Source organism: Mycobacterium sp. 1245852.3, from assembly GCF_001669335.1.
Lineage (GTDB): Bacteria > Actinomycetota > Actinomycetes > Mycobacteriales > Mycobacteriaceae > Mycobacterium > Mycobacterium europaeum_A.
In genome coordinates, this window is record NZ_LZLL01000630.1 from 1 (window position 1) to 55,720 (window position 55,720).

At 67.2% G+C, this 55,720-nt stretch carries 55 protein-coding genes and 1 pseudogene (1 of these 56 cut by a window edge); 31 read left to right on the plus strand and 25 right to left on the minus strand.

Annotated features, from left to right (window positions below; genetic code table 11):
* Positions 1 to 3,015: carboxylic acid reductase (gene car, locus A9W96_RS29250; RefSeq protein WP_304441750.1), on the minus strand; the 3,015-nt coding region annotated here is incomplete at its 3' end.
* Positions 3,016 to 3,129: 114 nt separating this feature from the next.
* Positions 3,130 to 3,885, minus strand: coding sequence for a L,D-transpeptidase family protein (locus A9W96_RS29255; protein WP_066877948.1), 756 nt, complete (start codon positions 3,883 to 3,885; stop codon positions 3,130 to 3,132).
* Positions 3,886 to 4,280: 395 nt separating this feature from the next.
* Here A9W96_RS29255 and A9W96_RS29260 point away from each other — a divergent pair, with 395 nt between their 5' ends.
* On the plus strand, positions 4,281 to 5,213 hold the full coding sequence (locus A9W96_RS29260; RefSeq protein WP_066865375.1) for a LysR family transcriptional regulator: 933 nt from the start codon (positions 4,281 to 4,283) through the stop codon (positions 5,211 to 5,213).
* Here the strand turns inward: A9W96_RS29260 and oxc are convergent.
* Positions 5,197 to 6,957: an oxalyl-CoA decarboxylase gene (oxc, locus tag A9W96_RS29265; protein ID WP_067144650.1), complete on the minus strand. Its 1,761-nt coding sequence runs from the start codon at positions 6,955 to 6,957 to the stop codon at positions 5,197 to 5,199. The genes A9W96_RS29260 and oxc overlap by 17 nt on opposite strands.
* Positions 6,958 to 7,224: 267 nt before the next feature.
* On the opposite strand from oxc, the gene A9W96_RS29270 reads away from it, so the two are divergent.
* Positions 7,225 to 8,820 (plus strand): FadD7 family fatty acid--CoA ligase, encoded by a 1,596-nt coding sequence (locus A9W96_RS29270; protein ID WP_067144652.1) that lies wholly within the window; start codon positions 7,225 to 7,227, stop codon positions 8,818 to 8,820.
* Positions 8,821 to 8,832: 12 nt separating this feature from the next.
* On the opposite strand, the gene A9W96_RS29275 is transcribed toward A9W96_RS29270, so the two are convergent.
* Positions 8,833 to 11,001, minus strand: a complete 2,169-nt coding sequence (locus tag A9W96_RS29275; RefSeq protein WP_066882015.1) for an elongation factor G-like protein EF-G2 — start codon at positions 10,999 to 11,001, stop codon at positions 8,833 to 8,835.
* A 141-nt stretch (positions 11,002 to 11,142) separates the two neighbouring features.
* On the minus strand, positions 11,143 to 11,568 hold the full coding sequence (locus A9W96_RS29280; RefSeq protein ID WP_066882017.1) for a TIGR03668 family PPOX class F420-dependent oxidoreductase: 426 nt from the start codon (positions 11,566 to 11,568) through the stop codon (positions 11,143 to 11,145).
* A gap of 175 nt (positions 11,569 to 11,743) precedes the next feature.
* Between A9W96_RS29280 and A9W96_RS29285 the strand changes: the two genes are divergently transcribed.
* The 4 genes from A9W96_RS29285 to A9W96_RS29300 all read left to right on the plus strand — a co-directional run bounded on the left by A9W96_RS29285 (position 11,744) and on the right by A9W96_RS29300 (position 16,852).
* Entirely contained in the window at positions 11,744 to 12,826 is a 1,083-nt protein-coding gene (locus tag A9W96_RS29285; protein WP_066868122.1) for a S1C family serine protease, read from the plus strand.
* A 120-nt stretch (positions 12,827 to 12,946) separates the two neighbouring features.
* Positions 12,947 to 14,719 carry a maltose alpha-D-glucosyltransferase gene (gene treS, locus A9W96_RS29290; RefSeq protein ID WP_066868237.1) on the plus strand — a complete coding sequence of 591 codons (1,773 nt, stop codon included), beginning with the start codon at positions 12,947 to 12,949 and terminating at the stop codon, positions 14,717 to 14,719.
* A 49-nt stretch (positions 14,720 to 14,768) separates the two neighbouring features.
* Positions 14,769 to 16,118, plus strand: coding sequence for a maltokinase (locus A9W96_RS29295; protein ID WP_067144654.1), 1,350 nt, complete (start codon positions 14,769 to 14,771; stop codon positions 16,116 to 16,118).
* 47 nt (positions 16,119 to 16,165) lie between these two features.
* Entirely contained in the window at positions 16,166 to 16,852 is a 687-nt protein-coding gene (locus A9W96_RS29300; RefSeq protein ID WP_066868128.1) for a YoaK family protein, read from the plus strand.
* Between the two features lie 57 nt (positions 16,853 to 16,909).
* Here the strand turns inward: A9W96_RS29300 and ag85C are convergent, their stop codons facing one another.
* From ag85C to A9W96_RS29325, 5 genes are all read right to left on the minus strand, one after another.
* Positions 16,910 to 17,935 (minus strand): diacylglycerol acyltransferase/mycolyltransferase Ag85C, encoded by a 1,026-nt coding sequence (ag85C, locus tag A9W96_RS29305; protein WP_066868130.1) that lies wholly within the window; start codon positions 17,933 to 17,935, stop codon positions 16,910 to 16,912.
* A 232-nt stretch (positions 17,936 to 18,167) separates the two neighbouring features.
* Positions 18,168 to 18,986, minus strand: coding sequence for an ABC transporter permease (locus tag A9W96_RS29310; protein ID WP_066868134.1), 819 nt, complete (start codon positions 18,984 to 18,986; stop codon positions 18,168 to 18,170).
* Positions 18,976 to 19,806 carry an ATP-binding cassette domain-containing protein gene (locus tag A9W96_RS29315; RefSeq protein ID WP_067144656.1) on the minus strand — a complete coding sequence of 277 codons (831 nt, stop codon included), beginning with the start codon at positions 19,804 to 19,806 and terminating at the stop codon, positions 18,976 to 18,978. Before A9W96_RS29315 ends, A9W96_RS29310 begins: the two co-directional genes overlap by 11 nt.
* A complete protein-coding gene (locus A9W96_RS29320; RefSeq protein ID WP_066868139.1) occupies positions 19,803 to 20,255 on the minus strand; it encodes a MarR family winged helix-turn-helix transcriptional regulator in 453 nt (150 codons plus the stop codon). The genes A9W96_RS29315 and A9W96_RS29320 overlap by 4 nt, the downstream gene beginning before the upstream one ends.
* Before the next feature lie 67 nt (positions 20,256 to 20,322).
* Entirely contained in the window at positions 20,323 to 20,820 is a 498-nt protein-coding gene (locus A9W96_RS29325; RefSeq protein ID WP_067144658.1) for a metallophosphoesterase, read from the minus strand.
* 79 nt (positions 20,821 to 20,899) lie between these two features.
* On the opposite strand from A9W96_RS29325, the gene A9W96_RS29330 reads away from it, so the two are divergent.
* The 3 genes from A9W96_RS29330 to A9W96_RS29340 are packed head-to-tail and all read left to right on the plus strand — an operon-like array spanning position 20,900 to position 22,304.
* Positions 20,900 to 21,208: a metal-sensitive transcriptional regulator gene (locus A9W96_RS29330; RefSeq protein ID WP_067144660.1), complete on the plus strand. Its 309-nt coding sequence runs from the start codon at positions 20,900 to 20,902 to the stop codon at positions 21,206 to 21,208.
* A gap of 28 nt (positions 21,209 to 21,236) precedes the next feature.
* The gene (locus A9W96_RS29335) at positions 21,237 to 21,851 is read left to right on the plus strand and encodes a hypothetical protein (protein ID WP_066868146.1); all 615 of its coding nucleotides are present in this window, start codon (positions 21,237 to 21,239) and stop codon (positions 21,849 to 21,851) included.
* A gap of 51 nt (positions 21,852 to 21,902) precedes the next feature.
* Positions 21,903 to 22,304 (plus strand): DUF302 domain-containing protein, encoded by a 402-nt coding sequence (locus A9W96_RS29340; protein ID WP_066868148.1) that lies wholly within the window; start codon positions 21,903 to 21,905, stop codon positions 22,302 to 22,304.
* Between the two features lie 35 nt (positions 22,305 to 22,339).
* Here the strand turns inward: A9W96_RS29340 and A9W96_RS32420 are convergent, their stop codons facing one another.
* Positions 22,340 to 22,513, minus strand: a complete 174-nt coding sequence (locus A9W96_RS32420) for a hypothetical protein (protein ID WP_197498032.1) — start codon at positions 22,511 to 22,513, stop codon at positions 22,340 to 22,342.
* Between the two features lie 132 nt (positions 22,514 to 22,645).
* On the opposite strand from A9W96_RS32420, the gene A9W96_RS29345 reads away from it, so the two are divergent.
* Complete coding sequence (locus A9W96_RS29345) at positions 22,646 to 23,101, plus strand: MaoC family dehydratase (RefSeq protein WP_066868150.1); 456 nt, start codon at positions 22,646 to 22,648, stop codon at positions 23,099 to 23,101.
* 17 nt (positions 23,102 to 23,118) lie between these two features.
* On the opposite strand, the gene A9W96_RS29350 is transcribed toward A9W96_RS29345, so the two are convergent.
* Entirely contained in the window at positions 23,119 to 24,414 is a 1,296-nt protein-coding gene (locus A9W96_RS29350) for an acyl-CoA dehydrogenase family protein (protein WP_067144690.1), read from the minus strand.
* Between the two features lie 81 nt (positions 24,415 to 24,495).
* Positions 24,496 to 25,194, minus strand: coding sequence for a GAF and ANTAR domain-containing protein (locus A9W96_RS29355; protein ID WP_066868154.1), 699 nt, complete (start codon positions 25,192 to 25,194; stop codon positions 24,496 to 24,498).
* A gap of 160 nt (positions 25,195 to 25,354) precedes the next feature.
* Between A9W96_RS29355 and A9W96_RS29360 the strand changes: the two genes are divergently transcribed.
* Positions 25,355 to 26,254, plus strand: a complete 900-nt coding sequence (locus A9W96_RS29360) for a manganese catalase family protein (RefSeq protein WP_066868157.1) — start codon at positions 25,355 to 25,357, stop codon at positions 26,252 to 26,254.
* Positions 26,255 to 26,310: 56 nt separating this feature from the next.
* On the opposite strand, the gene A9W96_RS29365 is transcribed toward A9W96_RS29360, so the two are convergent.
* Both A9W96_RS29365 and A9W96_RS29370 read right to left on the minus strand, forming a co-directional pair.
* Positions 26,311 to 26,889, minus strand: a complete 579-nt coding sequence (locus A9W96_RS29365; RefSeq protein ID WP_067021288.1) for a hemerythrin domain-containing protein — start codon at positions 26,887 to 26,889, stop codon at positions 26,311 to 26,313.
* 85 nt (positions 26,890 to 26,974) lie between these two features.
* Positions 26,975 to 28,072 (minus strand): F420-dependent hydroxymycolic acid dehydrogenase, encoded by a 1,098-nt coding sequence (locus A9W96_RS29370; protein WP_066868162.1) that lies wholly within the window; start codon positions 28,070 to 28,072, stop codon positions 26,975 to 26,977.
* Positions 28,073 to 28,123: 51 nt separating this feature from the next.
* Between A9W96_RS29370 and A9W96_RS29375 the strand changes: the two genes are divergently transcribed.
* Positions 28,124 to 28,729: a GNAT family N-acetyltransferase gene (locus A9W96_RS29375; protein ID WP_066868239.1), complete on the plus strand. Its 606-nt coding sequence runs from the start codon at positions 28,124 to 28,126 to the stop codon at positions 28,727 to 28,729.
* Between the two features lie 63 nt (positions 28,730 to 28,792).
* Positions 28,793 to 29,140: a hypothetical protein gene (locus A9W96_RS29380; RefSeq protein WP_066868241.1), complete on the plus strand. Its 348-nt coding sequence runs from the start codon at positions 28,793 to 28,795 to the stop codon at positions 29,138 to 29,140.
* Positions 29,141 to 29,174: 34 nt separating this feature from the next.
* On the opposite strand, the gene A9W96_RS29385 is transcribed toward A9W96_RS29380, so the two are convergent.
* On the minus strand, positions 29,175 to 29,876 hold the full coding sequence (locus A9W96_RS29385) for a TetR family transcriptional regulator (RefSeq protein WP_197499698.1): 702 nt from the start codon (positions 29,874 to 29,876) through the stop codon (positions 29,175 to 29,177).
* Between the two features lie 43 nt (positions 29,877 to 29,919).
* On the opposite strand from A9W96_RS29385, the gene A9W96_RS29390 reads away from it, so the two are divergent.
* Entirely contained in the window at positions 29,920 to 31,017 is a 1,098-nt protein-coding gene (locus A9W96_RS29390) for a ferredoxin reductase (protein WP_067144662.1), read from the plus strand.
* A 43-nt stretch (positions 31,018 to 31,060) separates the two neighbouring features.
* Positions 31,061 to 32,176: an acyl-CoA desaturase gene (locus A9W96_RS29395; RefSeq protein WP_067144664.1), complete on the plus strand. Its 1,116-nt coding sequence runs from the start codon at positions 31,061 to 31,063 to the stop codon at positions 32,174 to 32,176.
* A gap of 42 nt (positions 32,177 to 32,218) precedes the next feature.
* Here the strand turns inward: A9W96_RS29395 and A9W96_RS29400 are convergent, their stop codons facing one another.
* Positions 32,219 to 33,322 (minus strand): DUF1214 domain-containing protein, encoded by a 1,104-nt coding sequence (locus A9W96_RS29400; protein ID WP_067144667.1) that lies wholly within the window; start codon positions 33,320 to 33,322, stop codon positions 32,219 to 32,221.
* A complete protein-coding gene (locus tag A9W96_RS29405) occupies positions 33,319 to 33,894 on the minus strand; it encodes a TetR/AcrR family transcriptional regulator (RefSeq protein WP_066882040.1) in 576 nt (191 codons plus the stop codon). Before A9W96_RS29405 ends, A9W96_RS29400 begins: the two co-directional genes overlap by 4 nt.
* A 28-nt stretch (positions 33,895 to 33,922) precedes the next feature.
* On the opposite strand from A9W96_RS29405, the gene A9W96_RS29410 reads away from it, so the two are divergent.
* Positions 33,923 to 35,152 (plus strand): sulfotransferase, encoded by a 1,230-nt coding sequence (locus tag A9W96_RS29410; protein ID WP_067144669.1) that lies wholly within the window; start codon positions 33,923 to 33,925, stop codon positions 35,150 to 35,152.
* Positions 35,153 to 35,176: 24 nt separating this feature from the next.
* On the plus strand, positions 35,177 to 36,061 hold the full coding sequence (locus tag A9W96_RS29415; RefSeq protein WP_067021274.1) for an alpha/beta fold hydrolase: 885 nt from the start codon (positions 35,177 to 35,179) through the stop codon (positions 36,059 to 36,061).
* A 1-nt stretch (position 36,062) separates the two neighbouring features.
* On the opposite strand, the gene A9W96_RS29420 is transcribed toward A9W96_RS29415, so the two are convergent.
* Positions 36,063 to 36,275 (minus strand): molybdopterin-binding protein, encoded by a 213-nt coding sequence (locus A9W96_RS29420; protein WP_066882046.1) that lies wholly within the window; start codon positions 36,273 to 36,275, stop codon positions 36,063 to 36,065.
* Positions 36,276 to 36,358: 83 nt separating this feature from the next.
* Positions 36,359 to 36,964: a TetR/AcrR family transcriptional regulator gene (locus A9W96_RS29425; RefSeq protein WP_066868178.1), complete on the minus strand. Its 606-nt coding sequence runs from the start codon at positions 36,962 to 36,964 to the stop codon at positions 36,359 to 36,361.
* Positions 36,965 to 37,106: 142 nt separating this feature from the next.
* On the opposite strand from A9W96_RS29425, the gene A9W96_RS29430 reads away from it, so the two are divergent.
* Entirely contained in the window at positions 37,107 to 38,432 is a 1,326-nt protein-coding gene (locus tag A9W96_RS29430) for a cytochrome P450 (protein WP_067144671.1), read from the plus strand.
* Here A9W96_RS29430 and msrA read toward each other — a convergent pair.
* A pseudogene (gene msrA / locus A9W96_RS29435) lies at positions 38,424 to 38,964 on the minus strand (peptide-methionine (S)-S-oxide reductase MsrA); the annotation flags it as partial. The gene A9W96_RS29430 and the pseudogene msrA overlap by 9 nt on opposite strands.
* Positions 38,965 to 39,051: 87 nt before the next feature.
* On the opposite strand from msrA, the gene A9W96_RS29440 reads away from it, so the two are divergent.
* The 4 genes from A9W96_RS29440 to A9W96_RS29455 all read left to right on the plus strand — a co-directional run bounded on the left by A9W96_RS29440 (position 39,052) and on the right by A9W96_RS29455 (position 41,912).
* Complete coding sequence (locus tag A9W96_RS29440) at positions 39,052 to 39,558, plus strand: nuclear transport factor 2 family protein (RefSeq protein ID WP_067144673.1); 507 nt, start codon at positions 39,052 to 39,054, stop codon at positions 39,556 to 39,558.
* The gene (locus A9W96_RS29445; protein ID WP_067144675.1) at positions 39,555 to 40,574 is read left to right on the plus strand and encodes an NAD-dependent epimerase/dehydratase family protein; all 1,020 of its coding nucleotides are present in this window, start codon (positions 39,555 to 39,557) and stop codon (positions 40,572 to 40,574) included. The genes A9W96_RS29440 and A9W96_RS29445 overlap by 4 nt, the downstream gene beginning before the upstream one ends.
* A gap of 64 nt (positions 40,575 to 40,638) precedes the next feature.
* The gene (locus A9W96_RS29450) at positions 40,639 to 41,481 is read left to right on the plus strand and encodes a class I SAM-dependent methyltransferase (protein WP_067144677.1); all 843 of its coding nucleotides are present in this window, start codon (positions 40,639 to 40,641) and stop codon (positions 41,479 to 41,481) included.
* Positions 41,482 to 41,531: 50 nt separating this feature from the next.
* On the plus strand, positions 41,532 to 41,912 hold the full coding sequence (locus tag A9W96_RS29455; protein ID WP_066868190.1) for a DUF427 domain-containing protein: 381 nt from the start codon (positions 41,532 to 41,534) through the stop codon (positions 41,910 to 41,912).
* Here A9W96_RS29455 and A9W96_RS29460 read toward each other — a convergent pair.
* Positions 41,906 to 42,307 (minus strand): nuclear transport factor 2 family protein, encoded by a 402-nt coding sequence (locus A9W96_RS29460; RefSeq protein WP_066868192.1) that lies wholly within the window; start codon positions 42,305 to 42,307, stop codon positions 41,906 to 41,908. The genes A9W96_RS29455 and A9W96_RS29460 overlap by 7 nt on opposite strands.
* Positions 42,308 to 42,367: 60 nt before the next feature.
* Between A9W96_RS29460 and A9W96_RS29465 the strand changes: the two genes are divergently transcribed.
* Together A9W96_RS29465 and A9W96_RS29470 are read left to right on the plus strand one after the other, a co-directional pair.
* Complete coding sequence (locus tag A9W96_RS29465; protein WP_067144679.1) at positions 42,368 to 43,279, plus strand: DNA-3-methyladenine glycosylase; 912 nt, start codon at positions 42,368 to 42,370, stop codon at positions 43,277 to 43,279.
* A gap of 88 nt (positions 43,280 to 43,367) precedes the next feature.
* A complete protein-coding gene (locus tag A9W96_RS29470; RefSeq protein ID WP_066868196.1) occupies positions 43,368 to 43,916 on the plus strand; it encodes a Dps family protein in 549 nt (182 codons plus the stop codon).
* 8 nt (positions 43,917 to 43,924) lie between these two features.
* On the opposite strand, the gene A9W96_RS29475 is transcribed toward A9W96_RS29470, so the two are convergent.
* Positions 43,925 to 45,931: a chloride channel protein gene (locus A9W96_RS29475; protein WP_067144681.1), complete on the minus strand. Its 2,007-nt coding sequence runs from the start codon at positions 45,929 to 45,931 to the stop codon at positions 43,925 to 43,927.
* A gap of 189 nt (positions 45,932 to 46,120) precedes the next feature.
* Between A9W96_RS29475 and A9W96_RS29480 the strand changes: the two genes are divergently transcribed.
* The 7 genes from A9W96_RS29480 to A9W96_RS29510 all read left to right on the plus strand — a co-directional run bounded on the left by A9W96_RS29480 (position 46,121) and on the right by A9W96_RS29510 (position 53,886).
* On the plus strand, positions 46,121 to 47,113 hold the full coding sequence (locus A9W96_RS29480) for a pirin family protein (RefSeq protein WP_066868205.1): 993 nt from the start codon (positions 46,121 to 46,123) through the stop codon (positions 47,111 to 47,113).
* Positions 47,114 to 47,115: 2 nt separating this feature from the next.
* A complete protein-coding gene (locus A9W96_RS29485) occupies positions 47,116 to 47,751 on the plus strand; it encodes a TetR/AcrR family transcriptional regulator (protein ID WP_066868207.1) in 636 nt (211 codons plus the stop codon).
* 72 nt (positions 47,752 to 47,823) lie between these two features.
* Complete coding sequence (locus A9W96_RS29490; RefSeq protein ID WP_066882065.1) at positions 47,824 to 48,765, plus strand: class I SAM-dependent methyltransferase; 942 nt, start codon at positions 47,824 to 47,826, stop codon at positions 48,763 to 48,765.
* Between the two features lie 27 nt (positions 48,766 to 48,792).
* Positions 48,793 to 49,734 carry a class I SAM-dependent methyltransferase gene (locus A9W96_RS29495; protein WP_067144682.1) on the plus strand — a complete coding sequence of 314 codons (942 nt, stop codon included), beginning with the start codon at positions 48,793 to 48,795 and terminating at the stop codon, positions 49,732 to 49,734.
* 89 nt (positions 49,735 to 49,823) lie between these two features.
* Positions 49,824 to 51,389, plus strand: a complete 1,566-nt coding sequence (locus tag A9W96_RS29500; protein WP_067144683.1) for an LCP family protein — start codon at positions 49,824 to 49,826, stop codon at positions 51,387 to 51,389.
* A gap of 142 nt (positions 51,390 to 51,531) precedes the next feature.
* Positions 51,532 to 52,965, plus strand: a complete 1,434-nt coding sequence (locus A9W96_RS29505) for an aldehyde dehydrogenase family protein (protein ID WP_067144684.1) — start codon at positions 51,532 to 51,534, stop codon at positions 52,963 to 52,965.
* Positions 52,966 to 53,022: 57 nt separating this feature from the next.
* A complete protein-coding gene (locus A9W96_RS29510; RefSeq protein ID WP_066868214.1) occupies positions 53,023 to 53,886 on the plus strand; it encodes an SDR family oxidoreductase in 864 nt (287 codons plus the stop codon).
* 27 nt (positions 53,887 to 53,913) lie between these two features.
* Here A9W96_RS29510 and A9W96_RS29515 read toward each other — a convergent pair whose 3' ends face one another.
* Both A9W96_RS29515 and A9W96_RS29520 read right to left on the minus strand, forming a co-directional pair.
* Positions 53,914 to 54,738, minus strand: a complete 825-nt coding sequence (locus tag A9W96_RS29515) for a tyrosine-protein phosphatase (RefSeq protein WP_066868216.1) — start codon at positions 54,736 to 54,738, stop codon at positions 53,914 to 53,916.
* Positions 54,735 to 55,720, minus strand: partial view of an acyl-CoA dehydrogenase family protein gene (locus A9W96_RS29520; protein WP_066868243.1) — the 3' portion only. Its footprint extends 232 nt past the window's final position; 986 of the gene's 1,218 nt are visible here — the last part of the coding sequence; the start codon falls outside the window, past its right edge; the stop codon is at positions 54,735 to 54,737. Before A9W96_RS29520 ends, A9W96_RS29515 begins: the two co-directional genes overlap by 4 nt.

Consider the following 55,720-nt stretch of genomic DNA (forward strand, 5'->3'; position numbering starts at 1 on the left):
ATACCGGCTGTGCGCCAGGATCATGTCGGACCGGAACACGGCGACCGGCAACCCGCACAGGTCGTGCGCCTCGCGCAGCAACACCTCGCCGGCCCACTTGCTGTTCGCGTAGCCGTTCGCGTAACTGTCGTCGACCGGCCGTAACGCGCTCACGGTGCGGATGTCACCATCCTCGGTGAACGTGGACGGATCGACCGACAGCGCCACCGCGACGGTCGACATGTACGTGACGGGTTTGATCCGGGTCGTCAAGGCCAGCCGAATCAGCTCGGCGGTGCCCACCACATTGGGGCCGAAGAGTTGGTCGTACGGCAGCACGTGGTTGACCAGAGCGGCCGGATGCACGATCAGGTCCACAGTTTGCGCGAGGCGCTCCCAGGTCGGCTGAGCCAACCCAAGTTTGGGTTCGCCGATATCGCCGACGATGACCTCGAGGTGGTCGGCGGCCAGGGCGCGGAACCGCTCCAGCAAGTGCGGATCTCCGCTGTCGAAGACACCCTCCAGCCGGTTGGCGGCGGCCGAGGCGTCCGCGGCGCGGATGATGGAGATCAGTTTTCCGCCGGTTCCGGCTAGCCGCTCGAGCCACTCCAGGAGCAGGAAGCGCCCGAGATAACCATTGGCGCCGGTCAGCAGGACGGTGTGCGGTGTGCCGGTCACGTGCGGCAGCGTCGGGGCGGCGGCCAGGGTGGTGGCGTCGATGAACTTGTCCAGCGTGAGGTCCGCGGCGTAGACCTGCGTCGCGCCCTGCCCGTGCACCGTGGCGAACGTCGGCCGCCGTGATCCCGATTCACGCTCGGCCTCAACGTATTTCGCGAGCTGACCCAGATCGGTCGCCGGTCCGGTGATCATCCCTACCGGCACCTCGACGTCGAAGATGTCGCGCAACAGGTTGGAAAACGTGAGCGCCGACAGGGAATCGCCGCCGAGCTCGATGAACAGAGCGTCGGGCGACGGCGGACCGCCGGCCAGGCCCAGCAGCGCCTCGGCGGCGCGGGTGAGAGTGACTATCACCGGGCGCTCGGCCGCGCCTTCGCGCAACGCGCGCAGTTCGGTCACCCGATTCTCGGCCAGCTCCGCGTACAGCTGTTCGAGCCGAGCACCGTAGTGCTCCTTGAGCTTTGGCCGCAACAGCTTGCCCACTCCGGACAGCAGGCCGTTGTCCTCGCTGAACCGCTCGGTCTCCACCAGGAAGTCGACGGGCACCTCGTAGGACTGCAGCTCGGCGAGTTTCGCCGTCTGGCGCAGGGATTCGCCGAGGGCGGCCTTGAGCCCGTCGGCGTCGCCGGCGAACCTCTGGGCGGCGTCGTCGGTCGGAACGACCACGGCCAGCAGATAGGGCCGTTCGCTGTTGCCGTAGATGAAGAACTGCCGCACCAGAGCCGCGCTGGAGAACACCGCTTCCAGGCGCGCGACGGCGACGAACTCACCCTGGGCCAACTTCAGTACGTTGTTGCGGCGGTCGACATAGGCGAGCCGGCCCGGCTCCAGCTCGGCCATCACGTCACCGGTGCGGTAATAGCCGTCGGCGTCGAACGCCTTGGCGGTGACATCGGGTCGCTTGAAATATCCGGGCGTGGCGGTCAGCGACTTCACCAGCAATTCGCCTCGCGGATAAGGCTTGTCGGTGCGGAAATATCCCAACTCGGGCACATCGATGAGCTTGTAGTCCAGCACCGGGGGCTGGGTGATCCGCCCGTCCTTGGTCACCATGCCCACCTCGGTCAGGCCGTAGCCGTCGAGAACGTGGACGTCCAAACAGGTCTCGATGAAAGCGCGCATCTCTGCCGCCAGCGGCGCCGTGCCGCAGAACGCGGTCACCACGCGTCCACCAAGGACCTGCTCACGCAGCTCGGCTTGTGCCTGCGCCTCGGCGGCGGGCGTCTCGACGCCCGACAGCTCGAGTCGGTCGACCGCACTCTGGTAGCGCTGGTACAGCATCTCCGCCACCCGCGGCACCAGCCCCATTTCGGTGGGGCGCACCAGGTTCCAGTCGTCGAACAACGTCGACAGGTCGCTTTCCGGGACGAAATAACTCGTGCCGCCGGCCTGGAACGCCGTCGACAGCGGTATCCGGCCGCCCAGGTGATTCAGCGGCATGAAGTTCACATTGATGACCGGCGTGTCCGCGAAGTCGGGCATCAGTTCGGTGGTCCACAGCTTGCAGAGCATCCGCTCGGTGTACATGGCGCCCTTGGGCAATCCGGTGCTGCCCGACGTGTACATGATCATGGCCAGTCGCTCATCGGTGTCGCCGGTGAACATCGGCTCCGGTGGCAGGTTTCGTCCGCGCTCGATCACCTGCGCGAGCGTCTCGATGGTCACCGCGATGCCGGCGCCAGACAGCTTGGCCTGCGCGCGTTCGACGGCCTCGCGCTGGTCGTCGACCTCGGGCTGGTAGTCGAAGACCACCACCCGCCGCAACGACGAGCTGCCGAGCGCCGCGTCGACGGCGAGGTCGAGATAGCCGACACCGGCGGCCAATACGGACGGCTCGACCTCGTCGACGATCGGCTTCAGTCGTGACGGGGTCGTGTTGTGCTGCAGCGGCACGGCCACCAGCCCGAGATAGCCGCACACGAGATCGATGGTGAGGTATTCGGCGCTCGCGAAACCCACGGTGGCGACGAAGTCCCCGGGCGCCACGGGGTTGGTGGCGTCGTGTCGCCATGCTGCGGCGATGGCGCGGACATCGGCCCACAGCTCGCGGTAGGTCATGGTGTCGAATCGGGGCAGTAGCTGCGCGCTGGTGCGGCCGGTGCCGGGGTCGGTGGTCAAGGAGCGGGCGCGCCAGCCCAGTGCGGGCCGCTCGGCATAACCCTGGGCGAAGATTTCCAGGATCTGCGGCAGCCGCAGACCGGGTTGGCGTGCCGCGCTCTGCAGGTCGGGTTCGGGCTTGGTGGTGCGGAACTCTTCGTCGCGGGCGTCCAGATCGCTGATGCGGTGGGCTACCTGCCGGCGCACCGCGCTGATCGGGCCTGTGGAGCTGCCTTTCGCGCGCTTCGCTTCATCGGTCATGGCCCGCCTCTCGTTCAGATCCAGTCGTCTACCGGAACGAACCCCCGCGGTGCAGGCTTCCGTTCAGCCGTTGTGACGGTTGTCACACGCGGGTGGAGAGGTGGGCGGTGCGGCTCAGGCCACGACCTGAATGGGGTCGCCGACATTCACCTCGTTGAAGTACCAGGCGGCGTTGTCGGGGCTGAGGTTGATGCAACCGTGGCTGACGTTGGCGTAGCCCTGGGAATCGACCGACCAGGGCGCCGAGTGCACGTAGACGCCGCTCCAGGTGACGCGAACGGCGTATGAGGCGGTGATCTTGTAACCCTCGGGGGAGCTCAGCGGGATGCCGATGGTCCGCGAGTCCATCACCACGGTGCGCTGCTTTTCCAGCGCGGTGAAACTGCCGATCGGGGTGGGCCGGCTGGGCTTGCCCATCGACGCCGGCATGGTGCGCAGCACCTCGCCGTCCCTACTCACCGTGAAGGTGTGCTTGGAGATGCTGGCGACGCCGAGCAGCGCTTCCCCGGTGTCGAAGCCGGTCGTCAGGGCCTGAATTCCCACCGAGACGTGGGTGTGGGCGGGCCAGTACTGATTCGGCACCCACTGCACCACGGAGTTGTGGATCCACTCGAAGTGCCCCGGGGTACCGCTGGGCGAGGTGACGTGGATCGACCGCTCGACGGCCGACCGATCGGCGACGGGGGCGGTGAACGTCACCACGACGGGGTGGGCCACCCCCACCAAGGCGCCGTTAGCGGGCAAAATCGAGGCAACTTCGGGGGTGGGTTGCGGTACCGGCACCGCGGCGGTGCCGCGACCGACCGGCGCGATCAGGCCTATCGCCGTGATCGCGACCATAACAAATAGATAACGAACGCCTCGGCGCATAGCGTCCACCCTTCGAGATGGTGCGATCAACACACGAACATCCTACTGGTTACCCACTGACCACCGGTTTCAGCAAACAATGACAGCTCGGTCCGCTCGCCACGGTCACGATCCGATCACCGATCGGGTTCAGTTGCGTCAGCAGCGCGGCAGGTGGGCATGGTGGCCGAGCGCCGTCCCGCGGGCCGGGCAGCGGACTCGGGCCGCACCTGCGTGAAAGCGGCACCGATACTTCGGTTCTCGCGGGATCGCGACGCCGAGCGGCCCGGATGTGTCGATCCCTCGCCGCAACCCGGTGGCCGGCGCACGCGGACTTGCTTGGCCCGCCCGCCGGCAACGCGTTAGCCTCAGCGGATCGGCGCCCGAAGGCCGAGCCCGAATACGAGGGAGTGCGGATGCTCTTCCGTCAGCTGGAGTACTTCGTTGCGGTCGCTTCCGAGCGGCACTTCGCCCGGGCTGCCGAAAAGTGCTTCGTATCCCAGCCCGCGTTGTCGGCCTCGATCGCCAAGCTGGAACGGGAACTGAACGTCACGCTGATCAACCGCGGGCACAGCTTCGAGGGCCTCACGCCCGAAGGCGAGCGGTTGGTGGTGTGGGCCAGGCGGATTCTCGCCGAGCACGACGCCTTCAAATCCGAGGTGGACGCCGTGCGCTCGGGCATCACCGGGACGCTGCGGTTGGGGACCGTCCCCACCGCGTCCACGACGGCGTCGCTGGTGCTCTCGGCGTTCTGTTCGGCACACCCGTTGGTGAAGGTGCACATCCTTTCCCGGCTCGCCGCAAGCGAACTGTACCGGCGCCTGCGCGAATTTGAGCTCGATGCCGCCATCGTGCACGCGGCGCCCGACGAGGCGCACGACGTGAACTTGGTCCCGCTCTACCAGGAGCGCTACGTGCTGCTGGCGCCGGCGGACATGGTGGGATCCGGTGCGGCGACGATGAACTGGGCGCAGGCCGCGCAATTGCCGTTGGCGTTGCTCACTCCCGACATGCGCGATCGCCAGATCATCGACAAGGCCTTCGCCGACCATTCCATCGTCGTCAACCCGCAGGTCGAAACTGATTCCGTGGCATCGTTATTCGCGCAGGCATCGGCGGGCAACTGTGCGTCCATCGTGCCGCACACGTGGCTGTGGACGTCGCCGCTGGGCAGCGACATCCGGGCGGTGGAAATGGTTGATCCGGTGCTCAAAGCTGATGTCGCCCTGGCCACCAACTCCACCGGGCCCGGGACGCCGATCGCCCGCGCGCTGGCCACCTCCGCCGGACAGCTGGCGCTGGACGAGTTCTTCGACGCGCAGCTGTTAGGGCTTACCCGCCGGCGTTGACCGCCGCAGGCGGTGTCGCCGCGCTGGCCGGGTTCAGTTTGGCCAGATGTCCGCTCTCCACCCCCGCCGCCGGGTCGAGTTCGCAGTCGATGATCGACGGTCCCCCGGCGCCGATCGCTTCGGCCAGCGCGGCGCGCAGCTCCGACGGGGTGGTGACGTGATATCCCTTGCCGCCGAACGCTTCCGCGAGCAGCTCGTGGTGCGCCCGGGCGTTCAACACGGTCGGTGCCGGGTCCGAGCCGCGCGCGGCGGTGCCGGGTGCGGCCTCGTCGCCGCGGTAGACGCCGCCGTTGTTGAGGATGACGACGGTGACCGGCAGGCGGTAGCGGCAGATGGTTTCGATCTCCATGCCGCTGAAGCCGAATGCGCTGTCGCCCTCGATCGCGACCACCGGTTTGCCGGTCTCGACGGCCGCGCCGATCGCATACCCCATCCCGATGCCCATCACGCCCCAGGTGCCCGTGTCGAGCCGGTGGCGCGGCAGCTCCATGTCGATGACATTGCGGGCCAGATCGAGCGCGTTGGCTCCTTCGTTGACGACATACACGTCCCGGTTGTCCTGCAGGACGGAGCGAATCGCGCCCAAGGCGTTGTAAAACCGCATCGGGTGCGGATCGTCGGCCAGGCGCTCGCGCATCTTGGCGTCGTTGCGGGCTCTGCGCTCGGCCAGCTCGCCGGCCCACTCCGGCGGCGCGGCGATCGGCCGGGCGGCCACGCCGTCACACAGTGCCGACAGCACCGAACCGATGTCACCGGCCAGCGGCGCGGCGATGCGCTGGTTGCTGTCGAACTCGCAAGCGGCGATGTCCACCTGCACGAATTTGGCGTTCGGGTTCCACTGCGGCGAATCCCCATGGCCCAGCAGCCAATTCAGCCGGGCGCCGACCAGCAGGACGGCGTCGGCCCGCGCGATCGCCAGCGAGCGGGCTGCCGCGGCCGACTGCGGGTGCGAATCCGGAAGTAGGCCTTTGGCCATCGACATGGGCAGGAACGGAATGCCGGTGGTCTCGACGAACTTCCGAATCGCGTTGTCGGCCTGGGCATACGCCGCGCCTTTGCCGAGCACGATCAGCGGCCGCCGCGCTTGGGTCAGCACGTCCAGCGCACGGTCGATCGCGTCGGGCGCCGGCAGCTGGCGGGGCGCGGGGTCGACGACCCGCCAGATCGTGTCCGCCGCGGCGCCGGCGTCCATGGCCTGGCCCAGCACCTCGCCGGGGATGTCCAGGTAGACGCCGCCGGGCCGTCCCGAGACCGCGGTGCGAATGGCGCGCGCGATGCCGCGCCCGATGTCCTCGATCCGGCCGATCCGATAAGCGGCCTTGGCGAACGGCTTCGCGGCGTTGAGTTGGTCGAGGTCCTGATAATCGCCGCGCTGCAGATCCACCTGCGCTCGATTGCTGGAGCCGGAAATCTGAATCATCGGAAAGCAATTCGTGGTCGCGTTCGCCAACGCGGGCAGGCCGTTGAGGAAGCCGGGCCCGGACGTCGTGAGGCACACCCCGGGCCGGCGGGTCAGGAACCCGGCTGCGGCGGCGGCATTTCCGGCCGAGGTTTCCTGGCGGAAACCGATGTAGCGGATTCCGGACGCCTGCGCGACGCGGGCGAGGTCGGTGATCGGGATGCCGACGATGCCGTAGATGGTCTCGACGCCGTTGGCCTTCAGCGCGTCCACCACGAGGTGAAAGCCGTCGGTCAGGCGCGTCGGTTCCGGCGCCGGGATTCCAGATGCCGAAGCTGTGGACATGTGGCGACTCCTCGGATGCGTGCGGTCGGCGGGTGGGTGCGCCGGGGGCGGGTACTGCCGTAGCCATCACTGTGGCCCCAGCGCACACCGCGTGTCCAAGACGAAGACGCTATCCGGCGATTCGCGTTGTCTATCGTGCCAGGTCAAAGCGCTGTGAGGGCGGTTCGATAGCCGGCGGTTATCGATCGTGAGCGAATCGATATTGGACGGCCGAGAAGGCCGCGCGGCAGGGTTGGCATCGGCAGCCGAAGTGGAAGGAGTGCGGCGATGACATCCGAGGCGATTGACAGCGGCGAGGGGTTGACCGAATCCGCGAGCCCCCGCCTGGCGGACCTGGTCGAGGCGGCGGCGCACCGGTCGCCGGAGGCGCGGGCGTTGGTCGTCACCGCCGACCGCATACCCATCAACTATCGAGACCTGATCGGGCTGGTCGATGATCTGGCCGCCCAACTGAAGGCCGGTGGCCTGCGGCCGGGGGATCGGGTCGCGCTGCGCGCCGGCAGCAACGCCGAGTTTGTCGTCGGGTTGCTTGGGGCGTCGCGCGCGGATCTCGTTGCGGTTCCGCTGGATCCGGCTCTGCCCCTGGCCGACCAGCGGGCCCGCAGCGAGGCGGTCGGTGCCCGGGTGGTGCTCGTCGACCAACCCGGTGACGCCGACAATGATCCGGCCGCGCCGCCGTGGTGGCCCATCGCGGTGACGGTCGGGCCGGACGGCACCGCCCCGGCGGTCAGCCTGGACGCCGCCGCGGCGCCCCGTCGCGAGGTGGCCACACCGCAGGGGTTGCGCGACGACGACGCCATGATCATGTTCACCGGCGGAACCACCGGTGTGCCCAAGATGGTTCCGTGGACTCACCACAACATCGCCGGGTCGGTGGCGGCCATCATCGCGGGGTACGGGCTGGGTCCGCGGGACGCGACGGTGGCGGTGATGCCGCTCTACCACGGGCACGGGCTGCTCGCCGCGCTGCTGGGCACGCTGGTGTCCGGGGGAGCGGTGCTGCTGCCGGCGCGCGGAAAGTTCTCCGCGCACACGTTCTGGGCGGACATCGAGGCCGTCGGCGCCACCTGGTACACCGCCGTCCCGACGATCCATCAAATCCTGTTGGAGCGCGCGCGAACCGAGCAGCCGGGCAGCACGCCCGCCCTGCGGTTCATCCGTAGTTGCAGCGCGCCGCTGACCGCCGAGACTGCCCAGGCGCTGCATGACACGTTCTCCGCGCCGGTGGTGTGCGCATTCGGGATGACCGAGTCGACCCACCAGGTGGCGACGACCGCCATCGACGGTGCTGGGCATAGCGAAAACCCCGGTGCCACACCGGGTCTCGTGGGCCGGTCGACAGGCCCGGAAATCCGGATCGTCGGGCCCGGCGGTCAGGCGCTGCCCGCGGAGGCCGTCGGCGAGGTCTGGCTGCACGGCCCCACCGTGGTGCGCGGTTACCTCGGCGACCCGTCCATCACCGCCGCCAACTTCACCGAGGGGTGGCTGCACACCGGTGACCTGGGCACCCTGTCGCCGGCCGGCGACCTTGTCATCCGCGGCCGGATCAAGGAGCTCATCAACCGCGGCGGGGAGAAGATTTCGCCGGAGCGCGTCGAGGGCGTCCTGGCCAGCCACCCCGGCGTGCTCGAGGTCGGCGTGTTCGGGGTGCCCGACAAGCTGTACGGCGAGGCGGTGGCCGCGGTGATCGTCCCCCGCGGGTCGGCCGCGCCGACGCCCGACGAACTGGCGGCGTTCTGCCGGGACCGGCTGGCGCCCTTCGAGGTGCCGGCCGAGTTCCAGCAGGCCGACGAATTGCCGCACACCGCAAAGGGTTCGCTGGACCGCCGGGCGGTGGCCGAGCGGTTCGGTCGCAAAGCCTGACGCGCAGGCGCCCTAAACGGCGGCGTTCACCCGGGCGGCCGCGGACTCCGGCATCGGTTCGTAGCGGACGAACGACCGGGTGAACGACGCCGCGCCGTGCGCCAGCGACCGCAGGTCGATGGCGTAACGGGTCAATTCCACCTGGGGCACCTCGGCTTTGACCACGGTGCGCTCGTTGCCCGCGGTGTCCGAGCCCAGCACCCGGCCGCGCCGGCTGGACAGGTCACCCATCACCGCACCGACGTAGTCGTCTGGCACCAGGACCGAGATCTCGTCGATGGGCTCGAGCAGCGCCACCTTGGTCGCAGCGGCGGCCTCCCGCAGCGCCAGCGCGCCGGCCATCTGGAAAGCGAAGTCCGACGAGTCGACGCTGTGCGCTTTGCCGTCGAGCAGCGTGACGCGGATGTCGACCACCGGGTAGCCCGCGTGCACGCCCTTCTCCATCTGGGCGCGCACGCCCTTCTCCACGCTCGGAATGAACTGGCGCGGCACCGCGCCGCCGACCACCTTGTCGACGAACTCGAAACCCGAACCCTCCGGCAGCGGCTCCACCTCGATGTCGCACACCGCGTACTGGCCGTGCCCACCGGACTGCTTGACGTGGCGGCCGTGGCCTTTCGCCTTGCCGCCGAACGTTTCTCGTAGCGGGACCCGCAGTTCCACGGTATCGACGGTGACCCCGTACCGATTGGCCAGCGCGTCGAGCACCACCCCGGCGTGTGATTCGCCCATGCACCACAGCACGATCTGGTGTGTCTCGGAGTTCTGCTCGATCCGCAGCGTCGGATCCTCGGCGGCCAGCCGCCCCAGCCCCACCGACAGCTTGTCCTCGTCGGTTTTGGCGTGCGCGGCGATGGCGACCGGCAACAGGGGCTCGGGCATGGTCCAGGGCTTCAAGACCAACGGCTCGGACTTGTCCGAGAGCGTGTCACCCGTTTCGGCGCGGCTCAGCTTCCCGATCGCGCAGATGTCGCCCGCGACCACCGTCGCCGCCGGGCGCTGCTGCTTGCCCAACGGGAAGGACAGCACCCCGACGCGCTCGTCCTCGTCGTGGTCGGGGTGCACATGGCCCTGAGAATTGGAGCCGTTGCTGGCACCGAAGAACGACGCAAAATGGCCCGACACATGGACCGTCGTGTCGGGCCTGATGGTGCCGGAGAACACCCGGACCAGGCTGACCCTGCCCACGTACGGGTCCGACGTCGTCTTCACCACCTCCGCGAGCAGCGGCCCGTCCGCGTCACACGTCAGGGTGGCGTGCGGCGCACCGACCGGCGTGAAGACCTCCGGCAGTGGGTGTTCCCTCGGAGACGGGAAGCCGCGCGTGGCGACCTCCAGCAATTCCAGGGTGCCGACGCCGCTGCCGCTGCAGACCGGGATCACCGGAAAGAACGAGGCCCGCGCGACGGCCCGCTCCAGATCCGCGATGAGCACGGATTCGTCGATGGCCTCGCCCCCGAGATAGCGCTCCATCAGCGACTCGTCCTCGGACTCCTCGATGATTCCTTCGATCAGGGCGCCGCGCGCTTCCTCGATGTGCTCGGCGTCGGAGGGATTGGGTGACCGCACGGTGCGTGTGCCGCCGCTGTATTCGTAGCGCTGCTGCGACAGCAGTCCGATCAGGCCGCTGCAGTTGGGCAGGTCGGTGGGCAGGTAGAGCGGTAATACCTTGTCGCCGAACGCATTCTGTGCGGCGGCCAAGGCCTCGGCGTAATTCGCGCGGGTGTGGTCGAGCTTGGTGATCACCACGGCGCGGGGCATGCCGACCTGGTTGCATTCCTGCCATAGCGATTTGGTGGGCTCGTCGACGCCCTCGTTGGCCGCGATCACAAACAGCGCGCAGTCGGCGGCCCGCAGCCCGGCCCGCAACTCGCCGACGAAGTCGGCGTATCCGGGTGTGTCGACCAGATTGACCTTGACACCGTCATGCGACAGGGACGCCACGGCCACGCCCACCGACCGTTGCTGGCGGATCTCGGCGTCGTCGTAATCGCAGACCGTGCTGCCGTCGGCAACCGAGCCGCTTCGGGTCAACACACCGGCGGCGACCAACAAGGCTTCTACGAGAGTGGTTTTGCCGCCGCCCGACGGGCCCACCAGCACCACGTTGCGGATCTCGTCCGGACCGGTCGCGGTGGGGGCGTTCCCCGCGCCTTGGGAAGTAGTTGTCCTGTCGGCCATGACTTTCCTCCAGGTTGCCCGGGCGCACCGTTGCTGACCTCGCTAGCACCTAACTAGCTACCATTCACCCAACTTCGGTAGACCACAAGACCGTCGGGCCAGATCGAGTGGCCCACGCGCCGCGGCCGGCCGAGCCGCCGGTTAGTAGTGCCAGCCCGACCAACGCTGCACCGCCACCGCGATCACCGGGCCGTCCAGCGAAACCGATTGGTACTGGGGATATTTCGCGCGCAGCAGTTGGTATCCGAGGTCGGCGTCGTCCCCACCGGTGTGGATCGTGGCGACGCCGTCGGCGCGCACCCACCACAGCTGGGTCCAGTCGTCGGCGTAGTGATCGACCAGCAGGCTCACGCGGGGATTGCTGTCGATGTTGGCCAGGCGGCGCAGCCGCCTTGTCGTTTTCGGTTTCGCGTCGACGGCCGTGTACACCACGTCGGATCCGTCCCGGGCATCGGTGGCGACCGCGAAGACCACCGGCACCACGTGCGGTTGGCCGCCGGGCCCGACCGTGGCCAGCCGGGCCACCGGGGACCCGGCGAAGCCGGTTTTGGGGTCGAATCCGCCCACCGGGTCAGCCTAGGACCCGGGGTTAACGACGGCGCGGGTGCCGATGAGGCCGATCACAACCTGACACATGCCATGCATAGCTACCTGCATTACGGTTATATACACACAAATGTGCCGCCAAGAGCTTGAGGCCGGGACAGTTTGTTCTCTACCGCAAAGCAGGAGGGTGACACCGATGAGCAAATCGCACCGCCGCGCGGTCCGGTGGTCATGGTTGGTCAGCGTGCTGACCGTGGTCGGACTGGGCCTCGGCTGGGGATCCGGTGTGGGCCTTGCGCCGGCGTCGGCGTCACCATCGAACCTGGCGCTGGATCGGTTCACCGATCGCCCCCAGGCGCCGCTGGATCCGTCGGCGATGGTGGGTCAGGTCGGGCCGCAGGTGGTCAACATCGACACCAAGTTCGGCTACAACAACGCGGTGGGCGCCGGAACCGGCATCGTGATCGACCCCAACGGCGTCGTGCTCACCAACAACCACGTGATCTCCGGTGCCACCGACATCAGCGCATTCGACGTCGGCAACGGGCAGACCTACGCCGTCGACGTGATCGGCTATGACCGCACCCAGGACATCGCGGTGCTGCAACTTCGCGGCGCGTCCGGCCTGCCCACCGCCGCGATCGGCGGCGAGGCCACGGTCGGAGAGCCCGTCGTCGCGCTCGGAAACGTCAACGGCCAAGGCGGTACCCCCAACGCGGTGACCGGCAAGGTCGTCGCCCTGAACCAGAGCGTCTCGGCGACGGACACCCTGACCGGCGCGCAGGAGAGCCTGGGCGGCCTGATCCAGGCGGACGCCCCGATCAAGCCGGGTGACTCCGGCGGGCCGTTGGTGAACAACGCCGGGCAGGTGATCGGCGTCGACACCGCCGCCACCGACAGCTACAAGATGTCCGGCGGGCAGGGCTTCGCCATTCCCATTGGGCGCGCGATGGGCGTCGCCGGGCAGATCCGCTCCGGCGCCGGCTCGAACACGGTTCACATCGGCCCCACGGCGTTCCTCGGGCTGGGTGTGATGGACAACAACGGCAACGGCGCGCGGGTGCAGCGGGTGGTCGGTGCCGGTCCCGCCGGGGCCGCCGGCATCGCGCCCGGCGACGTCATCACCGGCGTCGACAACGTCGCGATCACCGGGGCGACGTCCATGACCGAGGTGCTCGTTCCGCATCACCCCGGCGACACCATCGCTGTGCACTACCGGTCCAACGACGGCGGTGAGCGTACGGCGAACATCACACTGGCGGAGGGTCCGCCGGCCTGACATCCACGCCGGCGAGACCCGGCGGTGGCCAATTCGTTTGTCACCGGGCGTGTTTCGTCACAAGCGTGTGGGCGTGATTCCGAAAGTCGCGCCTAGGGTACCCGTGGCATCGTGGATTTGATGAACGACGCAAGAGAAGCTGTCGAGCACCATCCCGAGGGGGGCAGTCACGTCCAGGACGGCGTAGTCGAGCACCCCGACGCCGAGGACTTCAACAACGCCGCCGCGCTGCCCACCGACCCCACGTGGTTCAAGCACGCCGTGTTCTACGAGGTGCTGGTGCGGGCCTTCCTGGACGCCAATGCGGACGGGTCGGGCGACCTGCGCGGGCTGCTGCAGCGACTGGACTACCTGCAGTGGCTGGGCATCGACTGCATCTGGCTGCCGCCCTTCTACGACTCACCCCTGCGCGACGGCGGCTACGACATCCGGGACTTCTACAAGGTGCTGCCCGAGTTCGGGACGGTCGAGGATTTCGTCGCGCTGCTCAACGCCGCGCACGAACGGGGGATCCGGGTCATCACCGACCTGGTGATGAACCACACCTCCGATTCGCACCCCTGGTTCCAGGAGTCGCGGCACGACCCCGACGGCCCGTACGGCGACTTCTACGTGTGGAGCGACACCAGCGAGCGCTACACCGACGCCCGGATCATCTTCATCGACACCGAAGAGTCGAACTGGACGTTCGACCCGGTGCGCAAGCAGTTCTACTGGCACCGGTTCTTCTCGCACCAGCCCGACCTGAACTATGACAACCCGGCCGTGCAGGAAGCGATGATCGACGTGCTGCGCTTCTGGCTCGAGCTGGGAATCGACGGGTTCCGGCTGGACGCGGTGCCCTACCTGTTCGAACGCGAGGGCACCAACTGCGAGAACCTGCCCGAGACGCACGCCTTCCTCAAGCGGGTGCGCAAGGTCATCGACGACGAATTCCCGGGCCGGGTGCTGCTGGCCGAGGCCAACCAGTGGCCGGCCGACGTCGTCGAGTACTTCGGCGACGCCACCACCGGCGGCGACGAGTGCCACATGGCATTCCACTTCCCGCTGATGCCGCGCATCTTCATGGCGGTGCGCCGCGAATCCCGCTTTCCGATTTCGGAGATCCTGGCCCAGACGCCCGAGATCCCCGACATGGCGCAGTGGGGGATCTTCCTGCGCAACCACGACGAGTTGACGCTGGAAATGGTCACCGATGAAGAGCGTGACTACATGTACTCCGAGTACGCCAAGGATCCGCGGATGAAGGCGAACGTCGGCATCCGCCGCCGGCTGGCGCCGCTGCTGGACAACGACCGCAATCAGATCGAGCTGTTCACCGCGCTGCTGCTGTCGCTGCCCGGCTCGCCGGTCCTCTACTACGGCGACGAGATCGGCATGGGTGACGTCATCTGGCTGGGTGACCGCGACGGCGTGCGCACACCGATGCAGTGGACGCCGGACCGCAACGCGGGCTTTTCCAAGGCGAACCCCGGCCGGCTCTATCTGCCGCCCAGCCAGGACTCCGTCTACGGCTATCAGGCGGTCAACGTCGAGGCCCAACGCGACACCAGTACCTCGCTGCTCAACTTCACCCGGACGATGCTGGCGGTGCGGCGCCGCCACGAGGCCTTCGCGATCGGCAGCTTCGAAGAACTGGGCGGCTCGAACCCGTCGGTGCTGGCGTTCGTGCGGCAGGTGTCCGAGGACGGCGACACCGTGCTGTGCGTCAACAACCTGTCGCGGTTCCCCCAGCCGATCGAACTGAATCTGCAGCATTGGAGCGGGTGCACACCGGTGGAGCTGACCGGACACGTCGAGTTCCCGCGCATCGGCCACCTGCCCTACCTGCTCACCCTGCCGGGACACGGCTTCTACTGGTTCCAGCTGACCGGATGCGAGGAGGACGCATGACGACCCCCGCGACGAGGCAGACTGGTGCTCATGAGGAGGAGTGGCGCAAATGACTCAGCCAGCCAAGCTGCCCTGGTCTGAGTGGCTTCCGCAACAACGTTGGTACGCCGGGCGTAACCGGGAACTGACTCGCGCCGAATCCAGCGTGGTCGTCCCGCTCGACGACGACCTCGACCTGGTCCTCGTCGACGCCGACTACGCCGACGGTTCCCGCCACCGGTACCAGGTGATCGTGCGATGGGATGCCGGACCGGTCTCCGAGTACAGCACCGTCGCCACCATCGGCTCCGCTGACGGCCGGACCGGGTTCGACGCGATGTACGACGCCGAGGCGCCGCGGTTCCTGCTCTCTTTGATCGACTCGTCGGCCGTGCGCAACGCGACGGGCACCGAGGTGAGTTTCGCCAAAGAGCCGGGCGTCGAGCTTCCGCTGGAGGCGATGGCGCATGTCTCGGACGCCGAGCAGTCCAACACCAGCGTCATCTTCGACCGCGACGCGATCTTCAAGGTGTTCCGGCGCGTCAGCAGCGGCATCAACCCCGACATCGAGCTGAACCGCGTGCTCGGCCGGGCCGGCAACCCGCACGTCGCGCGGTTGCTGGGCACCTACGAGATGACCGGTTCCGAGGGCAGCGCCGACGAGGTGTGGCCGTTGGGCATGGTGACCGAGTTCGCCGCCAACTCCGCGGAGGGCTGGGCGATGGCCACCGCGAGCGTCCGTGACCTGTTCGCCGAGGGCGACCTGTATGCGTACGAGGTCGGCGGCGACTTCGCCGGCGAGTCCTACCGGCTCGGCGAAGCCGTGGCGTCCGTGCACGCCACCCTGGCCGAGACGCTTGGAACCTCGCAGGCCGTGTTCCCGGTGGACAACGTGCTGGCGCGGCTGTCGGCGACCGCGGCCCTGGTGCCCGAGCTCGAGGAGCACGCGACGACGATCGAAGAGCGCTTCCAGAAGCTGATCACCGAGACGATCACCGTGCAGCGCGTCCACGGCGATCTGCACCTGGGCCAGGTGCTGCGCACGCCGGAGCGCTGGCTGCTCATCGATTTCGAGGGCGAGCCGGGACAGCCGCTCGAGGAACGCCGAGCGCCGGATTCACCGCTGCGTGACGTGGCCGGGGTGCTGCGCTCGTTCGAGTACGCCGCGTACGGACCATTGGTCGACCAAGCCGACGACAAGCAGTTGGCGGCCCGGGCCCGCGAGTGGGTCGAACGCAACCGCACCGCGTTCTGCGACGGCTATGCGGCCGCCTCCGGGACAGACCCGCGCGATTCGGCGCAGCTGCTGGCCGCCTACGAGCTCGACAAGGCCGTCTACGAGGCCGGTTACGAAGCGCGGCACCGGCCGGGCTGGCTGCCGATTCCGTTGCGCTCCATCGCTCGTCTCACCGCCCACTAGCGTTCGCGTGCGCTGCGCGTGCCGCGGCTGTCTGACAGCATGTGCGTGTGCCGAACGAGATCAACAACAGTGAGTCGCGGTTGTCGTGGGTGCTGGCGGTGCTGGCCGGGATTTTGGGGGCGACCGCCTATACGCATTCCGCCGGATACTTTGTGACCTTCATGACAGGCAACGCCCAGCGGGCGGCGCTGGGGTACTTCCGCGGGGACGTGGTGCTGTCGATCTCCGCGGGGGTGTTGATCCTGTGCTTCGTCGCCGGCGTGATCATCGCGTCGGTCTGCCGGCGCCATTTCTGGGTGGCGCACCCGCACGGGCCGACGGTGCTGACGACGTTCAGCCTGGCGGCGGCCACCGTGGCCGACGTCATCGACGAGGGCTGGACCGAAAACCTGCTCGATTTCGCGCCGATCATGTTGGTGGCGTTCGGGATCGGGGCTTTGAACACGTCCTTCGTCAAGGACGGTGAGGTGTCGGTCCCGCTGAGCTACGTGACCGGCACGCTGGTGAAGATGGGCCAGGGCATCGAACGCCACCTCGCGGGTGGGTCGGCGGCCGACTGGCTGGGCTACTTTCTGCTGTTCGCCAGCCTGGTGCTGGGCGCCGCCGTGGGTGGCTTCATCAGCCTGTTCGTCAACGGGACGTGGATGCTGGTGGTGGCCACCGTCGTGTGCGCGCTGACCACCGGCTACACGTACTTCCACTCCGATCGCCGGGCCCTGCTCAAGGAGGCGTGAGAAAAAGCATCGGCAGTAGCGCTGACCGGTGCGCTACTGCCGATGCTGGCCTTGGCCTCAGGCCGCGGGAGGGTTAGCGGTAGGGGCGCTAGCCGGCGCGGCGTTGACCGTGTTGAGGGTTTGCAGGATGTCGGGCTTCATCGCGACCAACTGCTGGTTCCAGTAGGGCCACGAGTGCGTCCCGTTGGCGGGGAAGTTGAACACCCCGTTGCGTCCGCCGGCGGCCACGTAGTTGTTCTGGAACTGCTCGTTGGTGCGCAGCGTCATGCCCTCCAGGAACTTGGCCGGCATGTTGTCGCCGCCGAGGTCGCTGGGGGTGCCGTTACCGCAGTAGACCCAGATGCGGGTGTTGTTGGCGACCAGTCGCGGAATCTGGACCATCGGGTCGTTGCGCTTCCACGCCGGGTCGCTGGACGGCCCCCACATGCTGTTGGCGTTGTAGCCGCCCGCGTCGTTCATCGCCAGCCCGATCAGGGTGGGCCACCAGCCCTCGGACGGGTTGAGGAAGCCCGACAACGCGGCGGCGTACGGGAACTGCTGCGGGTAGTAGGCCGCCAGGATCAGCGCGGAGCCGCCCGACATGGACAGCCCGACGGCGGCGTTGCCGGCCGGGGAGACCTGCTTGTTGGCCTGCATCCACAGCGGCATCTCCTGCGTCAGGAAGGTCTCCCACTTGTAGGTGTAGTTCTGTCCGTTACCCGAGGACGGCTGGTACCAGTTGCTGTAGAAGCTGGACTGGCCGCCGACCGGCATGATCACCGACAGGCCGGACTGGTAGAACTCCTCGAAAGCCGGGGTGTTGATGTCCCAGCCGTTGTAATCGTCCTGCGCGCGCAGGCCGTCGAGCAGGTACACGGCGTGCGATCCGCCGCCCTGGAACTGGACCTTGATGTTGCGGCCCATCGACGGCGAGGGCACCTCGAGGTATTCCACCGGAAGGCCGGGCTTGGAGAAGGCCCCCGCGACGGGGGAGCCGCCGGAGGCAACAGCGAGACCGGACAGCAGGGAGGCCCCCATGGCCGCGATCGCCAGTCGGCGCGGCATGGTAGCCGCTGCGCCACGCAACTTTTCGAAGAACGACATAGCTCTCTACCCATCCCAACTTTCATCTGCCGCATGGTGCGGTCGAATCTGTTCTCGGGGAGTCAAACACAGCGGGACGGATGAATTCGTTTGTCGCGGCCGGGATGTCAGATCGCGGTTGGCTAACGATTGGGCCTCGCACAGAAATCGTCACGGTCGGGTCACGATCGGCTCTCGAAACCGTGCACCTGCCTTGCGATGCGCTGGCGCATGCGCTATCGCCGGCGCCGGATCATGCCACCAAGCGACGCAAAAGCGTTGAGGCCGTGACGATTCCGAGCACCGCGGCGACCACCAGCACCGCGATGTCCGCGGGGTTGTATGGGGTGCCGATCAACAACGCGCGCAGCGCGTTCACCTCGTAACTGAGGGGATTGACCTTGCTCAGCACGTGCAGCCACGCGGGCATCACGTCGACCGGGTACAGGGCGTTGGATGCGAAGAACAACGGCATCGTGATCGCTTGCCCGATTCCCATCAGGCGGTCGCGACTGCGCACCAAGCCGGCCAGTGTCATGGACAGACAGGCGAAGAAGGCGGCGCCGAGCATGACGATGGCCATCGCCGCCACGATCCGCAACGGATTGACCGTCAGGCCGACACCCATCGCGTACGCCAGCGCCAGCACGCCGACCACCTGGGCCACCGACCGGACCCCGGCCGCAAACGCTTTGCCGGTGATCAGCGCCGAAGCCGGCGCCGGTGTCACCATGAGCTTGGCCAGCACACCGGCGTCTCGGTCCCAAATAATCTGTATCCCATAGAAAATGGAGATGAACAGCGCTGACTGGGCGATGATCCCCGGCGCCAGGAACGCCAGATATGACACCGATCCGGTGGGGATGACATGCAAGTGGCTGAACGTGGTCCCGAAGATCAACAGCCACAGGGCGGGCTGCACCATCCGGGTGACCAGTTCGGTCCGGTCGTGCTGCAACTTCTGCAGTTCGACGATCGCGAACGCCCCGATGCGGCTGGCCAAGGCGCCGGCTCGTTGCCAGCCGTGGGGCGCGCGAAGCAGTGTCGAGCCGGCGGCGCTATCAACCGACACGGCGAGCCACCTTTCTGCTGAAACGGATTTCGCGAATGGACCCGTTGGCTTCCGCGGGATCCGCGTCATCGGCCAGACCCGATGCCGCGTAGTGGCGGAACACATCCTCGAGCGTGGCGTTCGCAGACACCTTGGCCTTCAACCTGTCGGGTGTGCCGACCGCCCGCAGTTGACCGCGGTGCATCAGCGCGACCCGGTCGCACAGCGCGTCGGCTTCCTCCATGTAGTGCGTGGTAAGCAGCACGGTCATGCCGAACTGGGCCTGCATCTTTTGCACCTGTGCCCACACGCCGTCACGCGCGATGGGATCCAGCCCGACGGTCGGCTCGTCGAGCACCAGCAGCGACGGGCGGTTGACCAACGCCTGCGCCACCTCGAGGCGGCGGACCATGCCACCGGAATAGGACGACGCCAGCCGGTCGGCCACGTCGATGAGATCCATGGCGACCAGCGCCTGATCGACGCGGTCGGCGCGCTCGGCGCGGGGCACCCCGTACAGCCGCGCGAACCACTGCACGTTTTGCCTGCCGGTCAATGCGGGCTCGATCGAAAGCTGTTGGGGCACATAGCCGATATTGCTTCGAATGTCGGTGGTCTGGCGGCGGGCGTCCATCCCGAAGATGCGCAGTTCGCCATGCTGCACCGGGGTCAACGTGGTCAGCATCCGGACCATGGTCGTCTTGCCGGCGCCGTTGGGCCCCAGCAGGCCCATGGTTTCACCGGGCCGTACCTGCAGGGTCACGTCATCGACGGCGGTGAACTGACCGTACCGGTAGGTCACATTTCTGGCGTCGACCGCCATCGGCAGCGATGCGCTCATGATCGCCGCTCACTCATTTTTCGGGTCATCGTGTCGAGGACCTCCAATCCCTTTGTCAAAGCCTCGATTTGGTCGTCGTCAAGCTCGTCGATCACCTCGGACAGCAACGCCCGCCGGGTGGCGCGGGATGCGTCGACGACCTGCTGGGCGGGCTCGGCCAGCCGCAGTTGGCACACCCGGCGATCGCTGTCGCCGGCAGTCCGCAGCAGCAGCCCGGCGGACACCAACTTGGTGACCAGGGTCGACGCGGTGTTGGGCACCAGGCCCAACTCGGCGGCCGCGGCGCTGACCGAGATCCCCGGCCGACGGCCGACCAGCCACAACAGCTCCGTCTGCGACTCGGACAACCGCGCCGAATCGAACCCGCGACCCGCCGACCGCCGGAGTTGCCGGCGAAACCTGCCGACGACGCCGAACAAGTCGCCGGCCACATCTGTGCGTGAGTTCATCTGCGCCCATAATACCTCTGTAGCCGAGCTATCTATGTGGGGAAGCTGTGCGTGGGTTATGTACCCGCTACCGCGGCAGGCGATGCAGCGCGACCTCGGTCAGCTCGCCGTCCGCGGCGCGCGCCGTCAAATAGGTGCAGAACGGTTGGCGGCGGCGGTCCGTCGGTGACCCGGGATTGAGCAGCCGTAAGCCGGTTTCGGTGGTGGTGTCCCACGGGATGTGACTGTGGCCGAAGACCAGCACGTGGGTGTCGGGATAGAGCCGCGCCATCCTCGTGTCGCGTCCGGTCGCGGCGCCGGTCTCGTGCACGACCGTCAGCCGGACCCCGGCCAGCGTCACGTCGGCCCGTTCCGGCAGTCGCGCCCGCAGCGCCGCGCCGTCGTTGTTGCCCCAGCACCCCACCAGCCTGGCCGCCCGGGCCTCGAGCTCATCGAGGAATTCGGGTGCTATCCAGTCGCCCGCGTGCACGACGACGTCGGCCGCGGCCACCTCATCCCAGACCTGGGCCGGCAGGTCGCGGGCGCGTTTGGGAATGTGGGTATCGGCAATCAGCAGCAGCCTCACAAACCCATCTTGCGCTAAGCGGGATCAATAGCCAGGCCGGCTCGGAGCTATACCCTACGGGGTATGGTATAAAGCGAGCATGGCGATCGAAGGTAACGGCAGCGCACCGCGCACGAAAGTCGGTGCGGGGCATCGCCCCGGCGATATCGATGCCGTGCTCACCCGGTTACGCCGGGCGCACGGTCAGCTCGGCGGAGTCATCTCGATGATCGAGCAGGGCCGCAGCTGCAAAGACGTCGTCACCCAGCTGGCTGCGGTGTCAAAGGCCTTGGACCGCGCGGGTTTCAAGATCATCGCCTCCGGGCTGCGCGACTGCATCACGCGAGGGCACGATCAGCCGGCCCTGTCGATCGACGAATTGGAGAAGCTGTTCCTGAGCCTGGCGTGATTGCCTAGCGCGACGAAAAGGAGGGAAAATGTCTGCCGTCCAACGTAATTCGACCAAACCGGCTGCGACGCTGTGGCTGGACCCGGTGTGTCCGTACACGTGGAACACCGCGCGCTGGCTGCGTGCCGTCGCCGAGAAGACCGGGCTGGCCACCGATTGGCGGCTGATGAACCTGGCCGTCCTCAACGAGGGAAGCGAACTGTCGCCCGCGCACCAGGCCCGGATGCGTGACTCCCGGCAGGTCGGGCGGCTGATGGCCGCGATCGTCCGCGACCACGGCAGCGCGGGTTGGACCGCCGCGTATTTCGCCTTCGGCGAGCGGTACTTCGAGCAATCGCAGCCTCTCACCGACTCGCTGGTCGCGGAGGTGCTGGATGCGGCGGGCGTTCGTGACATCACCCCCGCCGCCACCTCGGACGCAACACTGGACGACATTGTCAGGCGAGCACACCAGGACGGACAGGACGCGCTCGGCGAAACCGGCGGCAGCCCGATCCTGCGTATCGGCGAACACACCTTCTTCGGGCCCGTCCTGACGGCCCTGCCCGACGCCGACGCCGCCCTCGCCCTGTTCGACGCGGTGGCCGCCCTGGCCGCAATTCCCCAGTTCACTCAGCTGCAGCGGCCCCGCACCGCGGCCTAGGCGGGATCGCCGCGCATTTCTGGCTAGTGCCACGCCAAAACAGGAGGACAAATGACATCAGGATTGAGCACCACACTGCACACCTCGTTCGAGGACGCGGTGGATCGGACGACGAAAGCCCTGGCCGACCAGGGTTTCGGCGTACTGACCACCATCGATGTGCAGGCCACGCTGAAGCAAAAGCTCGGCGAGGACATGGAGAACTATTTGATCCTGGGGGCCTGCAACCCGGTGCTGGCGCATCGCGCGCTGGACATCCACCGCGAGATCGGCCAGTTGCTGCCGTGCAACGTGGTGGTGCGGTCCGATCCCGCCGGCGATGCGGATGCGGTTCTGGTCGAGGCGATGGATCCTCAGCTGATGGTCAAAGTGACGGCCGAGCCTGGCGCTCTGCAAGACGTGGCGGACCAGGCCACCGCCAAGCTGCAGGCCGCGATCGGCGCACTCGGGTAGCTTTCGGCGCAGCCCTACCGCCCTCGCGGATGGCGCTAGCCGTCTTGACTGCGGGCTTCGGCGCCCGACTCACCGGCGTCGAAGGAATCGTCGGAGCCCGCCGCGCCCACGTACGAGCCGTCTTCCTCACCCGCGGCGGCGCGGGACTGAGTCTGGTGGTTCTCAGCGTCCACGTCTTCCTCGGTCTTGTGGCCCTTGTGATCTGGCATGGTGGCTTCCTTTTCTGGGGAGGTGGCGTTCCGCGTGGGGTTCCCTCGACAGCTCATCCGAAACGGTGACCTCCGGCCATGACGTGGCGCCCCGGCGCTATTGTTAGCAGCCGAAACCAAGGAGAAACTCGAATGCGCACCTTCGAATCAGTCACCGAGCTTGCCGCCGCCGCGGGCGAAGCTCTCGGGCACAGCGACTGGGTCACGATCACCCAGGAAGACGTCAACCTGTTCGCCGATGCGACCGGTGACCACCAGTGGATTCACGTCGACCCCGAACGGGCCGCGTCGGGCCCGTTCGGCACGACCATCGCCCACGGTTTCATGACCTTGGCGCTGCTGCCCCGGCTGCAGCATCAGATCTACACAGTCAACGGCATCAAGCTGGCAATCAACTACGGCCTCAACAAGGTTCGTTTCCCCGCACCGGTTCCGGTCGGCTCCCGGGTACGCGCGCAGAGTTCGTTGGTCAGCGTCGACGACGTCGGTAACGGCGCAGTGCAGGCGACCATCTCGACCACCGTCGAGATCGAGGGATCGGCCAAGCCGGCGTGCGTGGCCGAAAGCGTCGTCCGTTTCGTCGCCTGAGGTCGCGGCGCGCGTAGCTAGAACTCGGCGACGGCGTGTTCGAGCCGCTCGGCCAGTCGCGCCTGCGCTTCGGCGCGCCGGGTCGGTATGTGAGCCGACGGGAAAGGCGTTGTCACCGGCTCGTATTCGCGCAGGGTCCGGCGGGCGACAGTCATCTTGTGCAACTCGGTGGCACCGTCGGCGATACCCAGCGACTCGGCGGCCACCAGCATCTTGACGAACGGCATCTCGTCGGAGACGCCGAGCGCGCCGTGTAGGTGCAGCGCCCGCTGCGCGACATCGTGCAGCACCTGGGGCATCGCCACTTTCACCGCCGCGATGTCGCGCCGCACCTTCTGGTAGTCGTGGTGCTTGTCGATCAACCACGCGGTGCGCAGCACCAGCAGGCGGAACTGCTCGATCTGGATCCAGCTGTCGGCGATCTTCTCCTGGGTCATCTGGAAATCGGACAGCCGGCCGTGCCGGGTCTTGCGGGACACCGCGCGCTCGCACATCATGTCAAAGGCGCTGCGGGCCAACGCAATTGTGCGCATGGCGTGGTGAATCCGGCCGCCCCCGAGCCGGGTCTGCGCGATCATGAACGCCTGTCCCTCGCCACCCAGCACATGGTCGGCGGGTACCCGGACGTCGTTGTAGCGGACGTAGCCGTGGGTGGCGCGCTTTGACGACTCCGCTCCGACGCCGACGTTGCGCACGATCTCGATGCCGGGCGTTTCGGCCGGAACGATGAACAGTGACATCTTGTCGTAGGTGCGGGCCTCGGAATTCGTCACCGCCATGACGATGAAGAACGACGCGTGTTTGGCGTTGGTGGAGAACCACTTCTCCCCATTGATCACCCAGTAGTCGCCGTCTCGGGCTGCGGCGGTGACGAATTGCCCTGGGTCAGAACCGCCTTGCGGTTCGGTCATCGAATAACAGGAGGTGATTTCGCCGTCCAGCAGCGGCTGCAGGTAGCGCGCCTTCTGCTCGTCGGTGCCGAACAGGGCGAGGATCTCGGCGTTGCCGGAATCCGGTGCCTGACAGCCGAACACCGAGGGGGCCCAGCGCGAGCGGCCCAGGATTTCGTTGAGCAGCGCCAGCTTGACCTGACCGAAGCCCTGGCCGCCCAACTCCGGGCGCAGGTGCGCGGCCCACAGCCCTTGGTCCTTCACCTGCTGCTGCAAGGGCCGCAGGATGGCCATCATCTCGGCGTTCTGCTTGTCGTACGGGTCGAGCGCAACCAGGTCGAGCGGTTCCAGCTCTTCGGCCATGAATTTTTCGACCCAGTCCAGCTTTGCCTGGTATTCGGGGTCTGTTTCGAAGTCCCACACCGTGGTCAACCAATCCCCGGCGCAACGCCGCGCCGGACTCGTTGATGAAGCCACCCCATCCTAGAGCGGGGCGGCGGAGGTTCAGTCGGCGCTGCGGGTGTCGATCACGCGCTGGGCGACGTCGATGAGCTTGGTCTGGCTTTCCTGGGAAAGCCGGCGCAGCAATTCGAAGGCGCGCACGTCATCGACGCCGTAGCGCTCCATGATGATGCCCTTGGCCTGGCCGATGCGGTCCCGCGTGGACAGGGCCGATTGCATCTGCTGTCCGTGCCGCCCGGCCATGATCGCCGAGGCGGCATGCGCGGCGAACACCGTGCCGATGGTTTCGGCTTCGGTGTCCCACACACCGGGCCGGAAACTGAACAGGTTGAGCGCGCCGGCGGTGCGGTCGGCGGTGTAGAGCTTGAACGAGAGGCTGCTGAGGATGCCATGCTCGACGGCGGCCGGCGCGTATTTCGGCCAGCGAGGCTCGTTGCGGAGATCGTCCGTGCGCACGATCGTCTGCTTCAGCGCGGCGTCGTGGCAGGGGCCCTCATTGAAGTCGTGCTGCAGCTTGTCGAGTTTGGCGACCAGGCTGTCGGTGTCGGCGAGCGATTCGAAATCATCGCCCCCTTTCACCAGCAACACCCCGGCGAGGTCCGCCGCCGGTATCAGTTCCACCGCCGCGGTGGTCACGTCGGCGAGAACCCGGTTGAGCGAACGCGGCACCGCGATCTCCCGGGATAGCTCCGCCATGCGCGTAGCCAGCTCGTGCCGAGCGGCCGCGTCCAAAGGCTCCATGGAACCGGATTCTCCACGATGTCCCACGATGCGTCACCCCCGCGGTCGTCTGAGGTGCCCGAGCGCTGGCCACCGAGGGAGTTGCTGTCGTCCGAGTTTGGGGCAAAACGCCCCGGGTACCCGGCGTCGACAACCCGATCTCAACCCCCAGGGAGCCCCAGTGTTTGTGCACAACAAAGATCTTCAATTCGAGGTTCGCGTCGACCGACCCGACCCTCGCTTCGCGTCGCTGCTGATGGACCAGTTCGGCGGAGCCAACGGTGAACTCACCGCCGCGCTGCAGTACTTCACCCAGGCATTCGTGCTGCGGCAGAAGAACCCGAAAATGTATGACCTGTTCATGGATATTGCGACCGAGGAGCTCAGCCACCTCGAGATGGTCGGATCGATGATCACGATGTTGCTCGACGGGCTCAACGACAACCTCAAGATCGCCAATGAGAAATGCGACTGGATGCCGGCGGTGGCGGCCAACGGCGGCGGCCGCGACGGCCTGATCCACTCGGTGGCGGTCAACCCGCTGTTCCTGGTGCTCAGTGGCGGTGGGCCGGACGTCAAGGACTCCGGAGGAAACAACTGGACCGGCGCCTACATCGACGCCAACGGTGATCCCACCGTGGACCTGCGCAACAACGTCGCGGCGGAATCGCGCGCCAAGGTCGTCTACGAATATCTCAAGCAGTTCACCGACGACCCCGGCGTGCAGGACACCCTGACGTTCCTGATGACGCGCGAGGTGGCGCACTATCAGCAGTTCACCGCAGCGCTCAACGAGCTCCCGGTGAACTTCCCGCCGGGACAGCTGCCGGGCGACCCGCGCTTCCAGAACGTGGCGTTCAACATGTCCAACGGCGGTGGCGAGTCCATTCGCGGCCCGTGGAACCAAGGACAGGGTCCCTGGCCCGAGGGCACGGAATGGGAGTACGTCGAAAAGCCCGAGGAACAGTGGCTTGGCGGCACCACTCGCAAGAACACCGGCGCCAAGGAGAACCCGCAGGGTTCGCCGGCGGTCAACGCCGAGAAGCCCTTCACCCACGAACAGCACGTTCCCACCGGCTAATTGGACAAGTGGAAGGCCGGGCGCTGAATCCACAGCGCCCGGCCCTTCCCATGTGCTCAGTGCATCTGCGGGTCCGGCGGATTGTCCTCGCCGCGGCCGGTTACCGCGTCGCGGACGTGGTCCACGATCGCCGCCCCCATGCCCATCGTTTTCAGCACCGCCGGGTTGGGCGGCGTGTCGGGGTGCGGCCGGGTCGGAGCGATCTTCTTTGCCGCTTCCAACTTTTCGCCGATCTTCTCCAAATCCTCACGGCTGAGCACGGTTTCGACCTGCGGCCACACCTCATCCTGTTCGTAGGCGATGTGTTCGCGGCCCGCCGTGACGAATTCCTGCAACGCTTCGTGGTAATCCGGGTCGCCCGGCTTGCCGTCCTCGAGACGCTGCAGCAGCTTCTTTCCGGCCTGCTCCTGCTCGAGCGCTTTGTCGACGAGGCCGTCGCCGATCGCTTCGCGCACCGCGGGCCAGAAGAACTGCTCCTCAATGGCTTCGTGCTGCGATTCGGCGATGATGAGGTTGTTCACCATGGTTTCCAGGCCGCTCGCCTGAGCGCCCTCGCCCGACGGCGCCCCGTCGAGCGTTTCCAACAAACCGAGCACACTCTTGTGGTCCTGACGAAGAAAAGTGATTGCGTCCATGCGTTGCCTTCCCAGTTGGGGCTGTTAGGAGTTGCGTGCGGATACCCGGGGTAGCGGTGCCGAAACGGGGGGCGGCCGGGGTCCGTCAGTGCAACTTCGGCAAGACGTTGGCGCCGTAGAACTCGATGGCGGCGACGGGATCGTCTTGCGGAAAATGCAGGAACGGAATCGCACCGGCGTCGAGAATCCGCTGCAGGGCGTTGATATGGGGAGCCGGGTCGGTGCCGACCGTCCAGCCGCCCAACACCTTGTCGATGGGGTTGGACTCGGCCGCGCGCTGGATCTCGACGGGGTTGGGTTGATCGACGGCCCCGGCGGTGAAGCGCCACAGCGTGGCGGCTCGGGTCGCGACGGCGTTGTCGCCGACGACCGCGAACAGTTCGGCCCGTTTTCCGAGCGTCGCCACGTCACGCCCGGCGGCCCGGGCGCCCGCACCGAAGGCCGCCAACAGCTTTGGATTCGTGACATCGCTCGCCTGGGTGATCCAGCCATCCCCGTACTGTCCGGCCAGTCTCACGCTTTTCGGGCCGGCGGCCGCGACGAAGATCGGCGGGGGCGTCGCCGGAACATCGTAGAGTTTCAGCGAGTTCGTTTGAAAATAGTGGCCGGCGAACGAGATTCGCGAACCACTCCACAGCTGGCGGATCAGCTGTACCGCTTCGGCCAGCCTGTCGTGACGCTCGGCGTAGTTGCCGTAGGTGTTGGTGGTGGCCTGTTCATTGAGCCGTTCGCCGGTGCCGACGCCCAGAAACACCCGGCCGGGATAAAGAATCGCCAGGGACGCGAACGCCTGGGCGACCGTGGCGGGGTGGTAGCGGTAGGTCGGGCAGGTCACCCCGGTGCCGAACGTTACGTGGCTGGTGGCGTTGCCGACGAGCGCTAGGGTCAGCCACGGGAACATCGCGTGGCCTTCGTTGTCCTGCCACGGCTGAATGTGGTCGCTGGCCCATACGTGTTGGAAGCCGGCGCGTTCGGCCGCCTTAGCCTGCGCAACCAGCTGGTCGGTGCGGAACTGCTCGTGCGAGAGGACAAAGCCCACGCCCTTGCCCGGTGGGGGCGCCGGCCCGCTGGACTTGCCCTGCTCGGCAGCCGGTTTCGCGCATCCCTGCGCCAGCCCGGCGGGCCCGAGCACGCCGGCGCCGGCCGCTATCCGCCCGAACGCTCGCCGCGAGATGCCGGTCACCGGGTCGGCATACCCGTCACGCCGGGCCTCACACGCACTAGCGTGGTGCAGATGACCCCGCAGGTCCGCCCGGCAGTGAAAGCCGACGTCCGCACGCTGTCGCGCACCCTGGCCCGCGCGTTCTACGACGACCCGGTGATGATCTGGCTGATGCCCGATCAGGACAAGCGGATCGCGCAGCTGTCCCGGTTGTTCGCAACGATGACCCGCCATCATCACCTGGCCCGCGGCGGCGTGGAGGTGGCCGGTGCGGGGGCGGACATCGTTGCGGCGGCGCTGTGGGATCCGCCGGATCAGTGGCAAGAGACGCCGCGGGGCCAGCTGGCGATGACGCCGACGTTCATCCGGGTGTTCGGCCTGCGCTCGATGCGGGGACGCGCCGTACAGGAATTGATGAAAAGCGTGCATCCCGAGGAGCCGCACTGGTACCTGGCGGTGATCGGCAGCGATCCGGCGGTTCGCGGCAAGGGATTTGGTCAGGCGTTGATGCGGTCGCGGTTGGACCGCTGCGACGCCGAGTACTGCCCGGCCTATCTCGAGTCGAGCAAGCCCGAAAATGTGCCGTACTACGAGCGTTTCGGCTTCAGCGTCACCCGTGAGATCGTGCTGCCGGACGGCGGGCCGAGCCTGTGGGCCATGTGGCGTCCGCCACGGTAGGAGCGCGGCCGGAGGCCTGCCGCCCGCGTTTAACCCCCCGACGCCGCGGGCAACCGGATGGGCATGAGCGATAACCCCCAGGCCGACGTGGATCCCGCGGACTTCCCCGAGGAGGGTGGCCCGGGTGACACCTTGAACCCGAGCGAAGGCACCGACTCGGACGAGTTGCGCAACGACGACGGCGACATCGTCGTCGACCCGCCTGAGGGCTGGAGCGAGGCCGACCGGTTCGGCATGACCGCCAGAGAAGAACGCGAGGGCGAATCCCTCGACGCCCGACTGGCGGCCGAGGAGCCCGACGTCCCCGATGCCATCGAGCCGGTCGACGACGGTCCCCGGCGCGCCCACCGGGGCCAGATCGACGGCACCCCCGAGGACGGCGACTCGCTCTACGAGGTCGTCGACGAGTAAGTCAGTGCTCGGCTGTTTACTGCAGCCGATCGGATCAGGGCGTGCTGCGCCAGCCGGCGATGCCGGTCGCGATCATCCGCAACTGCTTGACCGCGAGCCGGCGAATGTCCTCGGTTGCCTCGGCGCTCTGCGAATCCTCGATGGCCTCCGCGATGACGATCATGGCGTTGACGAACAGGGTCGCCAGCACGTTGAGATCCTCGGTGGTCCACTTGTTCAGGCCCGGGAATCGCGCCAGGTCGGTGGCCAGCTCGGACGTGATCAGCCGGATCTCGGTACGGATGGCGTAGCGCAGCACCGACAAGCCGCTGTTGCGCTCGCGGCCGATGAGCCGCCAGTGTTCGCGCCTGTCGGCGACGCTGGCGACCAGGATCTCGACGGACGACTCGATCACCCGGTTCGGGTCGAGCTTTCCGGCACGCGCGTCGCGCAGCGTGTCGCGCAGGCTCCGGAACGACTCGTCGATCAGGACCAGCCCCAGGGCCTCCATCGATTCGAAATGCCGGTAGAACGCCGCCGGAACGATCCCGACCTCCCGCGTCACCTCGCGCAGGCTCAAACTGGAGAAGCTGCGGTCCTGCAGGAGCTTGAGTGCCGCGGCGATGATGGCCCGGCGCGTCGCCTCCTTGCGCTCCTCGCGCGACTGGCTTTCCCGTGTGCGTTCGCGCCCCGCGCCCCGTCCCCGTGAGCTAGGAGTACGGCTGTTCACTGTGTGAACCCTACCACAGCCAGGCATTAAACCCTTGACTGCATGGCCTCCGCGGTCGCACGGTGTACATATGTTCACTCAAACCGCTCAAGCTTCTGGCCGAGTCCTCGCGCGGACCCTTCGGCAGCGCGTGTTGGGTTCAGAGCTGCTAGACCTGCTGACCGGCCCGCACGGCGTCGACCGCTACACCGAACTGGTGGCGCCCACCTGGACGCTGGGCGAGGCCCGCGCCAAGGTGACCGACGTGCGCCGGGCCACGCCCCGCAGCGTCACCCTGACCCTGACCCCCAACGACACCTTCCTGGCCGCCCACACCCTCAAGGCCGGACAGTACGTCAACCTGACCGTGGAGATCGACGGCCGCCGCCACACCCGGTGCTATTCGCCCGCCAACGCCGAAGGCGGTACCACCCTCGAGCTGACGATCGGTCGGCACGACGGCGGCCTGGTCTCGAACTATCTTTACGAACACGCCCACCGCGGGATGGTGGTCGGTCTCGCCGGGACCGGCGGTGACTTCACGCTGCCGGGACCGCAGACCCCGCGGCGCATCCTCTTCGTCTCGGGCGGAAGCGGGATCACCCCGGTGATGTCGATGCTGCGGACCCTCGTCGCCCAGGGCCACGACGGCGAAATCGCATTCATTCACTACGCGCGCACGCCGGCCGAGGCCTGCTACCGCGACGAGCTGAAGGCGATGCCCGGCGTGCGGGTGCTGCACGGCTACACCCGCTCCGAGGGCGGCGACCTCGCCGGACGCTTCGGTGCCGAGCACCTGGCCACCGCGATGCCGTCACCCGATGCGGTATTCGTCTGCGGCCCGGCCGCTTTGGTCGAGGCGGTCCGATCGCACTGCGACAACGTGTACACCGAGAGCTTCGTGCCGCCGGCCTTCGATGTGCCGGCGAATCCCTCGGGCGGTCGAGTCACATTCTCCGACAGCGGTGTTGACGTCGTCGACGACGGGCGCCCGCTGTTGGAGCAGGCCGAAGCGGCCGGGCTCTCACCCGAAAACGGATGCCGAATGGGCATCTGCCACACCTGCACGCGGCGTAAAACCGCCGGCACCGTGCGCAACCTGGTCACCGGTGCGGTCTCGACCGCTCCCGACGAGGACGTGCAGATCTGCGTGTCCGTTCCGGTCGGTGACGTGGACCTGTCGCTATAGCGACCGACCATTCCAGCCCCTGAAAACTTCTGGAGGACAAACAATGTCGAACGCCAAGATTGCCCTGACGCCCGAACAGGCCGATGCATTCGGCCGGGAACTCGACGCCATCAAGGAACGTGTGATGGCAGAACTCGGCGAACAGGACGCCGACTACATCCGCCGCGTCATCAAGGCCCAGCGTGCGCTGGAGGTCGGTGGCCGGGCGCTGTTGTTCGCCGGGTTCCTGCCCCCGGCTTGGCTGGCGGGCACGGCGATGGTGGGCCTGTCGAAGATCTTGGACAACATGGAGATCGGCCACAACATCATGCACGGCCAGTACGACTGGATGCGCGATCCGGCCATCTCCGGGCGCACCTTCGAGTGGGACACGGCGTGCCCGGCCGACCAATGGCGCCACTCGCACAACTACATGCATCACACCCACACCAACATCGTGGGGATGGACCGCGACATCGGCTACGGAATCCTGCGGATGAGCGAAGACCAGCGCTGGCAGCCGTACTTCCTCGGCAACCCGGTCTACGCGTTCCTGCTGATGGTGTTGTTCCAGTACGGCGTTGCGCTGCACGAGCTGGAAACCGAGCGCATCCGCTCCGGCGAGATCCGGCTCCAGGACAAGCGTGAGGTGCTGCGGGAGATCTGGCGCAAGACCCGTCGGCAGACCCTGAAGGACTACGTCGCCTTCCCGCTGCTGGCCGGTCCCTTTGCGCCGTTCGTCTTCACCGGCAACCTGACCGCCAACCTGATGCGCAACGTGTGGTCGTACATGATCATCTTCTGCGGCCACTTCCCGGACGGGACACAGGAATTCACCGTCGAGGAAACCAAGGACGAGTCACGCGGCATGTGGTACTTCCGCCAGATCCTCGGCTCGGCAAACCTGACCGGCGGCAAGATCTTTCACCTGCTGTCCGGCAACCTCTCGCACCAGATCGAGCACCACCTGTTCCCGGACATGCCGGCCCGCCGCTACGCCGACATCGCGCCGGAGGTGCAGGAGATCTGCGAGTGCTACGGCATCCCCTATAACCGCGGTCCGCTGCTGCGTCAGTTCGGCACCGTCGTCCGCAAGATCGTCCGGCTGACCTTCCCGGACTCGTGGGTGCCAAAGGCCGGCGTCGAAAAGTCGCCCGAGCCCGAGCCGATCGCCGCGTAAATCCACATTGGCTGGGCCGCGCAATCGAGTTCCAGGGGCGGCCTAGGTGACGGCCGTCGGCGCGTCGACCGCCTTGACGAGTTTCACCTCGGGCCGTTGCGGCACGCCGTCGGCAAGGAACCAGCGAAAAGCCAGATTCCCGCGTGGATAGCCCAGCGTGGTAAGTGAATTGGGATGCGCGGTCGGGCCCGCGGACAAGACGACCGTCACCGAACCGTCACTGTTCGCCACGGCGCTGTGGCCGTTCAGGGAGCACCGGGCGTCCCGGGCGCCGAACGTCGCCATGAACTGGTTCCACACCACCAGGTTCCAGAACCTGCACGACGGCGGTCGGTGCGTGATCACCAGCGCCTCGTCCTCATCGAGCACGAAACTGCCGTACGAGTAGCAGGCGTCGCGTGCCGACCACCCGAAATTGGCGTCCGGCACCTGATAGGGATCGGCGAATTCATTAGCCACGTGGGCGGTTTCGTGCCCGAGCGCGTGTTGGTCGGCCACCCGATTTCCCACGGCCAGCGGCACGATGGCGAACATGGTGCGCAGCCAGGTGGCGGCGGCGCGCAGGTTCGCCGCGGTCTCGGCGTCGCCGTGCCGGATCGGGTCGGGCTCGTCGAGCGCCTCGATGTGCCACGTCACCGGGCGGCCGGCCAGGGGATCGGCCTGGTAGTCGCGGGTCATCAGCACGGCCGCGTCGGGCGTGGCGGGAAAGTCGAAGGCGAAGTTGCCGTCGGCGTCGATGTCGAGATCGGTGTCGCGGACGATCGCCACCACCCGGTCCGACCAGGCGCCGGGCGTCGGCTCGTTGTACGCCGTCACCGAAAAGTACACGCTGTCACCCCTATTGCCGCTGATGCGGTATCGACGGGCGGGATCGACCGGGCATATGTAGTAGTAGGCATCGGTGTTGTCCCCGCCCCAGCGGCGGTCGCGGCGGAAAGGCGTGTTCACCGCGACGAACTGGGGCCGACCCGGTTCGGGGAACAGGTAGGTGTCCAGGGCCACGCCCAGGGTGGCGGCCAGCATCCGGTAGCCGTCGGCGACGTGCCGGTCGTCGGTGACGGCGCGGTCACCTTCGAGGAACGAGTGGCCCAGTTCGCCAAGCGTTTTCAGCAATTCCTGCCACGCCTCGGTCGATTGGTGCGTCATGCGCTGATTCCTTTCAGGAGCAACCTGGTGGTGCGATCGACCCACGCCTCGTCGAGTTCGGTGACGCGGGTGAGCAGGGCGACCAGCGTGACGCCGGCGATCGTCTCGGCCAGTTCGGCGGCGGTCACGTCCGAGCGCACCTCACCGCGCAGCGCAGCGGCCGCCAGCCAGTCGGCGAGCCCGCCGCCGATGACCCCGGCGAAGCGCTCCAGCAACGCCGAGTGCAGCGTCGGGTCCGCGGCCAGCTCGCCGATCAGCCCGGGCAGGGCAGCCCTGGCGGCCGGCGTGGTGAGGAAAGCCATTGTGCGGCGGACCATCTCGCGCAAGCCCTCGGCCGTCGACCCGGTATCGGGGATGGCCGTTCCGGCGCCGATCGGGAACACCGCCTCGTGCACCAGGTGCGCCTTGCTGGGCCAGCGGCGGTAGATGGCGGGCTTGCTGGTGCCGGCGCGTTCGGCGATGGCGGAGACCAGCAAGCCGGGGTAGCCGGTTTCGGCCAGCAGCTCGACGGTCGCCCGAAGCACCGCGGCGTCGATCCGGGGATCACGGGGTCTGCCAAAATCCACAACCATTACGAAACTCAGAGTAACATAAGTCGCCGTGACCGTTCGCCTTGACGACCTGGCCTCGCCCCGCTTCAGCGCCGAGGGCCAGCAGATCCTGGACATGATGGCCTCGATGGCGCCCGAGTGCCCGTTGGATGCCGCCGCGCTGCACGCGCGGGCCAGCGCCGACACCGGCCTGGACGACTTCGGGCCCGACGACTACCGGGAACGCCTCGAGGTCTACCTCGCCGCCCTGCGCGAGATCGACGGACTGCACGACGCGGGGAGGGTGAACTTCTACGGGCAACTCCTGCAAGTCCTCAAGAATCGGTTGCTGTTGACCGACCTGCTGAGGCGCCATCCCGAGATCAACGAGATCGAACTGCGTTCACCGGTGGTCATCGCCGGGCTGCCCCGCACCGGCACCACACACCTGCACAATCTGCTGGCCGCGCCGCCGACGTTCCGTACCATGCCGTACTGGGAAAGCAACGAACCGTTCCCGATGCCGAATGAGGTTGACGTTCAACCTGATCCGCGTCGGACCCGGATGGACGTCGCGGTCGGGGTGATCAACATGGTGATGCCGCATTTCGCGCTGATGCACGAGATGACCACCGATCACGTCCACGAAGAGATCCAGCTGCTGGCCAACGACGTGTCGACGATGCTGCTGGAGACGCTCGCCGACGTCCCCCGCTGGCGCGACTACTACCAGGCGCACGACCAGACACCGCACTACGAATACCTGGCCACCCAACTCCGGGCGATGCAGTACCTGCGCGGTGGTCGGCGCTGGCTGCTCAAATCGCCCCAACACCTCGAGCAGGTGCCGGTCCTGGATCGGGTCTTTCCCGACAGCATCGTGGTGTTCACCCACCGCGACCCCGTCCCGGTGGCACTGTCGATGATCGCGATGATCACCTACTCCGCCCGCATGCACCGCTCGCCGGTGCCGGTGGAGCGGATCGCCAATTCCTGGATCGACCGCCTCGATCAGATGCTCACCGCACTCGTCCGCGATCGAGACACCATCGGTCCGGACCGCTCGATCGACATCCGATTCGACGACTTCATGGCCGACGAAATCGGCGTGGCCGAACGGGTCTATGCCCTGGCCGGCGAGCCGTTCACCGACGAGGCGCGCAAGGCCGTCGACGACTACCTGACGGGCCACCGGCGCGGACGGCTGGGCAACGTCGAGACGTCATACGAGATGTTCGGGCTGAACGAGGAGAGCCTGCGGAAGCGCTTCGCGCCCTACGTCGAGCGGTTCCTGAAATAGGCGCAGTGCGCTAGCTTTTCATGCATGGTCACCATGCCCGCGCTGGACGGCGTCGAACACAGGTACGTCGAGCTGGGAAGCGGCGTCACCATCCATGTCGCGGATGCCGGTCCGGCCGACGGACCGGCCGTCATGCTGGTGCACGGCTTCCCGGAGAACTGGTGGGAATGGCACGAGCTGATCGGTCCGCTGGCCGCCGATGGTTACCGGGTGGTGTGTCCCGACCTGCGGGGTGCGGGCTGGAGTTCGGCGCCGCGCTCGCGGTACCTGAAGGCGGAGATGGCCGAGGACCTTGCGGGCGTGCTGGACGACTTGGGCATCGCCAAAGTGAAGCTGGTCGCCCACGATTGGGGCGGGCCCGCGGCTTTCATCATGATGTTGCGCCATCCGGAGAAGGTGACGGGCTTTTTCGGACTCAACACCGTGGCGCCCTGGGCGAAGTTCGATTTGGCGGCGGTCCGCGACCTCTGGCGCTTCTGGTATCAGGTCCCGATGTTGCTGCCCGTGATCGGACCTCGGGTGCTCAGCGATCCCCACTGGCGGTTTCCCCGGATCCTGGGTTCGTGGGTCGGCGGCGGGTTCCCGCTGCCCGAGGACAGCGTGCGGTTATACGCGGAGTGCATGCGCGAGCCAGGGCACGCGGAGGCCGGATCGCGGTGGTATCGCAGCTTCCAGACCACAGAGATGCGCAGCTGGCTGGGGGGTGAGTACGACGATCACCGAGTCGACGTACCGGTGCGCTGGCTGAGCGGTACCGATGATCCGGTGATCACTCCGCGGCTTCTGGACGGATACGCCGACCACATAAGCGATTTCGAGGTGGAGCTGGTCGACGGAGTCGGTCACTGGATCGTCGCGCAACGACCCGATTTGGTGCTGGATCGGTTGCGCGGGTTCATGAAACTCTGAGTCAGTCGACGCCGATGGTGACTTCGGTCGACTTGATGAACACCGTTGCCTTCTGACCGACCTGAAGGCCGAGGTCGGTCGCGGCATCCTTGGTGACCGACGACGTGATCACCTGGTCGCCGCCGTCGAGAGTCACCTTGACCACCGCCATCACCGTGCCGAGATCGACCTCGGTGATGGTCCCCTTGAGCTGATTTCGGGTTGAAAGCCGCATCGCTAGGTCCTCCGTTTCCGCGCAAGCCATTCCGGCGATGAGCCTAGGCCCCGAAAACCACTCGCGCGATGGGTTCTACGCCGTCAGTGCCGGGGCCCCAACAGCGCGACGGAGGCATCCACGGCCGGTTCGACGATCTCACGGACGGCCCGACCGTCTTCGACCGCAAGCGCGGTGAGCTCACGCAGACCGCCCAACAGGATCACGGCCAACGGCGCCGTCAACGGAGGCAGCTTGGCGCGCCGAAATCCGGGACTGGCGCTGAGGTCGATCAGCAGGCTGGTCAGCAACTGCAGCCCGCGGCGCTGGACCGGGCGAGCGGCCGCACCCAGCGAGGGCAGTTCGCGGATCCAGCTCAACGTGATGGCCGGGCGGGCCTCGATGTATCCCACATAGGCCTCGACCGCCTGACGGATCTGGACGTGCCAATCGGCGTCGGGATCGACCGATGCCGCGATCTTGGCGCCCAACTTTTCGATGTCGACGGCCAGCAGCTCCAGAAAGCACTCTTCCTTGCCGCCGAAGTGGTCGTAGAAGGTGCGCTTGGAGGTCCGTGCGTAGCGGACGACGTCGGCGACCGTGCTGGCGCGGTAACCGCGCTCGCTGATCGAGGTGGCGAGGCCGTCGAGCAACCGGATTCGAAACGGATCGACCTCGCCGAGATCGGGGTCGCCGGCCGTTGCTGTCATTGCTGAGGTCACGGCCAGCGCCCCCGTTCGGTTCGAAACGCATCTTGTCAGCTTTGGTACTGCAGAGTACCGTACTCGGAAAAGGTCCGTGGTACATCGCGGTACCAACTCCGGCCCGGCAGATGTGGGGAGCAATGACGCCATGAGTGAACTAGCCACCGTCCCATCAGCCGCGGCCCATTTGCCACCTGCCGTCCGAAGCCCGAAGCTATTGCAGGGCATCGGCTTTGCCGCGTCACGACGAATGATGATGCGACGCCTGTCACGCCGTTATGGCAACGTCTTCACGCTGCGCCTGCCGATGTGGGGGCGTGTCATCATGGTCAGCGACCCTCAGCTGGCTAAGCAGATCTTCACCACCAGCCCAGACGAACTCGGCAACATCCAGCCCAATTTGAGCAGGCTGTTCGGCTCCGGCTCGGTATTCGGGCTCGAGGGTGATGACCACCGGCGGCGGCGGCGGCTGCTGGCGCCGCCGTTTCACGGCAAGAGCATGAAGAATTACGAGGCCATCATCGAAGAAGAGACGCTGCGCGAGATGGCCGACTGGCCGGAGGGCAGGTCATTCCCGACGCTGCCGCCGATGATGCGAATCACGCTCAACGCGATCCTGCGCGCGGTCTTCGGCGCCGAGGGCGCCGAACTCGACGAGCTACGCCGCCTCATCCCGCCGTGGGTCACCCTGGGTTCACGCCTTGCGGCGCTACCGAAGCCGAAGCGCTATTCCCGGTTCGGCCTATGGGGCCGGCTGGACAAGTGGCGGCGTCAATACGACGACGTCATCGAGAAGCTGATCGCCGCGGAGCGGGCCGACCCGGAGTTCGCCGAGCGGACCGACGTGCTCGCGCTGCTGCTGCGCAGCACCTACGACGACGGTGCGGCCATGTCACACAAGGAGATCGGTGACGAGCTCCTGGCTCTGCTGGCCGCCGGGCACGAGACCACCGCCTCAACGCTGGCTTGGGCATTCGAGCGGATCAGCCGGCACCCGGAGCTGCTGGCGAGGCTTGTCGAGGAGGCCGACGGGGCCAGTGATGGCGGCAACGAGCTGCGCCAGGCGACGATCCTGGAGGTCCAGCGAGCAAGGACCGTCATCGATTTCGCCGGTCGCCATGTCTACCCCGAGGCCTACCGGCTCGGCGAATGGGTGATCCCGCGCGGCTATTCGATCATCGTCGGCATCGCCCAGATACACGACAACCCCGATGTGTTCCCCGATCCCGGACGGTTCAACCCGCAACGGTTCATCGACACGAAACCGTCGGCGCTGGCGTGGATCCCGTTCGGCGGCGGGACGCGTCGGTGTGTTGGGGCGGCGTTCGCGAACATGGAAATGGACGTCGTGCTACGAACGGTGTTGCGAAACTTGACCATTGAGACGACGGACGCTCCCGGCGAGCGCTGGCACGGCCGCGGGGTCGCGTTCACCGCGAAGGACGGCGGCCGAATCGTGATGCGCCGCCGCTGAACTCGGCGCTAGGCTCCGCCTACTGGCCGGCGGCCGCGCGACGCGGCAGTTTCCAGCCCGGGCGGATGAAGTGGCAGGTGTACCCGTTGGGGTAGTGCTGCAGGTAGTCCTGGTGCTCGGGTTCAGCTTCCCAGAAGTCGCCGGCCGGGCTGACCTCGGTCACCACCTTGCCGGGCCATAGCCCCGATGCCTCGACATCGGCGATGGTGTCCAGCGCGATCCGCTTCTGGTCCTCGTCCAGATAGAAGATGGCCGACCGGTAACTGGTGCCCCGGTCGTTGCCCTGGCGGTCTTTCGTTGTCGGATCGTGGATCTGGAAGAAGAACTCCAGGATGGTGCGGTAGTCGGTGACCGCCGGGTCGTAGATGATCTCGATGGCTTCGGCGTGGGTGCCGTGATTGCGGTAGGTCGCATTGGGGACGTCACCGCCGGTGTAACCGACCCGCGTCGAAACCACGCCCGGCTGCTTGCGGATCAGTTCCTGCATCCCCCAGAAGCAGCCGCCGGCGAGAATCGCTTTCTGGTTGGTCATGCTTCGTCCTCCATAACCGGCTAGCACTCGGGCAGGAACAAGGCCAGGCTACACTCCGCCGATGAGCTGCAATGGTGCCGCGAAATCATGAACACGCCGAAGTTCTCGCGTAGCGAACTGGCCGCCGCGTTCGAGAAGTTCGAAGCGACCGTCGATGCGGCGGCGCGGTCGCAGGACTGGGACGCGTGGGTGCAGCACTACACGCCCGATGTGGTCTACATCGAACACGCGGCGGGCATCATGCACGGCCGCGACGAGGTCCGCGAGTGGATCAGCAGGACGATGGGCAGCTTTCCCGGCAGCCACATGGTCGCTTTCCCGTCGCTGTGGTCGGTGATCGACGAGGCCACCGGGCGCATCATCATGGAGCTCGACAACCCGATGCGCGATCCGGGCGACGGCACCGTCATCAGCGCGACGAACATCTCGATCATCACCTACGCCGGTGACGGCCTGTGGCGTCAACAGGAAGACATCTACAACCCGTTGCGCTTCGTGCGGGCGACATTGAAGTGGTGCCGCAAGGCCCAAGAGCTCGGCACCCTCGACGAGGAAGCCGCGCGTTTCATGGATCAGTACGGAGGGGCCCAGTGACCACCAGACCCAAGCTCGTCATCGGCGCCAACGGCTTCCTGGGTTCGCACGTGACCCGCCAGCTCGTCGCCGACGGTTTCGAAGTCCGGGCCATGGTGCGGCCGAACGCCAACACGCGCTCCATCGACGACCTGGACGTCACCCGGTTTCACGGCGACGTGTTCGACACCGCCGTGCTGCGCGAGGCGATGGACGGCGTGGATGACGTCTACTACTGCGTCGTCGACACCCGCGCCTGGCTGCGCGACACCTCTCCGCTGTTTCGCACCAACGTCGAGGGGCTGCGCAACGTCCTCGATGTGGCAATCGCGCAACCCGGCCTGCGCCGGTTCGTCTTCACCAGCACCTACACGACCGTCGGCCGGCGCCGCGGGCACGTGGCGACCGAAGACGACGTCGTGGGCAGTCGCGGGCTGTCGGACTACGTCAAGTCCCGGGTGCAGGCCGAGAACCTGGTGATGTGTTACGTGGCCGAGTCCGGCCTGCCCGCGGTGGCGATGTGCGTGTCGACGACATACGGCGACGGCGATTGGGGTCGCACCCCGCACGGTGCGTTCATCGCCGGCGCGGTCTTCGGCAAGCTGCCCTTCACGATGGAGGGCATCCAGCTGGAGGTCGTGGGCGTCACCGACGCGGCCCGGGCCATGATCCTGGCCGCCGAACGCGGCCGCATCGGCGAGCGATACCTGATCTCCGAGCGGATGATCGCGTTGAAAGAGGTGGTCCGGATCGCGGCCGACGAGGCCGGGGTGCCGCCGCCGCGGCGCTCGATCTCCGTTCCGATGCTCTACGCCCTGGGTGCGCTGGGCGACCTGCGGGCCCGGCTCACCGGCAAGGACGCCGAACTCAGCCTCGCCTCGGTGCGCATGATGCGTGCCGAAGCGCCCGTCGACCACAGCAAGGCCGTGCGCGAATTGGGCTGGCAGCCTCGCCCGGTCGAGGAATCCATTCGCGAGGCGGCCCGCTTCTGGGCGGCGATGCGAAATGCCAAGGGTAAGAGCGCGACTCCCGGCTGAACGCCACGCCGATCGCCGTTCAGGATGCGCCGCGGCCCGTCGTGGGGGACTAGCCTCGGGCGGTATGCCGACCGCGCGAGTACCCGTCGATCTCACCGGGGCGCCCCAGACCATGCTGGCGACGTTCTACGCGAAGGCGCTGGACGCCGACTTCGACAAGCCGATCCTGGGCGATCGGTACGCCAAGGAGATCGTCGAGCGCATCGACTACGACTGGAAGAAGACCACCATCACGGCGCGGCGAGCGCCGTCGGTGACCACCCGGTCGGCGCACTTCGACGACTGGACGCGCAAATTCCTTGCCGCGCATCCGCGTTCGGCCGTGCTGCACCTGGGCTGCGGGCTGGACAGCCGGTTCTTCCGCGTGCAGCCGGGTCCGGACGTCGAGTGGTACGACGTCGACTACCCCGAGGTTGTCGCGCTGCGCACCCAGCTCTACCCGAGCCCCGATCACTACCGCGTCATCGCCGCCTCGGTCACCGACCCGGCATGGCTGGAAGACATCACCGCCGACCGTCCCACCCTGATGATCGGGGAGGGGCTGACCATGTACCTCACCGAGCGGGACGGCATCGCGCTGCTGCGCCGGGTGGTCGACCGATTCGGTTCCGGCGAGTTGCAGTTCGACGCGTTCAACTGGCTCGGGATCAAGTCGCAATGGCTCAACACGGTGGTGCGGCGGTCGGGATCCACGCTGCACTGGGCGATCAACGGGCCCGACGACATCGTCAACGCCGTGCCGGGGGTGCGGCTGCTGGCCTGGGAACGATGGTTCGAGTCCGACACCTTCGCGCGGTTGCCCCGCCCAACCCGAGTCCTGGGCAAGCTCATGGCGCAGGTTCAGGCGGCTGCGAACATGGCGCAATACCACCGCTACGCATTTGGCCCGGCCGAACGGGAAGGCTAGGCCACGGACGCGCGTTGAACGACTGATAGGCGCCTGAAGGAGGAACCACCATGGCCCACCCGGAAATCAAAGAACCCAACGCGGGGCACCCGATCACCATCGAGCCGACCAAGGGACGGGTGCAGGTGCGCGTCAATGGCGAGCTCGTCGCCGACACCACCGCCGCGCTGGAACTGCGTGAAGCCACTTTGCCTGCGGTGCAATACATTCCGATCGCCGACGTGGTACAGGATCGGCTCACCCGGACGGACACCAGCACGTACTGCCCCTTCAAGGGCGACGCCAGCTACTACAGCGTGACCACTTCGGCCGGTGACACCGTCGACGACGTGATCTGGACGTACGAGCAGCCGTATCCGGCGGTCGCGGCGATCGCCGGGCATGTGGCGTTCTACCCCAACAAGGCCGACATCAGCGTGCTAGCTCAGTAGGGGACCCACCCGGGAAGCGCGGTCGCCACCGCGCGGGTGTCGCTGTAGAGGCGCATCGAGACGATCAGCCCGTCGCGGGTGTCGAAGATGCAGACGAACGGGCTGTCGTACTCGACGCCGGCGGACGTGGTGCCGCTGGCCTGCGCCTCCACCACCACGGTCTCCCCCTCGTTGACGCAGCGCACCAGGTCGATGGTCAGTTCGAGCTCCTGTTTGCGTCGCTCCACCCCACGCCGAAACGCGTCCTTGTCACAGGACGTGCGGGTGTAGAGCGTCCAGTAGGTGAAGTCGTCGCTGAGCAGGGAGAAGCCCTCGTCCAGATCGCCGCCGTCGCTGGTGCTCTGCAGGAACATCCAGGCCAGTTCGCCCTGCGGGTCATCGAACGGCGTCATCACAACGCAATATTGACGTGGGACGCAGTTCACGGTCAATCACGGCAGTCGGGGAGTCATCAGGTGGAAAGCGCGCGCACGGTCGTGTTCCCCGGAGCCGTCAGCTTCGGGCACACGTTGGCGCCCCTTCGCCGCGGCCGGGGGGATCCGTGCTTCCGGACTCCCGGTGACGGCTCGATCTGGCGTACCAGCCTGCTACCCACCGGTCCGGTCACGGCCCGGATCAGCCGCGTCGCCCACAACGCCGCGCACGCGGTGGCGTGGGGCGGCGGCGCGCAGGAGTTCGTCGAGATGCTGCCCGCCCTGCTCGGTCTCGAGGACGACGACTCGGACTTCGTGCCGCACCATCCGACGGTTGCCGCCGCCCAGCAACGGGTGCCGCACCTGCGCCTGGGAAGAACCGGCCTGGTGCTGGAGGCGCTGATCCCGGCCATCATCGAGCAGCGGGTGCCCGGCGCCGATGCGTTTCGCGCATGGCGGGTGCTGGTGTCGAAGTACGGCACGCCGGCGCCGGGGCCGGCGCCCAACGGGATGCGCGTCATGCCGGCCGCGGAGGTCTGGAGATATATCCCGTCGTGGGAGTTTCATCGCGCCAACGTGGACCCGAGACGGGCGCAGGCGGTGGTGACCTGCGCGCGTCGGGCCTCCTCGGTGGAGCGGCTGGCGGGTGGGCCGGCCGGGCAGGCGCGTGCGGCGCTCATGTCGCTGCCGGGCGTGGGGGAGTGGACCGCCGCCGAGACGGCACAACGCGCCTTCGGTGACGCCGACGCCGTGTCGGTGGGCGACTACCACATCCCCAAGATGATCGGCTGGACGTTGCTGGGGCGGCCCGTCGACGACGCCGGCATGCTCGAACTGCTCGAGCCGATGCGCCCGCACCGCCAGCGCGTGGTCCGGCTCCTCGAGGCCAGCGGACTGGCGTACGAACCGCGCCGCGGGCCGCGGCTGCCGGTGCAGCAAATCCACTCACTTTGATCCGTCGCGTTTTTCACTATCGCCATCGGGTACCCAACGGGGCAGTAACCGTGTGTGAACCCCGTGGAAGGAAGCTAGGAAACAAGCGATGACTCAGTTCACGATTCCGGGATTGACCGACAAGCAGGCGGCGCGGCTCACCGAACTGCTGCAAAAGCAACTGAGCACCTACAACGATCTGCACCTGACGCTCAAGCACATTCACTGGAACGTGGTGGGCCCCAATTTCATCGGCGTGCACGAGATGATCGACCCGCAGGTGGATGCGGTCCGCGGGTTCGCCGACGATGTCGCCGAACGCATTGCGGCCCTTGGTGCTTCGCCGCAGGGTACTCCCGGCGCCATCATCAAGGACCGCTCGTGGGACGACTATTCGGTCGGCCGCGACACGGTCCAGGCCCACCTGGCCGCGCTGGATCTGGTGTACACCGGCGTGATCGAGGACATCCGCCAATACATCGACGAGACAGACGAACTCGACCAGGTGACCCAGGACCTGCTGATCGGGCAGGCGGGTCGGCTGGAGAAGTTTCAATGGTTCGTCCGGGCGCACCTGGAAAGCGCCGGCGGAGAGTTGGCTCACCAAGGCAAGAGCACCGAGAAGGACGCCGCAAGCAGCGCTCGTGGCAAATCCTGACGGTTATGCTAGTCACGGTGCTTGGAATCGGCTTTCCGCGAACCGTTTTTGGGGACTAGGACATTGATGCGGTCTCCGGCCGTGAGTTGCACGGCGGGTTGGGCGTCGACCAGCTGCCGGTTGTGCACTACGGATACCGGGAGGTGGCCCGCCGGCCAATCGAGGTCGTCGAGCGTGCGTCCGACCGCGGCCGAATCCGCCGCCAGAGTGTGCTCGATGATGCAGTATCCGTCGAGTTGACTTCGCGGATCGTGTTCGTTCTCGGGACTTTTCGGGTCCGCGGAGTCACCGCCGAGATTCGCGGCGGTGGGGCTGGGTTCGACACCTGTGACGTAGGCACTGACGGCGCGCAGCACGTTCTGGTTGGTCAGCCAACCCTGAACGCGGTGCGCGTTGGTATCGATCACCGGTAGTCCATCGCGGCCGTAGAGCACCAGCTGGCGCAGGGCCTGCGCGAGGCTGTCGTTGGCAAACAGCGCCTGCGGTTCCCGAATCCGGGTCACGGGGCCGAGGAGTTGTGTTCTGTCGTGGGTGGTGTCGCTTGTCGGGTGGGTCAGGTCCAGTGGAGTGGCAAATGGATGCATGGCCTCAGCGACCGTGAGGCCCGCAAAAGCGTGGGCGGGGGCGGGGCGATCGATGTCGATGCCCCGGCGTAGCAGCTTGGCGGTGTAGATGGTGCCGTAGGAAAGCCCGCGCGACACCGTGGTTCCCACGGCGACGGCCAGCATGACCGGCAATGTCAGGGTGAAGTCGCCGGTCATCTCGACCGTGCTGGCCAGCGCGGTGAGCGGGGCCCGGGCGGCGGAAGCGAATACCGCGCCCATGCCGACGATGGCATACAGCGCGGGATGTCCCACCGCAGTGCCGATGACGTGCTGGACGATCAGCCCGAACGCCATGCCGGAAGTAGCCCCCACGAACAACGACGGAGCGAACACGCCGCCGGAGCCGCCGATCCCGATGGTCAAGCTGCACGCCAGCATTTTGCCGCCGGCGAGGACCACCAGGAACCACAGAGCGTAATGGCCGGCAAAGGCGGCGTACATGACCGGGTAGCCCACCCCGTACAGCTGCGGCACGGCGAGCAACAGCAGGCCCAGCACCAATCCACCGACCGCCGGTCGCGCCCAGTCCGGGCGCTCGCCCCAGAGCCGATCACACAGATCCTCCGTCTTGTACAGGACGTTTTTGAACACGATGCCCAGCACCCCGGCGACCGCCGCAAGAAGGGCGATCAGCAAGTAATTGGCAATGTGATTGAGCTCGATGCCCTCGGGAAGCTTCGTGAGGAAAGGGGCGGAGCCGAAGAACACGCGGGCGATCACGTCGGCGACCATTGCCGAAAGCATGATGGTGAAGATCGCCTCGACCGAGAGTTCACGCAGGATCAGTTCGACGGCGAAGAACACCCCGGTGATCGGGGCGTTGAACGTTGCCGAGATGCCGCCGGCGGCGCCGCACGCCACCAGCACCCTTAGCCGATTCTCCGGCATCCGCACCCATTGACCGAAGCTTGATGCCAGCGCCGCACCGATCTGCACGATCGGCCCCTCCCGACCGACCGAGCCGCCGGTTCCGATGCACATCGCCGAGGCCAGCGCTTTCACCACCGTCACCTGCGGGCGGATGCGGCCGCCGTTCTCTGCGACGGCGATCATCACTTCCGGGACGCCGTGGCCACGCGCCTCGCGCGCGAACCGGCTGATCAGTGGCCCGTACAGCAACCCGCCGATAACGGGGATGACCGCGTAAAACGCGATCCCCAACCAGGGCAGGTGGTCGCTGGCCGCCCACCCCTGTTGGCCGAACTCGTCATGGCCGGTCGCCAGCCAGGTGAAGCCGAAGACCAGGTAGCGGAACGCGACCGCGCCGAGCCCGGCGCCGACCCCCACCACGATTGCCACGCAGAACAAGCCCAGTTGGTTCGCCCGCAGCCAGCTTGCGAGCTGTCCCGGAAACCCGGCCCCCGGCTTTCGCGTGCGGGCCGGGTGACCGGCTGATTTGTCCTGCCCCATGCCCGTCACCCTCCCCAGCGTTCTTTTCAATCGTTGCGTCGAAACCATGTTCGAAGGTCACCCGCACCCGCGACGAATATTTATGTCAGCAAATATTGCCCTATGGAACTATCGGCCGCCTGTTACGAGCCCCAGGAATAAGTGGACCTCAGTCCGGTTATATGGGGCATCCACCAAACGAGGAGCCCGATGCCTGCAATCACGGCTGACACCATGACCCTGCCGCGAGTGAGCGGCCCCGGCCCCGCGGATGCCGAGCGGGCCGTCCGATCGATCACCACCTGCCCGCGCGGCTACGAGGGCGAGGGTTTTCCGGTGGTGCGCGCCTTCGCGGGCGTCAGCACCGCCGCGCTCGACCCGTTCGTGCACATGGACCAGATGGGTGAGGTCGACTACCAACCGGGCGAGCCCAGGGGCACCGATTGGCATCCGCACCGCGGCTTCGAAACGGTGACCTACATGCTCGACGGGAAGTTCGCGCACCAGGACTCGCACGGTGGCGGCGGCCTGATCGCCGACGGCGCCACGCAGTGGATGACGGCCGGGTCCGGCATCCTGCACATCGAGACCCCGCCGGCCGAACTGGTCGACAGCGGCGGGCTCTTCCACGGCATCCAGTTGTGGGTCAACCTGCCGAAAAAGGACAAGTTCGCGCCCCCGCGCTATCAGGCCATCGAGGGTGGCGACGCTGCCCTGCTCGCCTCCGACGACGGCGGGGCGTTGGTCCGCATCATCGCCGGCGAGATCGACGGCCACCGGGGTCCGGGCATCACTCACACCCCGATCACCCTCGCCCACGCGACCATCGAGAACGGGGCCCGGCTCAACATCCCGTGGCGGCGCGATTTCAACGCGCTGGCCTACGTGCTGTCCGGCAGCGGGTACGTCGGTCCGGTCGCGCACCCGATCCGCCAGGGGCAGTTAGCGGTCCTGTCAGCCGGCGATCGGATCACGGTCGGCGCCCAGCGGGCACCGGATTCGAGCGGCCTGCCGGTCCGGGGCGCCATTGATGTGCTGCTTCTGGGCGGGCGGCCGATTCGCGAACCGGTATTCCACTACGGCCCTTTCGTGATGAACACTCGGGCGGAATTGATCGAGGCGCTAGAGGACTACCGAGCTGGAAAGTTTGGCACCATTCCGCCAAATGCGCTAATGCCGCACCGCGGGGGTGGCACACTTTAGCAATGCATCCCCGGGGGAATCGCAGGCCGGGGCGTCCGCCCGCCGCGAAAGCCGACGAGACGCGGCAGCGGATCATCCAAGCCGCCCGTCTGGTCTTCAGCGAGCGCGGCTACGACGGCGCGACGTTCCAGGCCATTGCGGCGCGCGCCGACCTTACCCGACCGGCGATTAACCATTATTTCTCGAGCAAACGAGCGCTTTATCGCGAAGTTATGGACGAGACAAATGAATTCATCATCGGAGCAGGAATTAAACAGGCCGAAGGCGAGACGGGGCTGGTAGCACGGCTGACGGCGTTCATCTCCGCGGCTGTTAAAGCGAATTCGGAAAATCCCGCCGGTTCGGCGTTCATTATCGGCGGCGTACTCGAATCGCAGCGGCATCCGGAGTGGAGCGCAACCGAAAATGATTCCGTGCGGGTGGCGCGAGAATTTCTGATGCGCGAAGTGAACGAGGCGATCGAGCGCGGCGAGGTCGTCGCCGACATCGATGCGTCCGCGTTGGTCGAATCACTGCTCGTGGTGATCTCGGGGGTGGGCCTGTACGCGGGTTACATCAAGAGCTATAAGGAAATGCTGGCTGTCACAGGGATGCTGCGCCAGCTCCTGGAAGGCGCGCTCTGGCGGCCGGAGGCCTAGCCCCTTCGACGCAGTGAAGTTGCGCACAAAGCGTATAGGCTAACTAACTTATCCCGGTACCATGGTCGGGATATGACTGACCTGGATGCCTCGCCACCGCCTTCCGTACGGTCTGCCGGCGACAGCTGGACCATCACCGAACTCGTCGGCGCCACCGCGCTGGGCGTCGCCGCGTCGCGCGCGGCCGAGACCGCCGGACCCGATCCGCTGATCCGCGACGAGTTCGCGCGCCTGCTGGTGTCGTCGGCCGGACCGGCGTGGGCCCGGTTGGCCGACCCTGAGCTCGGCTGGCTCGACGGTGATCAGCACGGCCAGCGCGCGCATCGGTGCGGCATCGACTACCAAGCCGTGCGCACCCACTTCTTCGACGAGTACTTCGCCGGGGCCGTCGACGCAGGCATCCGCCAGGTGGTGATCTTGGCCGCCGGCCTCGACTCCCGGGCCTACCGGCTGGACTGGCCGACCGGCACCACGGTCTACGAGATCGACCAGCCCCAGGTGCTCGAGTACAAGGCGGGCATCCTGCAGCAGCACGGCGCCGTGCCCACCGCAATCCGGCACCCCGTCGCGGTGGACCTGCGCGACGACTGGCCCGCGGCCCTGACCGCCGCCGGGTTCGACCGCACGCGGCCCACCGCGTGGCTGGCCGAAGGCCTGCTCCCGTACCTGCCCAGCGACGCCCAGGACCGGCTGTTCGAGATGTTCACCGCGCTGAGCGCACCCGGCAGCCAGGTCGCGATCGAGATGTTCGGCATGAACTCGCGCAGCAACTCGCAGCGCTGGCTGCGGATGCGGGAGCGGCTCGGCCTGGACGTCAACGTCCAGGCGCTGACGTACCACGAGCCGGACCGTTCGGACGCCGCGGCGTGGCTGGCCGAGCACGGCTGGCAGGTGCACAGCGTGAGTAACCGCGACGAGATGGCCCGGCTGGGGCGTCCAGTGCCCGACGACCTGACCGACGAGGCGGTCCGCAGCACCCTGTTGCGGGCGCGTCTCGGCACGCCCACCGCCTGACCGAGGATCGATCCAAGGAGCAACGCCATGAGTTCACTGCGCACGCACGACGACACCTGGGACATCAAGAGCAGCGTCGGCACCACCGCGGTGATGGTCGCCGCGGCGCGGGCCATCGAGACCGAGCAGCCCGACGCGCTGATCCGCGACCCCTACGCCCGGCTGCTGGTCAACAACGCCGGCGCCGAGGTGCTCTGGGAGGCCATGCTCGACCCGGAGGTCGTGGCCAAGATCGAAGCCATCGACGAAGAATCCGCCGCCCGGATCCAGCACATGCGCGGCTACCAGGCGGTGCGGACCCACTTCTTCGACGAGTACTTCGCGAACGCCGTCGCCGCCGGGATCCGGCAGGTGGTGATCCTCGCGTCGGGTCTGGATTCGCGGGCGTACCGCCTCGACTGGCCGGCCGGCACCACCGTCTACGAGATCGACCAGCCCCAGGTGCTGGACTACAAGACCACGACGCTGGCCGAAAGCGGCGCCACGCCGTCGGCCGACCGCCGCGAGGTGGCGATCGACCTGCGCGAGGACTGGCCGACCGCGCTGCGCGCCGCCGGCTTCGACCCCGCCCGGCCCACCGCCTGGCTGGCGGAGGGATTGCTGATGTACCTGCCCGCGGAAGCCCAGGACAAGCTGTTCACGCAGATCGGCGAGCTCAGCCCGGCGGGCAGCCGCGTCTCCGCCGAGACCGCACCCATGCACGCCGAGGAGCGGCGCCAGCAGATGCGCGAACGGTTCAAAAAGGTGGCCGACCAGCTCGGCCTCGAGGAGACCGTCGACGTCGGCGAGCTGATGTACCGCGACGAGCACCGTGCGAACCTCGCCGACTGGCTCAACGAGCACGGCTGGCGCGCCACGGCGCAGAACTCGATCGACGAGATGCACCGCCTGGGTCGTGGGGTGCAGAGTTCCGAAATCGACGAAGACCGGGACGCCTTCTCCGACTTCGTCATCGCCGAGCGCCTGTAGCGGCCCGCACCGGCTCGTCGACCGTCCGTTGGCTCGCGGCTCCGGTTACCGGGAATTCGCCTGGTCATCGGGGACAATGGTCACTCATTATGGCCAGTGGCGGATCGGGGCGATCGCACCGTTGGGTGCTGCTCAAGGGCCGCCTGGTCGCCAGCATCGCGTCGGCTTTCGTCATGGCCATCACCGGCGTCGGCTGGACGGGCTACCACACCGCGCTGGGCAGGATCATCATCTCCCACGCGCTGCCCCATGCGGCGACGACGCTGGACGGCAACCAGAACATCCTGCTGATGGGCTTGGACAGCAGGTTGGATCAGAACGGTCAGCCGCTGCCCCAGGAGATCTACGACGCGCTGCACGCCGGTGACGAAAGCTCGGGCGGCTACAACGCGAATGTCCTTATCGTCGTGCATCTTTCGGACGGTGACGGGCCCGTCACCGCGATCTCGATTCCGCGCGACGACTACGCGGAGCTACCGGGCTGCCCGGGGTCGGTCTGCGCCGGCAAGATCAAGCAGGCCTACGGGCTGGCCTATCAGCAGTCGCTGAATTCGCAGGCGGCCGGGAAATCGGGTGGGGCGGGCGCCACCAATCTGGCGGCCCGCGAGCAGACCGCCCGCGAGGCTGGGCGCAAGGCCGAAATCAGCGCCGTCAACGACTTTCTGGGGATCTCCGTCGACCACTTCGTCGAGATCACGCTGGGCGCGTTCTTTCAAATCGCCAAGGCCGTCGAGCCGATCACGGTGTGCCTCAACGCCGACACGCGGGACAGCTATTCGGGTGCCGACTTCCATCAGGGGGTGCAGCGCATCGACGCCGCGGACGCGATGGCCTTCGTGCGGCAGCGCCGCGACGAAAACGACGGCTCCTTCACCGATTTCGACCGGACGCGACGGCAGCAGGCGTTCCTGGTGTCGTTGGTCCAGGCGGCTCGCAGCGGTGGTGCGCTGTCCAGCGTGAGCGGGCTGCGTAAGCTGCTGCAGGTCGCCCGAGACAACGTCGCCGTCGACGACGGGCTCGACATCATGGAATTGGCCTCGCGGGCCTCGCAATTGAGTGAGCGGCCGCTGTCGCTGTACACCCTGCCCATCTCCGGCTTCGGCAAGGACGCCAACGGGTCCGACATCAACCAGGTCGACCTTCCGACGATCCGGCGCATCGTCAACGAGCGGTTTATGTCCGACACGCCGGTCGCGCTCGAGGCCGCGTCACCGGCCACCCAGCCGGCACCCGTGCTGACCGAACCCGTGATCCTCGACGTCGTCAACGCGGCCGCACGGGACGGACTCGCGGCCGCCATCGAGGAGGCCTTCGCGGCCCGCGGCTTCACCCGCGGCAGCGCCACGACCGCGGCGGCCCCGGCCGACGACAGCGCCATCGAATACGGCCCCGGGGCGGACCGCGGCGCGCAGCTCCTGGCCGACCAGCTGCATGTGCCCGCGACGGCGAACGGCGCCGTGGCCGCGGGCACCGTGCGGCTGACGGTGGGGACGGGGTTTCCCGCGGCGGACTACCTCGCCCACCCCGGCGCGACGACCGACCCGTCGGGGTCCGGGCAGGTGAGTGCCGTCGCCGCCACCGGCACCGGCGACCGCGCCCCGGCGCCGACCGACCTCAGCCAGATGACCGCGGCGAAGGTGCCCTGCGTCAAGTAACCGCGCCGCAACCGCGGTGGTACTGCCCGGCGAGACCGGGGTTGGCCGGATCCTTCCTATTGCTCTCCCAACCGGATGGTTAGTATCGCGGTTATCACCGATGAGCGGCCGCCTTGCAGCGGGACTCTGCTCGGGAAGGACAATGATGACCACCGAATCGGTTGCATCGCAGACATCGCTCGCCAAGGACTCCACCAACGGGGCGGCTGCGGCCGACGTCCCCGCCACGGTTGCCCGCCTTCGTCAGACCTTCGCCACCGGACGTACCCGCGACGTCGAATGGCGCAAGCGGCAGCTGCTGCAACTGGCGAAGCTGATGGAGGAGAACGAGGCCGCGATCGCCGCCGCGCTCGCCGAAGACCTGGACCGCAGCCCCTTCGAGGCCTACATCGCTGACATCGCCACCACCGCCGGCGAAGCCAAGTACGCGGCCAAGAAGGTGCGGAGGTGGACCCGCCGCAAGTACCAGCTGCTGGAGGTGCCGCAACTTCCCGGCCGCGGTTGGATCGAGTACGAGCCCTACGGCACCGTGTTGATCATCGGCGCCTGGAACTACCCGTTCTATTTGACCCTGGGTCCGGCCGTCGGAGCGATCGCCGCCGGAAACGCCGTCATCCTCAAGCCGTCCGAGATCGCGGCGGCGTCCGCGCACCTGATGGCCGAGCTGGTGCCGAAGTATCTCGACAAGGACGCCATCGCGGTGGTCGAGGGCGACGGCGCGACGAGCCAGGAGCTCATCGCCCAAGGCTTGGACCGCGTGCTGTTCACCGGCGGCACCGAGATCGGCCGCAAGGTCTACGAGGGCGCGGCACCGCACCTGACGCCCTGCACTCTGGAGCTCGGCGGCAAGAGCCCGGTCATCGTCGCCGCCGACGCCGACGTGGAGGTGGCGGCCAAGCGGATCGCCTGGATGAAACTGCTCAACGCCGGACAGACCTGTGTGGCACCCGATTACGTCCTGGCGGACGCCACGATTCGCGATGAACTGGTCGATAAGATCGGTGCCGCCATCACCAAATTCACCTCGGACAAGCCGGGCGGCATGCGGGTGGTCAATCAGCGCCAATTCGACCGGATCAGCGGTTACCTGTCCAGCGGAGACGGCAAGGTCACCGTCGGCGGGGCCTGCGACGCGTCGAACCTGCGCATCCAGCCCGCCGTCGTGGTGGACCCCGACCCGAACGGGCGGCTGATGCAGAACGAGATCTTCGGTCCCGTCCTGCCGGTGGTCACCGTCCAAAACCTGGACGAGGCAATACGTTTCGTGAACTCAAGGCCCAAGCCGCTGTCGGCCTACCTGTTCACCAAGCGGCGCGAGACGCGCGAGCGGGTGATCAAGGAGGTGCCGGCCGGCGGCATGCTGGTCAACCACATCGCCTTCCAGGTGTCGACGGCCAAGCTGCCGTTTGGTGGGGTCGGCGCTTCGGGGATGGGGGCCTACCACGGCCGCTATGGCTTCGAGGAGTTCAGCCACCGCAAGTCGGTGTTGACCAAACCCACTCGGCCCGACCTGTCGAGCTTCATCTACCCTCCGTACACCGAACGGGCCTTCAAGATGGCCCGCCGAATGTTCTGACCCTGGTTTCACCGAAACCGTTGCAACACTGAGTTTTTCACAGCAGAGAGGAAACGTATGCCCGGAGTGCAGGATCGCGTCATCGTCGTCACCGGAGCCGGTGGAGGCCTGGGCCGTGAGTACGCCCTGACCCTCGCCAAGGAGGGCGCCAGCGTCGTCGTCAACGACCTCGGCGGTTCGCGTGACGGCACCGGCGCCGGCCATAACATGGCCGACCAGGTGGTCCAGGAGATCAAGGACGCCGGCGGGCGGGCGGTCGCCAACTACGACAGCGTCGCCGAACCCGAGGGCGCCGAGAACATCATCAAAACCGCGCTCGACGAATTCGGCGCCGTGCACGGCGTGGTCAGCAACGCCGGCATCCTGCGCGACGGCACCTTCCACAAGATGTCCTTCGAGAACTGGGACGCCGTGCTCAAGGTGCACCTCTACGGCGGCTACAACGTCATCCGCGCCGCCTGGCCGCACTTCCGTGAGCAGAGCTACGGCCGCGTCGTCGTGGCCACCTCCACCAGCGGACTGTTCGGTAACTTCGGCCAAACCAACTACGGCGCAGCCAAACTCGGCCTCGTCGGCCTGATCAACAGCCTGGCGCTGGAGGGTGCGAAGTACAACATCCACGCCAACGCGGTCGCCCCGATCGCCGCCACCCGCATGACCGAGGACATCCTGCCCAAGGAGGTGCTCGAGAAGCTGACCCCCGAATACGTCGCACCCGTGGTGGCCTACCTGTGCACCGAGGAAAACCCGAACAGCGCTTCGGTTTTCGTCGTCGGTGGCGGCAAGGTGCAGCGCGTCGCGCTGTTCCAGAACGCGGGCGTCAACTACGACAAGCCGCCGACGGTGGAGGACATCGCCTCGCAGTGGGGCGAGATCACCGACCTGTCCGCGGCGAAGCAGGCGGACTTCAAGCTGGGCTGAGCCAGCCGCGACCGGGTGGTCAGCGAGTCAGGCGAGCAGTTCGCCGCGCAGGCGTTCGACGTCCGCCTCGCTGACACCCGCGTCGCTTAAATAGGCGTCCAGGGACCCGAATTCGTCGTCGATCGTTTGGCGCGCGGCGTCCAGGTATTCCGGACGCACGCCGAGGACTCCGTCGGACAGCCGCGCCTCGGTGAACGTCATGACTTCCGGGGTGAGTTCGACGTCGGAGCGCTGCTTGATCATCTCGGAGATGTGGTCTCGGAGTTGGGGGACCGCGGCGTTGCTGCGCAGGTAGTCGGCGATGATGGTGTCGCGGTCGACGCCGAGCACTTCCAGCACCGTCGCGATCACGAAACCGGTCCGATCTTTGCCCGCGAAGCAGTGCGTGAGCACCGGGCGCCCGGCACCCAGCAGCGAAAAGACTTGCCGCACAGCACGTTGCGCCCCGTTGCGGGTCGGAAACTGCCGGTACTCGTCGATCATGTGACGAACGGCGGCCTCGTTGACGGCCTCGTCGGATTGGTTCGGGTCGCCTTCGAACAGCCGACGGAACGCGTGCTCGTGCGGGGCCTCGTTGTCGGTCGGTGCATCGTCGCCGAGGTCGGGAAGGGGCAGCCGGTGGATCTCGACGCCGTCGGGGACCAGCCCCGGGCCGCGCCGGGCGACTTCCTGGTTCGCGCGCAGGTCGGCGACATCGGTGATGCCCAGCTCGAGCAGCGTTGCGCGTCCGGCGTCGTCGAGCCGGCTCAGCTCACCGGACCGGAACAGCCGCCCGGGCCGAAGCGCGCTCGCGCCGTCGGCGACGTCGCGAAAGTTCCACGCGCCGGACAGTTCTCGCAACGCCTCGGTCATCCTGCGGTGACCGCCGCGGCGAAGGCCGACTGTTCGCGGCCGATCTCGGTGCGCGCGATGGTCCGCATGTGCACCTCGTCGGGTCCGTCGAAGATGCGCATGGCGCGGTGCCAGCCGTAGAGGCGGGCCAGCACCGTGTCGTCGCTGACGCCGGCGGCGCCGTGTACCTGGATGGCGCGGTCGATGACGTCGCACGCGACCTGCGGTGCCACCGCCTTGATCTGCGAGACCAACAGGTGGGCGGCCTTGTTGCCGTGCTGATCGATGGTCCACGCCGCTTTTTCGCACAGCAAGCGGGCCTGGTCGATCTCGTTGCGGGACTTCGCAATTGCTTGCTGCACCAGACCCTGGTCGGCCAGCGGCCGGCCGAAGGCGATGCGGTTGTTCGCGCGGTGCACCATCAGCGCCAGCGCACGTTCGGCGCCGCCGAGCGCGCGCATGCAGTGGTGGATGCGGCCCGGGCCCAGCCGGGCCTGGGCGATCGCGAAGCCGCCGCCCTCCTCACCGAGCAGATTGGTGGTTGGTACCCGCACGTTGTCGTAGATGATCTCGCAGTGCCCGTGCTGGTCCTGCCAGCCGAACACCGACGTCGAGCGCACCACCGTCACGCCCGGGGTGTCCATCGGCACCAGCACCATCGACTGCTGCTGGTGACTCGCGGCGTCGGGGTTGGTGCGGCCCATCACGATCAGGATCTTGCAGCGCGGGTCGGCCGCGCCCGAGGTCCACCATTTACGGCCGTTGATGACGTAGTCGGCGCCGTCGCGCACGATCGACGTCTCGATGTTGCGGGCGTCGCTGCTGGCGACCGCCGGCTCGGTCATCGAGAACGCGCTGCGGATCTCGCCCGCCAACAACGGCTCCAGCCACTGCTTGCGCTGCTCCTCGGTGGCGAACAGGTGCAGGGTCTCCATGTTCCCGGTGTCCGGCGCCGCGCAGTTGACCGCCTCGGGCGCGAGCTCCAGGCTCCAGCCGGTGAGCT

What these genes read in the sequence shown, in the direction of transcription:
- A9W96_RS29255 (WP_066877948.1), bottom strand. Translation starts at nt 3,885, where the DNA reads ATGCGCCGAGGCGTTCGTTATCTATTTGTTATGGTCGCGATCACGGCG.
- A9W96_RS29260 (WP_066865375.1), top strand. Translation starts at nt 4,281, where the DNA reads ATGCTCTTCCGTCAGCTGGAGTACTTCGTTGCGGTCGCTTCCGAGCGG.
- oxc (WP_067144650.1), bottom strand. Translation starts at nt 6,957, where the DNA reads ATGTCCACAGCTTCGGCATCTGGAATCCCGGCGCCGGAACCGACGCGC.
- A9W96_RS29270 (WP_067144652.1), top strand. Translation starts at nt 7,225, where the DNA reads ATGACATCCGAGGCGATTGACAGCGGCGAGGGGTTGACCGAATCCGCG.
- A9W96_RS29275 (WP_066882015.1), bottom strand. Translation starts at nt 11,001, where the DNA reads ATGGCCGACAGGACAACTACTTCCCAAGGCGCGGGGAACGCCCCCACC.
- A9W96_RS29285 (WP_066868122.1), top strand. Translation starts at nt 11,744, where the DNA reads ATGAGCAAATCGCACCGCCGCGCGGTCCGGTGGTCATGGTTGGTCAGC.
- treS (WP_066868237.1), top strand. Translation starts at nt 12,947, where the DNA reads ATGAACGACGCAAGAGAAGCTGTCGAGCACCATCCCGAGGGGGGCAGT.
- A9W96_RS29295 (WP_067144654.1), top strand. Translation starts at nt 14,769, where the DNA reads ATGACTCAGCCAGCCAAGCTGCCCTGGTCTGAGTGGCTTCCGCAACAA.
- ag85C (WP_066868130.1), bottom strand. Translation starts at nt 17,935, where the DNA reads ATGTCGTTCTTCGAAAAGTTGCGTGGCGCAGCGGCTACCATGCCGCGC.
- A9W96_RS29315 (WP_067144656.1), bottom strand. Translation starts at nt 19,806, where the DNA reads ATGAGCGCATCGCTGCCGATGGCGGTCGACGCCAGAAATGTGACCTAC.
- A9W96_RS29320 (WP_066868139.1), bottom strand. Translation starts at nt 20,255, where the DNA reads ATGAACTCACGCACAGATGTGGCCGGCGACTTGTTCGGCGTCGTCGGC.
- A9W96_RS29330 (WP_067144660.1), top strand. Translation starts at nt 20,900, where the DNA reads ATGGCGATCGAAGGTAACGGCAGCGCACCGCGCACGAAAGTCGGTGCG.
- A9W96_RS29335 (WP_066868146.1), top strand. Translation starts at nt 21,237, where the DNA reads ATGTCTGCCGTCCAACGTAATTCGACCAAACCGGCTGCGACGCTGTGG.
- A9W96_RS29340 (WP_066868148.1), top strand. Translation starts at nt 21,903, where the DNA reads ATGACATCAGGATTGAGCACCACACTGCACACCTCGTTCGAGGACGCG.
- A9W96_RS32420 (WP_197498032.1), bottom strand. Translation starts at nt 22,513, where the DNA reads ATGCCAGATCACAAGGGCCACAAGACCGAGGAAGACGTGGACGCTGAG.
- A9W96_RS29345 (WP_066868150.1), top strand. Translation starts at nt 22,646, where the DNA reads ATGCGCACCTTCGAATCAGTCACCGAGCTTGCCGCCGCCGCGGGCGAA.
- A9W96_RS29355 (WP_066868154.1), bottom strand. Translation starts at nt 25,194, where the DNA reads ATGGAGCCTTTGGACGCGGCCGCTCGGCACGAGCTGGCTACGCGCATG.
- A9W96_RS29365 (WP_067021288.1), bottom strand. Translation starts at nt 26,889, where the DNA reads ATGGACGCAATCACTTTTCTTCGTCAGGACCACAAGAGTGTGCTCGGT.
- A9W96_RS29375 (WP_066868239.1), top strand. Translation starts at nt 28,124, where the DNA reads ATGACCCCGCAGGTCCGCCCGGCAGTGAAAGCCGACGTCCGCACGCTG.
- A9W96_RS29380 (WP_066868241.1), top strand. Translation starts at nt 28,793, where the DNA reads ATGAGCGATAACCCCCAGGCCGACGTGGATCCCGCGGACTTCCCCGAG.
- A9W96_RS29385 (WP_197499698.1), bottom strand. Translation starts at nt 29,876, where the DNA reads ATGCCTGGCTGTGGTAGGGTTCACACAGTGAACAGCCGTACTCCTAGC.
- A9W96_RS29390 (WP_067144662.1), top strand. Translation starts at nt 29,920, where the DNA reads ATGTTCACTCAAACCGCTCAAGCTTCTGGCCGAGTCCTCGCGCGGACC.
- A9W96_RS29395 (WP_067144664.1), top strand. Translation starts at nt 31,061, where the DNA reads ATGTCGAACGCCAAGATTGCCCTGACGCCCGAACAGGCCGATGCATTC.
- A9W96_RS29400 (WP_067144667.1), bottom strand. Translation starts at nt 33,322, where the DNA reads ATGACGCACCAATCGACCGAGGCGTGGCAGGAATTGCTGAAAACGCTT.
- A9W96_RS29405 (WP_066882040.1), bottom strand. Translation starts at nt 33,894, where the DNA reads ATGGTTGTGGATTTTGGCAGACCCCGTGATCCCCGGATCGACGCCGCG.
- A9W96_RS29415 (WP_067021274.1), top strand. Translation starts at nt 35,177, where the DNA reads ATGGTCACCATGCCCGCGCTGGACGGCGTCGAACACAGGTACGTCGAG.
- A9W96_RS29420 (WP_066882046.1), bottom strand. Translation starts at nt 36,275, where the DNA reads ATGCGGCTTTCAACCCGAAATCAGCTCAAGGGGACCATCACCGAGGTC.
- A9W96_RS29425 (WP_066868178.1), bottom strand. Translation starts at nt 36,964, where the DNA reads ATGACAGCAACGGCCGGCGACCCCGATCTCGGCGAGGTCGATCCGTTT.
- A9W96_RS29430 (WP_067144671.1), top strand. Translation starts at nt 37,107, where the DNA reads ATGAGTGAACTAGCCACCGTCCCATCAGCCGCGGCCCATTTGCCACCT.
- A9W96_RS29440 (WP_067144673.1), top strand. Translation starts at nt 39,052, where the DNA reads ATGAACACGCCGAAGTTCTCGCGTAGCGAACTGGCCGCCGCGTTCGAG.
- A9W96_RS29450 (WP_067144677.1), top strand. Translation starts at nt 40,639, where the DNA reads ATGCCGACCGCGCGAGTACCCGTCGATCTCACCGGGGCGCCCCAGACC.
- A9W96_RS29455 (WP_066868190.1), top strand. Translation starts at nt 41,532, where the DNA reads ATGGCCCACCCGGAAATCAAAGAACCCAACGCGGGGCACCCGATCACC.
- A9W96_RS29470 (WP_066868196.1), top strand. Translation starts at nt 43,368, where the DNA reads ATGACTCAGTTCACGATTCCGGGATTGACCGACAAGCAGGCGGCGCGG.
- A9W96_RS29475 (WP_067144681.1), bottom strand. Translation starts at nt 45,931, where the DNA reads ATGGGGCAGGACAAATCAGCCGGTCACCCGGCCCGCACGCGAAAGCCG.
- A9W96_RS29480 (WP_066868205.1), top strand. Translation starts at nt 46,121, where the DNA reads ATGCCTGCAATCACGGCTGACACCATGACCCTGCCGCGAGTGAGCGGC.
- A9W96_RS29485 (WP_066868207.1), top strand. Translation starts at nt 47,116, where the DNA reads ATGCATCCCCGGGGGAATCGCAGGCCGGGGCGTCCGCCCGCCGCGAAA.
- A9W96_RS29490 (WP_066882065.1), top strand. Translation starts at nt 47,824, where the DNA reads ATGACTGACCTGGATGCCTCGCCACCGCCTTCCGTACGGTCTGCCGGC.
- A9W96_RS29495 (WP_067144682.1), top strand. Translation starts at nt 48,793, where the DNA reads ATGAGTTCACTGCGCACGCACGACGACACCTGGGACATCAAGAGCAGC.
- A9W96_RS29500 (WP_067144683.1), top strand. Translation starts at nt 49,824, where the DNA reads ATGGCCAGTGGCGGATCGGGGCGATCGCACCGTTGGGTGCTGCTCAAG.
- A9W96_RS29505 (WP_067144684.1), top strand. Translation starts at nt 51,532, where the DNA reads ATGATGACCACCGAATCGGTTGCATCGCAGACATCGCTCGCCAAGGAC.
- A9W96_RS29510 (WP_066868214.1), top strand. Translation starts at nt 53,023, where the DNA reads ATGCCCGGAGTGCAGGATCGCGTCATCGTCGTCACCGGAGCCGGTGGA.
- A9W96_RS29515 (WP_066868216.1), bottom strand. Translation starts at nt 54,738, where the DNA reads ATGACCGAGGCGTTGCGAGAACTGTCCGGCGCGTGGAACTTTCGCGAC.